Source organism: Pseudomonas syringae, from assembly GCF_001698815.1.
GTDB lineage: Bacteria > Pseudomonadota > Gammaproteobacteria > Pseudomonadales > Pseudomonadaceae > Aquipseudomonas > Aquipseudomonas syringae_A.
The window spans coordinates 1-57,671 of record NZ_LGSI01000049.1 but is presented as its reverse complement, the minus strand read 5'-3'; the positions used below and the strand labels follow the sequence as shown (position 1 = coordinate 57,671).

The 57,671-nt window shown below is 57.7% G+C and carries 35 protein-coding genes and 1 pseudogene (1 of these 36 running past the window's edge); 12 read left to right on the top strand and 24 right to left on the bottom strand.

Annotated elements, in window-relative coordinates:
- The 4 genes and pseudogenes from AFK24_RS15410 to cobA form a co-directional block, all read left to right on the top strand.
- Positions 1–836: the 3' portion of a bifunctional protein-serine/threonine kinase/phosphatase gene (locus AFK24_RS15410; RefSeq protein WP_065834085.1), read on the top strand. It extends 817 nt beyond the left edge of the window; 836 of the gene's 1,653 nt are visible here — the last part of the coding sequence; its start codon lies off the left edge, out of view; its stop codon occupies positions 834–836.
- Between the two features lie 368 nt (positions 837–1,204).
- Positions 1,205–2,416 (top strand): annotated as a pseudogene (locus tag AFK24_RS15405) (NAD(P)/FAD-dependent oxidoreductase); the annotation flags it as partial.
- A 32-nt stretch (positions 2,417–2,448) separates the two neighbouring features.
- Positions 2,449–5,184 carry a nitrate reductase gene (locus AFK24_RS15400; protein ID WP_065834022.1) on the top strand — a complete coding sequence of 912 codons (2,736 nt, stop codon included), beginning with the start codon at positions 2,449–2,451 and terminating at the stop codon, positions 5,182–5,184.
- A 12-nt stretch (positions 5,185–5,196) separates the two neighbouring features.
- The gene (gene cobA, locus AFK24_RS15395) at positions 5,197–5,952 is read left to right on the top strand and encodes a uroporphyrinogen-III C-methyltransferase (RefSeq protein WP_065834021.1); all 756 of its coding nucleotides are present in this window, start codon (positions 5,197–5,199) and stop codon (positions 5,950–5,952) included.
- A gap of 8 nt (positions 5,953–5,960) precedes the next feature.
- Here the strand turns inward: cobA and AFK24_RS15390 are convergent, their stop codons facing one another.
- The 10 genes from AFK24_RS15390 to ppsA form a co-directional block, all read right to left on the bottom strand.
- Positions 5,961–6,899 carry an AraC family transcriptional regulator gene (locus AFK24_RS15390; RefSeq protein ID WP_065834020.1) on the bottom strand — a complete coding sequence of 313 codons (939 nt, stop codon included), beginning with the start codon at positions 6,897–6,899 and terminating at the stop codon, positions 5,961–5,963.
- Between the two features lie 11 nt (positions 6,900–6,910).
- Positions 6,911–7,744 (bottom strand): oxidoreductase, encoded by an 834-nt coding sequence (locus tag AFK24_RS15385; protein WP_065834019.1) that lies wholly within the window; start codon positions 7,742–7,744, stop codon positions 6,911–6,913.
- A 205-nt stretch (positions 7,745–7,949) separates the two neighbouring features.
- Positions 7,950–8,984, bottom strand: a complete 1,035-nt coding sequence (locus AFK24_RS15380; protein WP_065834018.1) for an OmpA family protein — start codon at positions 8,982–8,984, stop codon at positions 7,950–7,952.
- Positions 8,985–9,090: 106 nt separating this feature from the next.
- Positions 9,091–9,681: an RNA polymerase sigma factor SigX gene (gene sigX, locus AFK24_RS15375; protein WP_065834017.1), complete on the bottom strand. Its 591-nt coding sequence runs from the start codon at positions 9,679–9,681 to the stop codon at positions 9,091–9,093.
- 86 nt (positions 9,682–9,767) lie between these two features.
- Positions 9,768–10,592 (bottom strand): mechanosensitive ion channel family protein, encoded by an 825-nt coding sequence (locus AFK24_RS15370; RefSeq protein ID WP_020290165.1) that lies wholly within the window; start codon positions 10,590–10,592, stop codon positions 9,768–9,770.
- A gap of 2 nt (positions 10,593–10,594) precedes the next feature.
- Entirely contained in the window at positions 10,595–10,849 is a 255-nt protein-coding gene (locus AFK24_RS15365) for a CrfX protein (protein WP_065834016.1), read from the bottom strand.
- Positions 10,850–10,937: 88 nt separating this feature from the next.
- Positions 10,938–11,933, bottom strand: coding sequence for a zinc transporter ZntB (locus AFK24_RS15360; RefSeq protein ID WP_065834015.1), 996 nt, complete (start codon positions 11,931–11,933; stop codon positions 10,938–10,940).
- A gap of 11 nt (positions 11,934–11,944) precedes the next feature.
- Positions 11,945–12,433 (bottom strand): ribonuclease E activity regulator RraA, encoded by a 489-nt coding sequence (gene rraA, locus AFK24_RS15355; RefSeq protein ID WP_065834014.1) that lies wholly within the window; start codon positions 12,431–12,433, stop codon positions 11,945–11,947.
- Between the two features lie 94 nt (positions 12,434–12,527).
- Positions 12,528–13,520, bottom strand: coding sequence for an alpha/beta fold hydrolase (locus AFK24_RS15350; protein WP_065834084.1), 993 nt, complete (start codon positions 13,518–13,520; stop codon positions 12,528–12,530).
- Between the two features lie 107 nt (positions 13,521–13,627).
- Positions 13,628–16,003, bottom strand: coding sequence for a phosphoenolpyruvate synthase (gene ppsA / locus AFK24_RS15345; protein WP_065834013.1), 2,376 nt, complete (start codon positions 16,001–16,003; stop codon positions 13,628–13,630).
- 180 nt (positions 16,004–16,183) lie between these two features.
- Between ppsA and ppsR the strand changes: the two genes are divergently transcribed.
- Complete coding sequence (gene ppsR / locus AFK24_RS15335) at positions 16,184–17,002, top strand: posphoenolpyruvate synthetase regulatory kinase/phosphorylase PpsR (protein ID WP_065834012.1); 819 nt, start codon at positions 16,184–16,186, stop codon at positions 17,000–17,002.
- A gap of 170 nt (positions 17,003–17,172) precedes the next feature.
- On the opposite strand, the gene prpD is transcribed toward ppsR, so the two are convergent.
- The 6 genes from prpD to AFK24_RS15305 form a co-directional block, all read right to left on the bottom strand.
- On the bottom strand, positions 17,173–18,660 hold the full coding sequence (prpD, locus tag AFK24_RS15330; protein ID WP_065834011.1) for a 2-methylcitrate dehydratase: 1,488 nt from the start codon (positions 18,658–18,660) through the stop codon (positions 17,173–17,175).
- A gap of 95 nt (positions 18,661–18,755) precedes the next feature.
- Positions 18,756–19,940 carry a 2-methylaconitate cis-trans isomerase PrpF gene (gene prpF / locus AFK24_RS15325; protein WP_065834010.1) on the bottom strand — a complete coding sequence of 395 codons (1,185 nt, stop codon included), beginning with the start codon at positions 19,938–19,940 and terminating at the stop codon, positions 18,756–18,758.
- A gap of 106 nt (positions 19,941–20,046) precedes the next feature.
- The gene (gene acnD, locus AFK24_RS15320; RefSeq protein ID WP_065834009.1) at positions 20,047–22,638 is read right to left on the bottom strand and encodes a Fe/S-dependent 2-methylisocitrate dehydratase AcnD; all 2,592 of its coding nucleotides are present in this window, start codon (positions 22,636–22,638) and stop codon (positions 20,047–20,049) included.
- Between the two features lie 92 nt (positions 22,639–22,730).
- Entirely contained in the window at positions 22,731–23,858 is a 1,128-nt protein-coding gene (prpC, locus tag AFK24_RS15315) for a bifunctional 2-methylcitrate synthase/citrate synthase (protein ID WP_065834008.1), read from the bottom strand.
- A gap of 153 nt (positions 23,859–24,011) precedes the next feature.
- On the bottom strand, positions 24,012–24,905 hold the full coding sequence (prpB, locus tag AFK24_RS15310; protein ID WP_065834007.1) for a methylisocitrate lyase: 894 nt from the start codon (positions 24,903–24,905) through the stop codon (positions 24,012–24,014).
- Positions 24,902–25,639 (bottom strand): GntR family transcriptional regulator, encoded by a 738-nt coding sequence (locus tag AFK24_RS15305; RefSeq protein ID WP_065834006.1) that lies wholly within the window; start codon positions 25,637–25,639, stop codon positions 24,902–24,904. The genes prpB and AFK24_RS15305 overlap by 4 nt, the downstream gene beginning before the upstream one ends.
- Positions 25,640–26,023: 384 nt before the next feature.
- On the opposite strand from AFK24_RS15305, the gene AFK24_RS15295 reads away from it, so the two are divergent.
- From AFK24_RS15295 to AFK24_RS15285, 3 genes are read left to right on the top strand one after another with little or no spacing between them, the layout of a single operon-like run.
- A complete protein-coding gene (locus AFK24_RS15295; RefSeq protein WP_065834004.1) occupies positions 26,024–26,557 on the top strand; it encodes an ATP-dependent zinc protease family protein in 534 nt (177 codons plus the stop codon).
- Positions 26,558–26,561: 4 nt separating this feature from the next.
- Positions 26,562–28,097: an inactive transglutaminase family protein gene (locus tag AFK24_RS15290; protein WP_065834003.1), complete on the top strand. Its 1,536-nt coding sequence runs from the start codon at positions 26,562–26,564 to the stop codon at positions 28,095–28,097.
- The gene (locus AFK24_RS15285; protein WP_170826343.1) at positions 28,097–29,077 is read left to right on the top strand and encodes an alpha-L-glutamate ligase-like protein; all 981 of its coding nucleotides are present in this window, start codon (positions 28,097–28,099) and stop codon (positions 29,075–29,077) included. The genes AFK24_RS15290 and AFK24_RS15285 overlap by 1 nt, the downstream gene beginning before the upstream one ends.
- Before the next feature lie 42 nt (positions 29,078–29,119).
- Here the strand turns inward: AFK24_RS15285 and AFK24_RS15280 are convergent, their stop codons facing one another.
- The 8 genes from AFK24_RS15280 to AFK24_RS15245 form a co-directional block, all read right to left on the bottom strand.
- The gene (locus AFK24_RS15280; RefSeq protein ID WP_065834001.1) at positions 29,120–30,598 is read right to left on the bottom strand and encodes a hypothetical protein; all 1,479 of its coding nucleotides are present in this window, start codon (positions 30,596–30,598) and stop codon (positions 29,120–29,122) included.
- 54 nt (positions 30,599–30,652) lie between these two features.
- Entirely contained in the window at positions 30,653–32,830 is a 2,178-nt protein-coding gene (locus tag AFK24_RS15275; RefSeq protein WP_065834000.1) for an autotransporter outer membrane beta-barrel domain-containing protein, read from the bottom strand.
- A gap of 376 nt (positions 32,831–33,206) precedes the next feature.
- Positions 33,207–35,240 carry a hypothetical protein gene (locus AFK24_RS15270; protein WP_065833999.1) on the bottom strand — a complete coding sequence of 678 codons (2,034 nt, stop codon included), beginning with the start codon at positions 35,238–35,240 and terminating at the stop codon, positions 33,207–33,209.
- A gap of 282 nt (positions 35,241–35,522) precedes the next feature.
- The gene (locus tag AFK24_RS15265) at positions 35,523–40,130 is read right to left on the bottom strand and encodes an RHS repeat domain-containing protein (protein WP_065833998.1); all 4,608 of its coding nucleotides are present in this window, start codon (positions 40,128–40,130) and stop codon (positions 35,523–35,525) included.
- Between the two features lie 16 nt (positions 40,131–40,146).
- The gene (locus AFK24_RS15260) at positions 40,147–43,092 is read right to left on the bottom strand and encodes a hypothetical protein (RefSeq protein ID WP_139110507.1); all 2,946 of its coding nucleotides are present in this window, start codon (positions 43,090–43,092) and stop codon (positions 40,147–40,149) included.
- A gap of 36 nt (positions 43,093–43,128) precedes the next feature.
- On the bottom strand, positions 43,129–45,489 hold the full coding sequence (locus tag AFK24_RS15255) for a hypothetical protein (protein ID WP_065833996.1): 2,361 nt from the start codon (positions 45,487–45,489) through the stop codon (positions 43,129–43,131).
- Positions 45,490–45,494: 5 nt separating this feature from the next.
- Positions 45,495–47,924 carry a hypothetical protein gene (locus AFK24_RS15250; protein ID WP_065833995.1) on the bottom strand — a complete coding sequence of 810 codons (2,430 nt, stop codon included), beginning with the start codon at positions 47,922–47,924 and terminating at the stop codon, positions 45,495–45,497.
- 38 nt (positions 47,925–47,962) lie between these two features.
- Positions 47,963–49,444: a hypothetical protein gene (locus AFK24_RS15245; protein WP_065833994.1), complete on the bottom strand. Its 1,482-nt coding sequence runs from the start codon at positions 49,442–49,444 to the stop codon at positions 47,963–47,965.
- 262 nt (positions 49,445–49,706) lie between these two features.
- Between AFK24_RS15245 and AFK24_RS15240 the strand changes: the two genes are divergently transcribed.
- From AFK24_RS15240 to pabB, 4 genes are all read left to right on the top strand, one after another.
- Entirely contained in the window at positions 49,707–50,300 is a 594-nt protein-coding gene (locus tag AFK24_RS15240; protein WP_065833993.1) for a hypothetical protein, read from the top strand.
- 30 nt (positions 50,301–50,330) lie between these two features.
- The gene (locus AFK24_RS15235) at positions 50,331–50,816 is read left to right on the top strand and encodes a hypothetical protein (RefSeq protein WP_065833992.1); all 486 of its coding nucleotides are present in this window, start codon (positions 50,331–50,333) and stop codon (positions 50,814–50,816) included.
- A gap of 39 nt (positions 50,817–50,855) precedes the next feature.
- On the top strand, positions 50,856–55,805 hold the full coding sequence (locus AFK24_RS15230) for an RHS repeat-associated core domain-containing protein (RefSeq protein ID WP_065833991.1): 4,950 nt from the start codon (positions 50,856–50,858) through the stop codon (positions 55,803–55,805).
- 66 nt (positions 55,806–55,871) lie between these two features.
- Positions 55,872–57,215 (top strand): aminodeoxychorismate synthase component I, encoded by a 1,344-nt coding sequence (pabB, locus tag AFK24_RS15225; RefSeq protein WP_065834083.1) that lies wholly within the window; start codon positions 55,872–55,874, stop codon positions 57,213–57,215.
- Positions 57,216–57,671: the final 456 nt, after the last annotated feature.

Genomic DNA, 57,671 nt, shown 5'->3' with positions numbered 1-57,671 from the left:
GGGTCCGCGACCCGCTCGGTCAGCGTTGGCTCTTGAAAACCCTGCCAGCCAATCGGCATGACGAGACCAACGCAGGGCAAAGCCTGTTGCTGGAAGAATGGTTTCTGCGCCGGGTGGCCGGGCGTTACTTTCCCGAACTTCATCCTGCCCCGGATCGTCAGCATCTGTATTACCTGATGCGCGAGCACGGTGGCCGCACGCTGGCCGAGCTGTTTGCGCTCAGCGGTCCTGTTTCCGTCGCGCACTGGCAGGATCTGGCGACACGCCTTTTGCGCGCCGTGGGTTTGCTGCATCGGCGCAATATCATTCATCGCGACATCAAACCGGAAAACCTGCTGCTTGATGACGACGGCGAATTGCGCCTGCTGGATTTCGGGCTAGCGTATTGCCCCGGTCTGTCAGCGCCGGCTGACGAACTGCCCGGCACCCCGAGTTTTATTGCGCCCGAGGCTTTCAACGGCGCAGAACCCGGTCCACAGCAGGACTTGTACGCTGTCGGCGTCACACTCTATTACCTCCTGACAGGCCATTATCCTTACGGCGAAATAGAGGCATTCCAACATCGGCGCTTCGGCACCCCGGTTCCCGCCAGCCGCTATAGGCCGGATGTTCCGGACTGGCTGGATCACAGCCTGCAACAGGCACTGCACGCCGAGCCGGATTCACGCTACGAAACGGCGGAACAATGGCTGCTGCAACTGGAACAGGCTGAACACCGGCCGGTGGTCCAGCATCGGCCGCTGCTGGAACGCGAGCCGCTCAAGGTATGGCGCACGTTGGCGCTGGTGTCGTTGCTGGTGAACCTGATCCTGATTATCTGGCTGTTGCGCCACTGAGCATTGCGCCCCGCTTCGGTGCGAGGTGCACCAAAGCGGGAACCTGCGCCATCCCGTTGGAGATTCCATTGGAGCGAGGCTTGCCCGCGAATCGGTTTCTCTGCTGACATATTCTCAGCTGAACCGACGCCTTCGCGGGCAAGCCTCGCTCCAACGAACTCCGTACCACTCATCTATACAATCTGGCACAACCCATGCATATCCCATCTCAAGCAACTCACATTTAGCCCTGACCTTCAACGACGAAGGCCCGGGCTTCCCGAGATAACGGGATCGGACAAAGGCGTCCTCGCTAGGTAACTAGCGGGACGCCTTTTTTGTTTGCACGGATTTTGTCGAGCGCGCCCATGGTGGATCTCGGAGGCAACATGAAAAAACTCAAACTGGTGATGATCGGCAATGGCATGGCCGGGGTGCGAACTCTGGAAGAGCTGCTCAAGCTGAGCGACGACCTGTACGACATCACCGTGTTCGGCGCCGAGCCGCACCCAAATTACAATCGCATCCTGCTTTCACCCGTGCTGGCCGGCGAGCAGAAATTCGATGAAATCGTGCTCAACGATCTGGATTGGTACCTGAGCAACAACATCAAATTGCTGCTCAACCGCAGCGTGGTGAAGATCGATCGCACGAAACGAATCGTCACCGCCGACGATGGCACTCAGGCGCATTACGACCGCCTGCTGATCGCCACCGGCTCCAAACCGTTCATTCCGCCGATTCCCGGCAACACCCTGGATGGCGTCATTGGCTATCGGGACATTGCCGACACGCAGCAGATGATTCACACCGCACGTACCCATAAACATGCCGTGGTCATTGGCGGCGGTCTGTTGGGGCTTGAAGCTGCCAACGGCCTGAAGCTGCGCGGGATGGACGTCACAGTGGTGCACATTGGCAAGTGGCTGCTGGAGCGCCAGCTGGACCAGACCTCGGCGCAATTGCTGCAGCACGCCCTTGAAGAGCGCGGCCTGAAGTTTCGTCTTGGCGAGCAAACCAAGGCGTTGCTCGACGACGGCGAAGGTCGGGTCAAGGCCGTGCAGTTCTCCAACGACGACGTTGTGCCTGCGGACCTGGTGGTGATGGCTGCCGGCGTGCGCCCCGCCATCGAGCTGGCCGAACAGGCGGGCATCCCGTGTGACCGAGGCATTCTGGTCAGCGACACCCTGCAGACCTTCGATCCACGGATCTACGCCATCGGCGAATGCGCCAGCCATCGGGGAACGGCCTACGGCCTGGTCGCGCCGCTGTTCGAACAAGCCAAGGTCTGCGCCAACCATCTCGCGCAGTTGGGCTTTGCCAGCTACAAGGGCTCGGTGACCTCGACCAAACTGAAAGTCACCGGCATCGACCTGTTTTCCGCTGGCGACTTCATGGGTGGCGACGGCACCGAAAGCATCACCCTTCGCGACCCCATCAGCGGCAGCTACAAGAAACTGGTGATCAAGAACGACCTGCTGGTGGGCGCCTGCCTGTACGGCGACACTGCGGATGGCGGCTGGTACCTGCGGCAGATTCGCGAAGGACGATGCATTGGTAACAGCCGCGATCACTTGATGTTCGGCGAACACAGCCTGGGCGCTGCCACCGGTGTAAATATGGGTATTGCGTTATGCGCCTGACCGAGACCGAGGTCCAGACCCCATCTCTGACTCAAGTCACCGCATCGACCTGCTGTTATTGCGGCGTGGGCTGCGGTGTATTGATCGAGCATGACGAAGATAAAATCCTCGGCGTCAGTGGCGATCCACAGCATCCGGCCAACTTCGGCAAATTGTGCAGCAAAGGTTCAAGCCTGCACCTGACCGGTGATCTCAGTGCCCGAGCCTTGTATCCGGAATTGCGCCTGGGCAAATCACTGGCCCGCAGCGTGACCGACTGGGATACCGCGCTGGATCACGCTGCCGAGGTGTTCGCCCGGACCATCGCCGAACACGGCCCGGACAGCGTGGCGTTCTACATTTCCGGGCAACTGCTGACTGAAGACTATTACGCGTTCAACAAGCTGGCTCGCGCCCTGGTCGGCACCAACAATATCGACAGCAATTCGCGCCTGTGCATGTCCTCCGCCGTGGTGGGTTACAAACGCAGCCTGGGTGCGGATGCGCCGCCGTGCAGCTACGAGGACATCGAACTCAGTGATTGCGTGCTGATCGTCGGCAGCAACATGGCCTACGCGCATCCGATCCTGTTTCGGCGTCTTGAAGCCGCCAAAAGCAGCCGCCCGGACATGAAAATCATCGTCATCGACCCGCGTCGCACCGACACCTGCGAGCTGGCCGATCTGCATCTGGCGATTCAGCCGGGAACCGATGTCGCCCTGTTTCACGGCATCCTGCATCTGCTGCTCTGGGAAGGCTGGATCGACCGCGACTTCATCGACACCCACACCGAAGGCTATGCCGAGCTCAAAGCCCTGGTCCACGATTACCCACCGCAGCGGGTTGCAGAGCTGTGCGGCGTGTCCGTCGCGCAATTGCAGACCTGCGCGCGCTGGGTCGGGCAGGCGCCGAGCTTCCTGTCGTTGTGGTGCATGGGTCTGAATCAATCCACGTCCGGCAGCGCGAAAAACAGCGCACTGATCAATCTGCATCTGGCGACCGGGCAAATTGGCCGGCCCGGTGCCGGACCTTTCTCCCTGACGGGTCAGCCCAACGCCATGGGCGGCCGGGAAACCGGCAGTCTGTCCAACCTGTTGCCCGGACATCGGGAAGCCAGCAGCCCCGAGCATCGCGCCGAAGTCGCCGAATACTGGGGAGTCGACAGCCTGCCGGAAGCACCGGGGCTGTCAGCCATCGAACTGTTCGAGCAGGTACAGGCCGGCAAGATCAAGGCCTTGTGGATCGCCTGCACCAACCCCGCCCAATCGTTGCCGGATCAACATAAAGTCCAGCAAGCCCTGACCACCTGCCCGTTCGTGGTCCTGCAGGAAGCCTTTCGCACCACTGAAACGGCGCGCTTTGCCGACCTGCTGCTGCCCGCCGCCAGTTGGGGCGAAAAAGAAGGCACGGTGACCAATTCCGAGCGGCGTATTTCCCATGTTCGCCGGGCGATTCCGGCACCCGGCGCAGCGCGGCCGGATTGGGCGATCACTGTGGATTTCGCCCGCCGTCTGCAAGCCCGACTGCAACCCGACGCGCCTACGCTGTTCGAGTTTGCCCGGCCGCAAGCGCTGTTCGATGAATACAAAGTCCTGACTCAGGGCCGCGATCTGGACTTGTCCGGCATCAGCTACGCGATCCTCGACCAGACTGGCCCGCAGCAATGGCCGTACCCTCAAGGCGCAACCCTCGGCACGGCACGATTGTATGCGGACGGGATTTTCCCTACGCCGTCCGGCCGCGCCCGATTTGTTGCCGACGCCTATCGTGCGCCCAGCGAGCTGCGTGACGCGCGCTATCCGCTGACCCTCAACACGGGGCGCCTACGTGACCAATGGCATGGCATGAGCCGCACAGGCACGGCTGCGCGCCTGTTTGGCCATGTCAGCGAAGCGGTTCTGGGCCTGCATCCTGACGAACTGAATCGACACCGCCTGCAGCCGGGCGATCTGGTGAGCCTGACCAGCCGACGCGGCAGCATCGTGGTGCCGGTTGGCAGCGACGACAGCCTGCGCTCGGGACAAGCTTTTTTGCCCATGCATTGGGGCGATCGCTTTCTCAAGGGCGGGGTCAACCTGCTGACCCAGCCGGCATTCGATCCGCTGTCCAAGCAGCCGGAGTTGAAGCATTCAGGTGTACGCATCGACAAAATTGACCTGCCCTGGAAACTCTTCGTGCTGATCGAAGGCGATGTGCAGACATTACTGACGGCATTGCGCCCGCTGTGCGAAGCCTTCGATTACGTCAGCCTGGGGCTGGCCGGTCGGGAACGTCCGGGGCTGGTGATCAACGCCGCCAACGCCGCAGCACCAGAACCCGATCTGCTGCAGGAAATCGACCGGATACTCGGCCTCAATGAAGGGCCGGTCATGGCCTATGACGACCCGAAGCGCTCCATCGGCAAGCGTGTACGCCTCGAAAACGGGCGGATCACTGCCGTGCGGCTGGCGGGGGAAACCCTGGCTCGCCACTGGCTGCAAAACCAATGGCTCAAAGGCAGCCTCAACGACAACTTGCGGCGTTGGTTGCTGGCGCCGCTGAGTACGCCGCCGGGCGCGAGCTCGACGCCAACGCGCGGCGGCAAGATTTTGTGCAACTGCATGAACGTCAGTGAAGGGGCAATTGTTGCCGGTATCGCTCAAGGCCTGGACTTGGGTCAATTGAAGAAACAACTGGGCTGCGGCAGCATGTGCGGCTCCTGCGTGCCAGAAATCAAACGGCTGCTGACAGCGGTCGCGATCATTTAAGAGGTGAGCAGCATGAGTGCAAAAGTCTGGCTGGTGGGCGCAGGTCCCGGTGATCCGGAGTTACTCACTCTCAAGGCCGTGCGGGCGTTGCGGGAAGCAGATGTGGTGCTGATCGACGATCTGGTCAATACCGCCGTGCTTGAACATTGCCCGAACGCGCGGATTATTCCGGTCGGCAAACGCGGCGGCTGTCGCTCGACCCCGCAGGCATTCATCCATCGTCTGATGCTGCGTTACGTGCGCCAGGGCAAATGCGTGGTGCGCCTCAAGGGCGGCGATCCGTGCATTTTCGGGCGCGGCGGCGAAGAAGCCGACTGGCTGCGCGCGCGGGATGTCGAGGTCGAACTGGTCAATGGCATCACCGCAGGCCTGGCCGGTGCGACTCAGTGCGGCATCTCGCTGACGTTGCGCGGCATCAGTCGCGGCGTGACGCTGGTCACCGCTCATACCCAGGATGACAGCAGTCTGAATTGGCAGGCGCTGGCGCAGACCGGCACCACATTAGTGGTGTACATGGGCGTGGCAAAGCTGGCGGAAATCCGTGACAGCCTGCTGGCCGGCGGCCTCGCCGCGCATACGCCGGTGGCGATGATCGAAAATGCTTCCTTGCCGCAGCAGCGCGAATGCCGCAGTTCCCTGGCCGACATGCAGCGCGACGCGGTGACCTTCCAACTGAAAAGCCCGGCGATTCTGGTGATCGGCGCGGTGGCTGCTGCCGATCAGGCAGACATGGCGGACTGGCTGCAAACCCAGGCCAGTGTCGGTTGATGCGGTTGTCAGTGAGAAGACACGTAAATCGACGGTGATGTGGGTGCGGGCAAGGCGTAACTACGCCGGATGCGCGCCACTTCGCTGTGCGGCGTGAGACCGAAGAAGCGTTTGAATTCGCGGCTGAACTGCGACGGGCTTTCATAGCCGACACTGAAACCGGCGATTGCGGCGGTCATGTCGCTGCGCAGCATCAACAGCCGCGCCTGATGCAGGCGCGTAGATTTCAGGTACTGCATGGGCGAAGTATCAGTGACCGCGCGAAAGTGCGAGTGGAAGCTGGACGAACTCATGCCCGCCTCTTTCGCCAGGCAGTCCACGTCGAGCGGCTCCTGATAAAAGGCGTGAATACGCTGAATCGCCTTGGTGATCTTGCCAAATTGTCCCTGGCTGTTCAGCGCGGCGCGCAGCGAGCCGCCCTGCTCGCCGCAGATGATTCGGTAATAAATCTCCCGCAGCAGTGAAGCGCCGAGAATCCGCGCCTCGGTCGTGTCGGCCATGGCTTCGAGAAAGCGCAGCGTGGAGTGCCTGAGCGAATCCTCCATGGGCGAGGAGTACATGCCTTTGGGCTGCGCCTGAGTGGCGCCTTTGCCCTCATCGACTTGCAGCATCAATTGCGCAGCAAGATTGAAATCCAGACGCAGATACACCGCCAGCATCGGCTCTTCAGCGCTGGCGTCGGTTTCCATGGTGAACGGCACCGGCACCGAAACCACCAGGTAATGCTGGGCATCGTAAAGGTAGATTTCATCGCCGAGATAGCCGCGTTTGCGACCCTGACAGAGGATCACGATCCCCGGCTCATAAAGCACCGGGGTACGCGTCAAAGGCCGATTGGAGCGTAGAAAGCGCACATCATCCAGTGCCGACAGGTTGTAGCCTTCATCAGGCGCCAGCTGTTCCATCAGCTCAATCATGCGCGCTTTCGTATCGTGCTCTTGACTCATTACTACCTCATTCAGCCGTCGGTGGAACGTGTCAGCGATTCCCAGGCGTCGATCTGCTCCAGCCTGCGCAGCAACTCGCTCCTGACCAACTCCAGCGCGTCGCTGCCGAGCAACAGGTGCGCGGGCGGTGTCGGACTGGCGATCAGTTGCAGAATGGCCAACGCCGCTTTGCGTGGATCGCCCAACTGCTTGCCGCTTTTATCTTCGCGCGCCTTTCGAATCGGATCAAACGACGCATCGTAGTCGGCAATTGCCCGGGGACTCCTGAGCATTGACCGCCCCGCCCAATCGGTACGAAACGAGCCCGGCGCGACTGCGGTGACGAATACATTGAAGGGCTTGAGTTCCTTACTCAGCGCATCGGAAATGCCCTCAAGGGCAAATTTGCTCGCGCAGTAGTAAGAAATGCCCGGCATGGTGATAAACCCGCCCATGGAGGTGATATTGATGATGTGGCCGGCCCGCCGCTGCCTGAAATAAGGCACAAACGCCTTGGTAACCGCCACCGCGCCGAACACATTCACATCGAATTGCCTGCGCATTTCTTCGATGGGCGATTCCTCGAAGATGCCTTCGTGGCCATAACCTGCGTTGTTGACCAGCACATCCACCGGGCCAAAGTCGGCTTCGGCCTTGGCGACCGCAGCGTCGATGGCGGCGAAATCGGTGACATCCAGCAGCACGCCATGGGCTTGATCCGGGGCGCTGGCTTCGAACAAGGCCAGCGCCTCGGCGTTGCGCAGCGTGCCGATCACGCGATGCCCGGCGGCCAATGCTTCGGTGGCCAGGGCTTGGCCGAAGCCGCTGCTGACGCCAGTGATGAAAATCGTTTTTGCAGCAGTCATGACACGTCCTCGATCAATGGTGTGAGAGAACCATGCTACGACTGTGGACCTTGAATTCGATGACTGTTTTCTACGCCGATCTTGCCTATTCCTCCAGATCCGGACTGCGGCGTTGACCGGGCTCAAACCCGAAGGTCAAATCCCGGGCAAAGAAAAGCCCGGCATAAGCCGGGCTTTCCTATTGAAGCGATTTAAAGCGGGCTAATTACTTAGCTTGGGCTTCAACTTCAGCTTCTACGCGACGGTTAACAGCGCGGCCAGCGTCAGTTGCGTTATCAGCAACTGGACGGGATTCGCCATAACCAACCGAGTTTACGCGGCTAGCGCCAACACCGTACTGGTTAACCAGAACCTGTTTAACGGCGTTTGCACGACGCTCGGACAGTTTTTGGTTGTAAGCGTCAGGACCGACGGAGTCAGTGTGACCTTCAACAGTGGTGGTAGTCGATGGGTACTGTTGCATGAAGTCAGCGAGGTTCTTGATATCGCCGTAGCTGTTAGGCTTGACTACGGATTTGTCGAAATCGAACTTCACGTCCAGCTCAACACGAACCACTTCGGCAACTGCTGGGCAGCCATCAGCGTCAACAGTTACGTTGGCTGGGGTGTCCGGGCACTTGTCGACGTTGTCGCACACGCCGTCGTTGTCGCTGTCGGAGCACACTTCAGCTACTGGAGCTGGTGCTGCTTCAACTTTCTTCGAACCGCCACCGAAGTTTACGCCGATACCGACGCTTGGAGCCCACTCGGTGTCGCCTTGGTCGATGTTGTACTGAGCTTCAACGCCTGCACGGGCATAGAAGTTGTCGGTGAAGTAAAGCTTGGCACCGCCGCCAACGTTGGCGAAAGTGGAGCCGTTACGACCACCGCGGCCGTCTTGACCGATGCTCTGATCGGAGAAACCAGCCGAGACGTAAGGGCGCAGCATGTCGCCCGGATTGTTGAAGTGGTACAGAGCGTCAAGAGCGGTATCGGAACCCTTGATGTTCTTGCCCGAGTCGCTACGAACGTTGTGCACTTCGTCGTAGCCCAGACGCAATTCAACATCGTCAGTCAGGAAGTAGCCAACAGAGCCGCCGAACAGGTTGCCGTTGTTTTTGAAGTCACGGGCGCTGTCGTACATTTCTTTCTTGGCGAAGCCTTCGATTTCGACTGCGCCTTGGCCTTGTGCCAGAGCGCCGAACGATGCAGCGGCAACAATAGTACCAATGGCCAAGCCCAAGGTGTTTTTCAGTTTCATCCGTTAAATCCCCATCTGGTGATTGTAAAGCAGTCCCACATATAAGGGACAACTCGTAGGCAAGTCTATCAGAACTTGCCCGATTGTTAGAGGTATTTGCACCGAGTTAAGTTTCGGTAATGCCCGCAAATTTCTCACGTAATTTATCAAGAGCCCGCTTGTAGCGCATTTTCGTTGCGCTCAAGCCCATGTGCATGATGTCTGCGATCTCCTGAAATTCCAACTCTGCGACAAATCGTAGCACCAGAATTTCCCGATCGATCGGGTTCACATGCACCAGCCAGCGATCGAGTCCACCCCGCTCTTCAGGTTTAGGCGTCTTGTCTTCGGACGCTTCCTCAAGTGGATCCAGACTCAAAGCGTCCATCAAGCGACGCTTACGCCGTTCCTTTCTGTACTGCGTAATGCATTCGTTGTAAGTGATGCTGTAGAGCCAGGTTTTGAATTTCGATTTGCCCTCGAAATTCTTCAAGCCATACAACACCTTAAGCATCACTTCCTGACAGACATCATCTGCATCGCGATCGTTCCCTAAATAACGTGCACAAACGTTAAAAAGTGTCCTTTGATAGCGACGCATCAACTCTTCGTAGGCCCGCGTCACGTGAAACAGCTCGACGTGCGCGCGCGCGACCAACTCCTCGTCAGAGAGCTCGCGGGGGTCGTAGCGCATCGATAGCGGTTGGGGTTTATTCAAAACAAGTCGTGCCGACAGTCGGGTCAATGTCCGCCACTGTCCGGATTCCGGCGATGCGTGGCGGCATACATTAGCAGGTTAGCCGCCTATCGGCTGCTCACTCGCTGTTCGAGGAGGATTCGGTTGGACAATGAAACCAACTCTCCCTCATCGGTCAGCAGGGTGGTTTTCACCGTGCCAATTTCTTCGATCTGGCCTTCGACCTCGCCAACACGCACTTGTTGCCCTACCTGATACAACTCCCGCACATATATTCCCGCCAGGATCTGCCCGGCAATTTCGCGACTTCCAAGGCCCATTGCCAACGCAACTGCCAGACCAACGGTAATCAGACCGATCACAATCACATGGTTGAGCAGGTCGGTCTTGACCTCCAACTGGCTGATCGCCACCGAAATACTGATGATGATCACCAGCCCCTGGGCGATTCTGCCCAGCCCGGCCGAGTAATCCAGCCCTACACCTTCAGCGGCTCCGCGCACCAGGCCGTTGACCAACTGCGCCAACAGCACTCCCACGAGCAACACCAAAGCAGCACCAAACACTTTCGGCAGGTACAAGGCCAGCATGTCCAGCGTCGCGGAAACCCGCTCCAGACCCAGCGATTCGGCCGCAGACACCAGGAAAATCAACAACACAAACCAGTAGACGATCTTGCCGATCAGGGTCGAGATGGGGACTTGAACACCCGCGCGACTGATCAGTTTGGTCAAGCCGGTGCCGCCCATCAGGCGATCCAGGCCCAGCTTGGCCAGTAATTTGGAGAGCAATGTGTCCAACAGCTTGGCGACGACAAAACCCAGCAATACGACAACCAGGGCACCAAACAGGTTCGGGATGAAATTTGCAACTTTGGTCCACAATGCAGTCATTGCGGCAACCAGGCTCTGGGTCCAGAGATCCAATTCCATGTTCAATCAGCCTTATCGACAGAGCGAGGGTTAGCTTTCAGTGTGTTTTGGCGCGACACCGGTGAAACGTGGGCCGAACCATTGTTCAAGGCAATCATCATCGCCTGGGACCAGCGACCCAGAAGGCCGAACAGAACACCCGCCCCGACCTGACGGTTGGCGGTCTTCAAAACTCGCCCCAGGCACGCATCGTCATCCCGGCTGGAGGAGGACGAATTGAGCATGTCGCGCAAAGATTCTTCAAACGGATCGTGCATTAGGCACCTCACGTAACGTCACTGAAAGACGCGACCAAATTTGCATGAGTCACAAGCCGCTGGTCGAGCACGGCCAAAAAAAACCGTTTTACACCCAGCGCAGGCGTCTATATAGCCACCATTGGCCCAAAGCGACCGCGATTATCAACGTACAGGCCACCAGAAAACCGTAAGGACTGGCGGAGCCCGGTATGCCTCCGACGTTGATCCCCAACAAGCCGGTCAGGAAGCTCATCGGCAGGAAAATACCGGTGATGATCCCGAAGCGGTACATGGTTTTATTCATCCGTTCGCGCAGGCGCCGATCTTCGGATTCGAGCACCAAACCCACGCGTTCACGGGTTAATTCCAGCTCTTCGAGGTAACGGGTGAGACTGTTGTTGAGCTCGTTCCAGTAGTCGGCATCGTCTTCGACGAACCATGGGAACTTGCTGCGGGTCAGCTGCGCGTATATGTCTCTTTGCGGAGCGAGAAAACGCCGCAAGCCAGCGGCTCGGCGACGGATATGCAGCAACGTTCCGTGATCGGGCGTATACCGCTCGTCGGCATCTATTTTTTCTTCTTCTATATCGACCGATTCAGTCAGGTCGCCGACCAATGGCTGGACTTTGTCGGTGAGGTATTGAGCCAGATAAAGAATGAGTTCGGAGGCGGTTTTCGGCCCCTTGCCTTCATTCAGTTGCTCGATCAGTTCGTCGGTGGCACGCAGCGGACGCAGGCGCAGGGAAATGACCTGCTGGGCGGCAGCGAAGATCCGCACCGAGACCATGTCTTCAGGCTCGGCACCCGGATTGAGATTGACCCCGCGCAGAAACAGCAACAGGTTGTTGTCCGGCAGCGGCAGCAAACGCGGCCGGGTGTTTTCTTCGAGCAGCAGGTCGCAGGCGAACTCGCTCAAGCCGCTCGCGGTGCGCAACCAGGTATGGGTTTGCGGATGGCCACGGTCCCAGTGCAGCCAGACACTCTCGTGCGGCTGCAACTGCAGGCAATCCAGTTCGGTCCGAGCGATGAAACGCGCCCCGCCACTACCATCCAATACGAGGGCATGTACCAGCCCCCACTGCGCGTTTTGCTCGTCAAACATTCGTACTTCGCTTATTCCGGCATTTTCAGAGGAGAAGGAGAAACGATCACGCCATTATTGTCGGCGTACACGTATTCGCCAGGACGAAAGGTCACGCCGGCAAAAGTGATCGGGACATTGAGATCACCAATGCCGCGCTTGTCGGTCTTTTTCGGGTGACTGGCCAGTGCCTGAACGCCGAGATCGGTCTGCGCGATCACATCCACGTCGCGGATGCAGCCGTAGATGACCATGCCTTCCCAGCAGCTTCGAGCGGCCTTTTCGGCCAGCATGTCGCCCAGCAACGCGCAACGCAGCGATCCGCCGCCGTCGATGACCAACACCTTGCCCTTGCCGTCCTGCTCGACCTGCTCGCGCACCAGAGAGTTGTCTTCAAAACACTTGATAGTGACAATTTCGCCACCGAAGGAATCACGGCCGCCAAAATTGCTGAACATCGGCTCAACGACCTGCACCAATTCCGGGTAGGCATCGCACAAATCGGGAGTGAGGTAATGCATGACGTAACTCCTATCAGTGAAGGTTCATCAAGGGGCAAATCCATCTACTGCGTCGTAGCTTAGCCGTAACCAGGCGACAGCGAAACGATCTAACTCAATGCATTGCGGCGATCGGCTGCTGCGACAGCTCCTGTACAGGCATGCAGCGCTCGTGCAGCCAGTCCTTGACCAGCGGCCAGACCTCGCGCTGCGCAGGCTTGCTGACCAGCATCTGCACGTGACCAAAATCCTCGGAGAAACCCTGTTCACGTCCCAGGCAGATGAACGTGCGCTGCTGCGAGCCGATCTGCTCGTAAAGCTTGCGGCAGGCCCAGGCCGGGTCCTGATGATCGCCCGCCGCTGCGACCACCAATAAAGGCACGGTCACCTCGGCCAGGCCCGCCCACCAATCGCTGTACTTATCGCCGAACCGACCGAACAAGCCATGCCAGCGCAGGCTTTCCAGCGCCAGACCAATCGGCTCGTCTTCCGGGCCACGTTTGAAGCGCGGACCGGAAATGTGCTCGAAGGGTTTGAGCAGCAAGCGGCTGGACCATTGCACTGGCGGAATTTTCAGCGGCCAATAGGTGCGGCTGATCTGACTGCCAAACAGCGCCACCGACGCCGCGCTGTCCGGGCCCAGATACTGACCGCCCAATGCCGCCGCCAGGGTGGTGCCGCCCAGCGAATGGCCGATCCAGTGGGCAACCTGCCCGCTCTGCTCGGTCACGAACGCAGCGATGGCCGGCAGATCGTAACGCGCATAGTCGGCAACCCGGTTGTAGCGATAGGCCTGATTGCGCGCGGACAAGCCATGCCCGCGCATTTCCGGAATCCACACATCAAAGCCGGCCCGGGCCAGATACGCACCCAGGCCAATGCCTTTGGGCGAATACCAAAACCGTCGATTGGAAAAACTGCCGTGCAAGAGAATTACCGGCACGCCGCGCGCATCCGGCTGCGCAACCAGACCCAGCCGGGTCAAGGCGATTTCGACGCTGGCATCAGGACTGTTGGCGGGTTTCAGGCGATAAACGTCCTCGATCAGATCGCCACGTCGTTCGGCGCTGATCAAGGCCACAGGAAAAAGGCTGCTGCTGCTTTGCATATTGCTCTGGTAAGAAAAGGCCGGCATCAGAGACTGTTCGTCGCCGCCCTGATTGAACATAAAAAAGCCCCGACCCACGTCAGCGGGTCGGGGCTTGACTCAGTGGATCAGACCGGAGCCTGAGCCTCAGCCAGGAAGAACCAGGTTTCCAGTACGGAATCGGGGTTCAACGAGACGCTTTCGATACCTTGATCCATCAACCAGCGCGCCAGATCCGGGTGATCCGACGGGCCCTGGCCGCAAATGCCGATGTATTTGCCGGCCTTGTTACAGGCCTGGATTGCGTTGGACAGCAACTTCTTGACCGCCGGATTACGCTCATCGAACAGGTGCGCGATGACGCCGGAGTCACGGTCCAGGCCCAGCGTAAGCTGAGTCAGGTCGTTGGAGCCGATGGAGAAACCGTCGAAGTACTCAAGGAACTCTTCAGCCAGAATCGCGTTGGACGGCAGTTCACACATCATGATGATGCGCAGGCCGTTCTCGCCGCGTTTCAGACCGTTTTCCGCCAGCAGATCGATCACCTGGCTCGCTTCACCCAGGGTGCGCACGAACGGCACCATGATTTCCACGTTGGTCAGGCCCATCTCTTCGCGGACACGCTTGAGCGCGCGGCATTCGAGTTCGAAGCAGTCGCGGAAATTCTCGCTGATGTAACGCGAGGCACCACGGAAACCCAGCATCGGGTTTTCTTCTTCCGGCTCGTACAGTTTGCCGCCGATCAGGTTCGCGTACTCGTTGGACTTGAAGTCCGAGAGGCGCACGATGACCTTTTTCGGGGTGAACGCCGCAGCCAGGGTGCTGATGCCTTCGACCAGTTTTTCGACATAGAAGCCGACTGGATCGTTGTAACCGGCGATGCGCTTGTTGACGCTGTCCTTGATATCTTGCGGCAGACCGTCGTAATTGAGCAGCGCCTTGGGGTGCACGCCGATCATACGGTTGATGATGAATTCCAGACGCGCCAGGCCGACACCGGCATTGGGCAGCTGGGCGAAGTCGAACGCACGGTCCGGGTTGCCGACGTTCATCATGATCTTGAACGGCAGATCCGGCATGGCATCGACCGAGTTGGTCTTGATGTCAAAACCCAGCTCGCCTTCGAAGATATAACCGGTGTCGCCTTCGGCGCAGGAAACCGTCACGCCCTGGCCATCCACCAGCACTTGGGTGGCGTTGCCGCAACCGACCACGGCCGGAATACCCAGTTCACGGGCGATGATCGCCGCGTGGCAGGTACGACCGCCTCGGTTGGTGACGATGGCACTGGCGCGTTTCATGACCGGTTCCCAATCCGGGTCGGTCATGTCCGAGACCAGCACGTCGCCTGGCTGGACCTTGTCCATCTCGGACACGTCCTTGATGATGCGGACCTTGCCGGCGCCGATACGCTGGCCGATGGCACGGCCTTCTACTAATACAGTGCCGGTTTCCTTGAGCAGGTAACGTTCCATAACGTTGGCCTGGGAACGGCTCTTCACGGTTTCAGGACGTGCCTGAACGATGTAGAGCTTGCCGTCGTCACCGTCCTTGGCCCATTCGATGTCCATCGGGCACTTGTAGTGCTTCTCGATGATCATCGCCTGTTTGGCCAGTTCGGAAACTTCCTCGTCGCTCAGGCAGAAACGTGCGCGGTCGGCAGCGTCGACGTCGATGACCTTGACCGATTTACCGGCCGAGGCTACTTCGCCGTAGATCATCTTGATTGCCTTGCTGCCCAGGTTGCGGCGCAGGATCGCAGGACGACCGGCTTCAAGCGTACCTTTGTGCACGTAGAATTCGTCCGGATTGACCGCGCCTTGCACCACGGTTTCACCCAGGCCATAGGCGCCGGTGATGAACACCACGTCGCGGAAGCCCGATTCAGTGTCCAGGGTGAACATCACGCCTGCGGTGCCGGTCTCGGAGCGGACCATGCGCTGCACGCCAGCGGACAATGCCACCAGCTTATGGTCGAAACCCTGATGCACGCGGTAGGAAATGGCGCGGTCGTTGAACAGCGAGGCGAACACTTCCTTGGCCGCGCGGATCACGTTCTCGACGCCACGGATATTCAGGAAGGTTTCTTGCTGACCGGCGAACGAAGCGTCGGGAAGGTCTTCGGCGGTGGCGGAAGAGCGCACGGCAACGGCCAGATTCGGATTACCTGCCGACAACGTGGCGAAGGCAGTGCGAATTTCGGCGTTGAGCTTCTCGGGAAACTCGGCGTCCATGATCCACTGACGAATCTGCGCGCCGGTCTTGGCCAGCGCGTTGACGTCGTCGACATCAAGAGCGTCCAGGGCTGCGTGAATCTGATCGTTCAGACCACTCAGCTCAAGGAAATCACGGTAGGCCTGAGCCGTAGTGGCAAAGCCACCAGGCACCGAAACGCCAGCACCTGCGAGGTTACTGATCATTTCGCCGAGGGATGCGTTCTTGCCTCCCACATGCTCCACATCATGGACGCCGAGCTTTTCGAGGGAAACTACGTACTCTACCAAGGTGATCTCTCCACTAACTATGTTTGTTGTTGGGAAAAGCTCATGCACCCGGAACCTGTACTGCGCTTCCGGGCGTTTGTGGCCTGGGCCATGAAAATAAGTGAGAATGCGGACCACCCAGGCCCGCATGCGCGCCTATGATATCCAAGAATCGTCACCAGCTTAAGGCCCAAGGCGCAAATGAAACGATCCGCTTTCTTTATCTCCGACGGCACCGGCATCACGGCCGAAACTCTAGGCCAGAGCCTGTTAGCGCAATTTGAGAACATTACGTTCAACAAGTTCACGAGGCCCTACATCGACAGCGTCGAGAAAGCGCGGGCGATGGTACAACAAATCAACAATGCCGCCGAAAAAGACGATGTACGCCCGATCATCTTCGATACCATCGTCAATCAGGACATCCGCGAAATTCTCGCGACGTCCAACGGTTTCATGATCGACATTTTCTCGACCTTTCTCGCGCCACTGGAGCAGGAGCTTAGTTCACACTCTTCCTATTCGGTGGGCAAATCGCACTCCATCGGTCACAACTCCAACTACATGGAGCGGATCGAGGCGGTCAACTTCGCCCTGGACAATGACGACGGCGCACGCACCCATTATTACGACAAGGCGGACATCATTCTGGTGGGCGTTTCGCGCTGTGGCAAAACCCCGACTTGTCTGTACATGGCCATGCAATTTGGCATCCGCGCCGCCAACTACCCGCTCACCGAAGACGACATGGAGCGCCTGCAACTGCCCAACGCGCTCAAGGAACACCGTAACAAATTATTCGGCCTGACCATTGATCCAGATCGGTTAACGGCGATTCGCCACGAACGCAAACCCAACAGCCGCTACGCCAGCTACGCCCAGTGCGAGTTTGAAGTCCGCGAGGTGGAAAACCTGTTCCGCCGCGAGAACATCCCGAACATCAACTCCACGCATTTCTCGGTAGAAGAAATCTCCGCCAAAGTGCTGGTCGAGAAAGGCGTGGAACGGCGTTTCAAATAACAAGCCTTGAACCCCCCCCCCGGCCTCTTCGGGGACAAGTCCCCTCCTACCGGACAGGGTATGGTTCGGTAGGACCGGACTTGTCCGGGAAGGCGGTATTTCAGGCACCGCCTTGTGTCGGATGTAACGACCTCTTCGCGGGCAAGCCTCGCTCCTACGTATCTTTGCCCCTACAGATTCACCCACAAATCCACAAACCGATGCACCGGCATTGCTTCCAGACCCGCCTGATCCTTGCACACGGCAAACAGCTGCTCGCAGCGCTGCGGGGCGAAGCGAGTGGCCAGGTTGCTTTTGAACTTCTCTTCCAGCAGCGGGATGCCGGCGGCGCGACGCCGGCGATGGCCGATGGGGTATTCGACTTCCACCTTGTCAGTGCTGGAACCGTCCTTGAAAAACACCTGAATGGCGTTGGCAATGGAGCGCTTGTCCGCTTCCAGGTATTCGTGGCTGTAGCGCGGGTCTTCGACGATTTCCATCTTATCCCGCAGCTGATCGATGACCGGATGGGCCGTATGAAACTCGTCTTCATAGTGCTCGGCGACCAGGGTGCCAAACACCAGCGGGACAGCGATCATGTACTGCAGACAGTGATCGCGGTCAGCAGCGTTGGCCAGCGGCCCGACCTTGGAAATGATGCGAATCGCCGATTCATGGGTGGTCACGACAATCCGGTCGATTTCGGAGATTCGATTGCGTACCAGCGGGTGCAACGTGACTGCCGCTTCGCAGGCCGTTTGCGCATGGAATTCGGCGGGAAAGCTGATCTTGAACAGCACGTTTTCCATCACATAGGTGCCGTAGGGCCGGGACAGGCTGAATGCGCGCTGATCCTCGGCTTTCAGCGCCAGGTCTTTATTGGTGTGACTGAACAGCACGTCGTAAAAGCCCCACTGCGGCGCGGTCAGCACGCCTGGAATGCCCATTTCGCCGCGCATGGCGATGTCCGCCAGACGCACTGCGCGACTGGTAGCATCGCCCGCCGCCCAGGATTTACGCGAACCGGCATTGGGTGCGTGGCGATAAGTACGCAATGCCTGACCATCGACAAAGGCGTGGGACAGCGCCGCAAGCATCTGCTCGCGACTGGCGCCCATCAGTTTGGCGGCGACAGCGGTGGACGCCACATTCACCAGCAGCACGTGATCAAGTCCGACACGATTGAAAGAGTTTTCCAGGGCAATCACACCCTGAATCTCGTGAGCCATGATCATCGCCTCAAGCACCGTCCGCATGCTCAGCGGCGCTTCGCCATCTGCCACGCGTTTCTGTGACAGATGGTCGGCCACCGCGAGAATTGCGCCGAGGTTGTCCGACGGATGCCCCCATTCCGCCGCCAGCCAGGTGTCGTTGTAATCCAGCCAGCGAATGGTGCAGCCGATATCCCAGGCAGCCTTGACCGGGTCGAGGCGCAAGTTCGTGCCGGGAACCCGAGCCCCAAAAGGCACAACGGTGCCTTCGACGATGGGGCCCAGATGCTTGGTGCATTCCGGGAAACGCAAGGCCAGCAAGCCGCAACCCAACGTATCCATGAGGCAATTGCGCGCGGTGTCCAGGGCCAGCGGGGACTCGATGCTGAAGGTCAGCACATAATCGGCGATGTCCTGCAGGACCTGGTCATAGTCCGGGCGGTTGTTCAGATCAACGTTGCTGCTCATTTCAATTCCTCTTTGTCCGAACGATTTTCGCTGGCAGAACTGACGCTTTCCCGGATGAATCCGGCCCTACAGCTTGGCCGTGCTTCATCTGTGGCTCAAACCTCAGGCACCCTCACCCAGCCTTCCATCAACACCCTGGCGCTACGACTCATAATAGCCTTGGTGACTTTCCATTCGCCGTTGCTTTGCACGGCTTCAGCGCCCACCCGCAAAGTGCCTGATGGATGGCCGAAACGCACCGCTTCCCGGTTAACACCGCCAGCAGCCAGGTTCACCAAAGTGCCGGGAACCGCCGCAGCGGTGCCGATGGCGACAGCGGCCGTGCCCATCATGGCGTGGTGCAGTTTGCCCATGGACATGGCGCGCACCAGCAGATCGACGCTCTCGGCTGCCACCGGTTTGCCACTGGAAGCCACGTAAGCCGCTGGCCCCGCAACAAAGGCCACCTTGGGCGTGTGCTGGCGCTTGGCCGCTTGGTCCAGATGTTCGATCAGGCCCATGCGCAGCGCACCGTAAGCGCGGATGGTCTCGAACATCGCCAGCGCTTTTGGGTCGCCATTGATGTCGCCCTGCAATTCGCTGCCGGTGTAACCGATGTCCTGGGCATTGACGAAAATTGTCGGAATCCCGGCGTTGATCATGGTCGCCTTGAACGTGCCGACACCCGGCACTTCAAGGTCATCCACCAGATTCCCGGTAGGAAACATCGAGCCGCCCGCGCCCTCTTCGTCCGCTGCCGGATCCATGAACTCCAGCTGCACCTCGGCAGCCGGAAAAGTCACCCCGTCCAGCTCGAAATCACCGGTTTCCTGCACCGCGCCGTCAGTGATCGACACATGAGCGATGATCGTCTTGCCGATATTGGCCTGCCAGATGCGCACCACCGCGACGCCGTTTTGCGGGACACGACTGGCTTCCAGTAAACCATTGCTGATGGCAAACGGGCCGACCGCTGCTGACAGATTGCCGCAATTGCCGCTCCAGTCCACGAAAGGCTTGTCGATGGAAACCTGACCGAACAGGTAATCCACGTCGTGATCGGCCTTGCTGCTTTTCGAGACGATCACGGTCTTGCTGGTGCTGGACGTCGCGCCGCCCATGCCGTCGATCTGCTTTTCATAAGGATCGGGGCTGCCTATCACCCGCAACAGCAAGGCGTCACGGGCCGCGCCGGGAACCTGCGCGTCGAGGGGCAAGTCTTGCAGTTTGAAAAATACGCCCTTGCTGGTGCCGCCCCGCATATAAGTGGCGGGGATTTTGATTTGCGCTGGGTGAGCCATGGAACGTGTCCTCTTAGATTAGGCGAGCTTCAGGCATTGCTTTCGCGAGCAAGCTCGCTCCCACGATTCTCCTGTACCCCGTGGGAGCGAGCTTGCTCGCGAATGGTCATGCCAACGCAGACTCCAGGAAATCCTGGGCAAAGCGCTGCAACACGCCGCCCGCCTCATAGATCGAGACTTCTTCAGCAGTGTCCAGGCGACAGGTCACCGGCACCTCGACGCGCTCGCCATTCTTGCGATTGATCACCAGGGTCATGGTGCTCAACGGGATGCGCTCGCCGAGTACGTCGAAGGTTTCGCTGCCGTCGATGTTCAAGGTATGCCGATCAACCCCGCGTTTGAACTCCAGTGGCAGCACGCCCATGCCCACCAGATTGGTGCGGTGAATGCGCTCGAAACCTTCGGCGGCAATCGCCTCGACGCCAGCCAGACGCACGCCTTTGGCCGCCCAGTCACGGGACGAACCCTGACCGTAGTCGGCGCCGGCAATGATAATCAGCGGCTGCTTGCGCTCCATGTAGGTTTCGATGGCTTCCCACATGCGCGTGACCTGGCCTTCCGGCTCGATCCGCGCCAGTGAACCCTGCTTGACCTTGCCGTCGACCTGCACCATTTCGTTGAGCAGTTTCGGGTTGGCAAAGGTCGCCCGCTGCGCAGTCAGGTGATCGCCGCGATGGGTGGCGTAGGAGTTGAAGTCTTCTTCCGGCAGGCCCATTTTCGCTAGATATTCACCGGCAGCGCTGTCGAGCATGATGGCGTTGGACGGCGACAAATGATCAGTGGTGATGTTGTCACCCAGCACGGCCAGCGGGCGCATGCCCTTGAGCGGTCGCGCCCCGGCCAGCGCACCTTCCCAATACGGCGGACGCCGAATATAAGTACTTTGCGCGCGCCAGTCGTACAGCGGCGTGACCTGCTCGCCGTCGTCAGCCTTGATCTCGAACATCGGGATATAGACCTGACGGAACTGATCCGGCTTGACGCTGGCCTTGACCACCGCGTCGATTTCTTCGTCGCTGGGCCAGATGTCTTTCAGGGTCAGCTGCTTGCCGTTCACATCGGCTCCCAGCACGTCCTTCTCGATATCGAAACGGATGGTGCCGGCAATGGCGTAAGCGACCACCAGTGGCGGCGAGGCCAGAAACGCCTGTTTGGCGTACGGGTGAATGCGTCCGTCGAAGTTGCGGTTGCCGGATAACACAGCCGTCGCGTACAGATCACGATCAATCACTTCCTGCTGGATTTTCGGGTCCAGCGCGCCGCTCATGCCGTTGCAGGTGGTGCAGGCAAAACCGACGATGCCAAAGCCAAGTTTTTCCAGTTCCGGCAACAGATTGGCTTCTTCCAGATACAGCTGAACCGCCTTGGAACCCGGCGCCAGCGACGTCTTGACCCACGGTTTGCGGGTCAGGCCGGCGGCGTTGGCGTTGCGCGCCAGCAAAGCCGCGGCGATCACATTGCGCGGGTTGCTGGTGTTGGTGCAACTGGTGATGGCGGCGATGATCACCGCACCGTCCGGCATCAGGCCCGGTTCGTTTTCAACCACGCCGGAAATCCCTCGCGCCGCCAGCTCCGAAGTCGGCACTCGGCGATGGGGGTTGGATGGCCCGGCGATGTTGCGCACCACGCTGGACAGGTCGAACTTGAGTACGCGCTCGTAGACGGCGGTTTTCAGGCTGTCGGCCCACAAGCCGGTTTGTCTGGCGTAGGTTTCCACCAGTTTGACCTGCTCTGGCTCGCGACCGGTCAGGGTCAGGTAATCCAGGGTTTGCTGGTCGATGTAGAACATGGCCGCCGTGGCGCCAAACTCCGGGGTCATGTTGGAAATGGTCGCCCGGTCGCCCAGGGTCAGCGCGTTGGCGCCGTCGCCGAAGAACTCCAGATAAGACGAAACCACTTTCTCGCCGCGCAGGAACTCAGTCACCGCCAGCACGATGTCGGTAGCGGTAATTCCCGGTTGGCGTTTGCCCACCAGCTCGACGCCGATGATATCCGGCAGGCGCATCCAGGAGGCGCGACCGAGCATCACGCTCTCGGCTTCCAGCCCGCCGACACCAATGGCGATGACGCCCAGTGCGTCGACATGCGGCGTATGGCTATCAGTACCGACCAAGGTGTCCGGGAACGCCACGCCATCCAGTGCATGCACCACCGGCGACATTCGCTCCAGATTGATCTGGTGCATGATGCCGTTGCCGGGCGGGATCACATCGACGTTCTTGAAGGCTTTCTTGGTCCAGTTGATGAAGTGAAAACGATCTTCGTTACGCCGGTCTTCGATGGCGCGATTGCGCTCGAAGGCGTCTTTTTCAAAACCGCCATGCTCCACCGCCAGCGAGTGATCGACGATCAGCTGGGTTGGCACCACCGGGTTGACCAGCGCCGGGTCGCCACCTTGCAAGGCAATCGCATCGCGCAAACCGGCCAGGTCCACCAGCGCGGTCTGGCCGAGGATGTCATGGCAGACCACCCGCGCCGGAAACCACGGGAAATCCAGGTCGCGGCGGCGCTCGATCAGCTGGGTCAGGGACGCCGCCAGCGTTGCCGGATCGCAGCGACGCACGAGGTTTTCGGCGAACACCCGAGAGGTGTACGGCAGCGTGTCGTAGGCACCGGGCTTGATCGCGTCGACCGCCGCACGGGCGTCGAAGTAATCCAGGCGGGTGCCGGGCAGCGGTTTGCGATGTTCAGTGTTCATGCGCGGGGACTCATCACGGAATTCGGTGGATGGACGGGGAGCTCATCGGCGGCTCCCCTGTCTCGGTCAATGCAGTCCAGTCAGCTGTACGTTCAGCGCTTATCGATAGCGACGAACCTGCGCTGCTCTACGCCGACGTATTCGGCGCTCGGACGGATAATGCGGTTGTTGGAGCGTTGTTCGAAGACGTGGGCGGCCCAGCCGGTCAGGCGCGAGCAGACGAAGATCGGCGTAAACAGCTTGGTCGGAATGCCCATGAAGTGATACGCCGAGGCGTGATAGAAGTCGGCATTGGGGAAGAGTTTTTTCTGTTCCCACATGGTCTTGTCGATGGCTTCGGACACCGGATACAACACCGTGTCCCCGGCTTCATCGGCGAGTTTTTTCGCCCAGCCCTTGATCACTTCGTTACGTGGATCAGAGTCTTTATAGATGGCGTGGCCGAAACCCATGATCTTGTCCTTGCGTTCGAGCATCGCCAGGGTGCCTTTTACGGCTTCCTCAGCCGAGCTGAAACGCTCGATCATCGCCATGGCCGCTTCATTGGCGCCGCCATGCAAAGGCCCGCGCAAGGTGCCGATGGCCGCCGTAACGCAGGAATACAGGTCTGACAAGGTAGAAGCGCAGACCCGCGCGGTGAAGGTCGACGCGTTGAATTCGTGTTCGGCGTAGAGGATCAGCGAAACGTCCATGACCTTGACGTGCAGCTCGCTGGGCGTTTTGCCCAACAGCAAATGCAGGAAGTGGCCGCCGATGGAGGTTTCGTCGGTCACGCAGTCGATACGCTCGCCATCGTGGCTGAACCGATACCAGTAGCACATGATCGCCGGGAACGCGGCCAGCAGCCGATCCGTGGCGTCGCGTTGCTGATCGAAGCTCAGTTCAGGTTCCAGCGTGCCGAGCATCGACGCGCCGGTGCGCATCACATCCATCGGATGGGTGTCGGCGGGAATCCGCTCCAGCACTTCTTTCAAAGCCTGCGGCAAGTCACGCAGCTTTTGCAGCTTGGCCAGATAGTCGTCCAGCTGGGCCTGAGTCGGCAGTTCGCCGTACAGCAACAAGTAAGCGACTTCCTCGAAGCGAGCCTCGGCGGCCAGCTCGCGTACGTCGTAACCGCGATAGGTCAAGCCGGCGCCAGCCTGGCCCACGGTCGACAAGGCAGTTTGTCCGGCAACCTGACCACGCAGGCCAGCGCCGCTTAATACTTTTGCTTCAGCCATTGCTCTCTCCAATTTTGAATTTGTTAGGGAATTGGCAATTTATAAACTGTGGATGCTCTACCCGTGGGAGCGAGCTTGCTCGCGAAGAGGCCATCGCCTCAGGCACATTCGCGAGCAAGCTCGCTCCCACCAAGTTCGCTCCTACGGATTTCATCAACCCTTCTTCTGCGCAAACAACGCATCCAGCTTCTGCTCGAAGGCGTGGTAATCAATTGCGTCATACAGCTCCATGCGGGTCTGCATGGTGTCGATCACGTTTTGCTGGGTGCCGTCGCGGCGAATCGCGCCGTAGACGTTTTCCGCCGCCTTGTTCATGGCGCGGAACGCCGACAAAGGATAGAGCACCAGCGACACATCGGCGCCGCGCAGCTCGTCCACGGTAAACAGCGGCGTGGCGCCGAACTCGGTGATGTTGGCCAGGATCGGTGCTTTGACACGCGCGGCGAACAGCTTGTACATCTCCAGCTCGGTAATCGCCTCCGGGAACACCATGTCCGCGCCGGCTTCAATACACGCCGCAGCCCGCTCCAGCGCAGACTCCAGACCTTCCACCGCCAGCGCATCGGTACGCGCCATGATCACGAAGCTGTCATCGGTGCGAGCATCGACGGCCGCCTTGATGCGGTCGACCATTTCCTGCTGGGAAACAATCTCTTTATTCGGACGATGGCCGCAGCGCTTGGCGCCCACCTGATCCTCGATATGAATCGCCGCCGCGCCGAACTTGATCATCGAACGTACGGTGCGCGCCACATTAAAGGCTGACGAGCCAAAGCCGGTATCCACGTCCACCAGCAACGGCAGATCGCAGACGTCGGTGATGCGTCGCACGTCAGTCAACACATCATCCAGCCCGGTGATTCCCAGGTCCGGCACGCCCAGTGAACCCGCCGCGACGCCGCCGCCCGACAGGTAGATCGCCTTGAAACCGGCGCGTTTGGCCAGCAAGGCATGGTTGGCATTGATCGCACCCACGACTTGCAAAGGGCTTTCACTGGCGACGGCATCACGAAAACGCTGACCGGGAGTGCTTTTATTGGAATTCATTTCTCACCTCGGAGGGGGGATTGGACGGCGCCCGGCACTTGGGCGCCTTGTTCGAGCATATGGCGCTCGATATTGCGTTTGGACGCCGCGATGTGACGGCGCATCAACAGCTCGGCCAGCTCGCCGTCACGCTCGGCAATGGCATCGAGAATGCGATGGTGCTCGGCAAATGCCTGACGCGGTCGGTTGGGCGTCGTGGAAAACTGAATGCGGTACATGCGCACCAGTTGATAAAGATCGCCGCAGAGCATCTGGGTCAAGGTGCGGTTGCCGCTGCCCTGAATGATTCGGTAATGAAAGTCGAAATCGCCTTCCTGCTGGTAATAGCCAACGCCAGCCTGAAACGCCGCATCGCGCTCATGGGTATCCAGTACCCGGCGCAGCTCATCGATTTCTTCGCCGGTCATGCGCTCGGCCGCCATGCGACAGGCCATGCCTTCAAGTGACTCGCGAATCTCGTACAGCTCGATCAGCTCGGCGTGACTCAGGGAAACCACCCGCGCCCCGACATGAGGAACGCGCACCAACAGCCGTTGCCCTTCCAGTCGATGAATCGCCTCACGCAGCGGACCCCGGCTGATGCCGTAAGTACGCGCCAGTTCCGGCTCGGAAATCTTGCTGCCGGGCGCGATCTCACCCTTGACGATAGCCGCCTGGATACGCCGAAAAACATTCTCGGACAGCGTCTCCGAATCGTCCGCCGCAGGGGCAATGATTTCAAGCGTATCCAGCATAGTGTCGACACCTTATGGATCAATGGCGCTAAAACTAGCTATATCCAACGTATCGGTCAAATTAAATCAGGTGATTGTCGACAATCGTCTAATAACCCGTGTGTATCAGAATGACTTCCCGTTGGAGCGAGGCTTGCCCGCGAACGCGTCCGCCCTGGCGAAAAGGCGTCGACCGGAACACCGATTCGCGGGCAAGCTTCGCTCCAACGCAATTGCCTTCCAATCCGGGCAGTAAGGCTAAAACCCTTCATGCTAGAATGCCGCCCGCGCGTGACCGTCGTTAGTGGCCTCATGCCAGCGGATTTTCCTCTCCAGATTGACGATCATGCCTGCACTATCGCTGCACGCGCGGCTCCGAGGATCGTTCTCAACGCACCAGGATTTATGAATCTAAAGCCCCTCCTTACCCTTTGCCTGTGCTTGCTTCCAGGTGTCGTCGTCGCTGGCGACAAAACCGTCTACGGCCTGAACGAATACGCCGAGCTCACCGATATCGACCTGCAAGTGGCCGCCAAGCTGGATACCGGCGCCAAGACGGCGTCGCTGAGCGCTCGGGACATCAAGCATTTCAAGCGCGATGGCGAAAGCTGGGTGCGCTTTTATCTGGCCATCGATGACGCCCATGCGCACCCCATCGAAAAGCCGCTAGCCAGGCTCAGCAAGATCAAGCGTCGCGCTGATGACCGTGATGCCGATGACGAGAAAAAATACACCGCGCGGCCAGTGATCAGCCTCGATGTGTGCATGGGTGGCGCTTTACGCACCATCGAAGTGAACTTGACCGACCGAAGTGCTTTCCAATATCCGCTTTTGATCGGCTCCGAGGCGTTGAAACGCTTTGATGCGCTGGTCGATCCCAGTCTTAAATACGCAGCGGGTAAACCCGCTTGTGCAATTACCGCTCAAATCACCGAGTAAATAGATGCGCTCTCTTACACTCCATCTGAAAATCCTGATCGCTGTGCTGGTGACTCTGGGCATTGCGATCACGGCGTATCAGATTCTGGCGCTGGGCATCCCGGTGACCGAGGACGAAACTGACGACTTGTGGAACATCGACGCCAAGGTCGAGTTCGTCGCCAGCCCGAAAGACCCGGTCAAGATCCAGATGTTCGTGCCGCCGCTGGCCCGGGATTACATCAGCCTCAATGAAAGCTTTATCTCCAACAATTACGGGGTGAGCGTCAACCGCGTCGATGGCAATCGCAAGGTGACGTGGTCGGCGCGGCGCGTGTCCGGCAACCAGACGCTGTATTACCGGCTGGTGCTGACCAAGCGTTACAGCGGTGAGAAAGCCAAGATCAAAGGTCCGATCTTCCGCGACAGCATCGTCGTCGAAGGCCCGGAAAAAATCGCCGCCGAAGCCTTGCTCGCGCCGATTCGCCAGCACTCGGCGGACGTCGAGACGTTCATCACCGAAGCCATCAAGCGGGTCAACAACCTCGCCGACGATAACGTCAAGTTGCTGCTGGCGGGCGATACGTCGAGTTCCAACAAGGCGCGGGTCACCGAGTTGTTGCTGTCCATCGCCCACGTGCCGCTGGAAAAGGTCCACACCATCCGTCTGGTGGCCGATCAGCCGCAGAGTCCGGAACTGTGGCTGCGCAGCTTCAATGGCAAGAGCTGGCTGTATTTCAGCCCGGATACCGGCGAACAAGGTTTGCCGGAGGACCGCCTGCTGTGGTGGACCGGTGACGAGAATCTGATCACCGTCGACGGCGGCAAGAAGGCGACTGTCAGCTTCAGCCTGAACAACAGCGAGATGAACGCCATTCGCTTGGCCAAACTGACCGACGCCAGCACTGACGCGGACTTCCTCGAATACTCCCTGTACGGCTTGCCACTGCAAACCCAGCAGACCTTCATGATCATGGTGATGATCCCGATTGGCGTGCTGGTGATCCTGATCCTGCGCAACCTGATCGGCCTGCAAACCCTGGGCACCTTCACGCCGGTGCTGATCGCCCTCGCCTTCCGGGAAACCCAGCTGGGCTTTGGCATCGTGCTGTTTACGATCATTACCGCGTTGGGCCTGTCGCTGCGCTCGTACCTGGAACACCTGAAGCTGCAAATGCTGCCGCGACTTTCCGTGGTGCTGACCTTCGTCGTGGTGCTGATCGCGGCCATTAGCCTGTTCAGCCACAAGCTGGGCCTTGAGCGCGGGCTTTCGGTGGCGCTGTTCCCGATGGTGATTCTGACCATGACTATTGAACGCCTGTCGATCACCTGGGAAGAACGCGGCGGCGGCCATGCCATGAAAGTTGCCATCGGTACGCTGTTCGCAGCATCGTTGGCGCACATCATCATGAGCGTGCCGGAGCTGATTTACTTCGTGTTCACCTTCCCGGCGGTGCTGTTGATTCTGGTGGGCTTCATGCTGGCCATGGGTCGCTATCGCGGTTATCGCCTGACCGAGCTGATCCGCTTCAAGGCCTTCCTCAAGGAAGAGCAAAAATGATCGGCTGGTGGAAAACCTGGAAGGCGCTGGAAGCCAGGGGCATCATGGGCATCAACCGGCGTAACGCCGACTACGTGCTCAAGTACAACAAGCGCAGCCTGTACCCCATCGTCGATGACAAGATCATCACCAAGGAACGGGCGATTCAGGCCGGCATTCACGTGCCGGAAATGTACGGAGTGATTTCCACCGAGAAAGAAATCGACAAGCTCGATGAGATCATCGGCGGGCGCAGCGACTTCGTGATCAAGCCGGCTCAGGGCGCGGGCGGCGATGGCATTCTGGTGATCGCCGACCGTTTCGAAGACCGTTACCGGACGATTTCCGGGCGGATCATCAGCCATTCGGAGATCGAGCATCAGATCTCCAGCATCCTCACCGGCCTGTATTCACTGGGCGGACATCGGGACCGGGCGCTGATCGAATACCGCGTGACGCCAGACCAGATCTTCAAAAGCATCAGTTATGAAGGCGTGCCGGACATTCGCATCATCGTGCTGATGGGTTATCCGGTGATGGCCATGCTGCGCCTGCCTACGCGCCAGTCCGGCGGCAAGGCCAACCTGCACCAGGGCGCCATTGGCGTCGGTGTCGATCTGGCCACCGGGATTACCCTCAAAGGCACCTGGCTCAACAGCATCATCACCAAACACCCGGACACCACCAACGCGGTGGACGGCGTGCAGCTGCCCAACTGGGACGGTTTCATGAAACTCGCCGCCGAATGCTACGAACTGTGCGGCCTGGGTTACATCGGTGTGGACATGGTTCTGGACCAGGAAAAAGGCCCGCTGATCCTCGAACTCAACGCCCGCCCCGGCCTGAATATCCAGATCGCCAACGACTGCGGGCTGACTCATCGCACCCAAGCGGTGGAAGCGCGGCTGGAGGAGTTGGCGCTGGAGGGCACGATTGAGACGCCGGAGGCGCGGGTCAGGTTTGTGCAGGAATTGTTTGGGCACGTTGAGGGAATGCTTTAAACACTCGATAACGAACGTGTTTGACCTGGGATTCACGGCCGATCAATCCACCAAGGTGATGTCATCGCTGAGAGGGAAATTGGGAATGCCGGGCGTCGGCCATGTTAGCCCCTGATCAAAACTGACATAGACCTTGATCGAGAATTTGGCATCACGCTTGAGCTGACTCATAAATGCTTTAGGAGCAGTGACATTATTCCCCGCTCCAATCCCGCTGATCAGTTCTGCACTGGTCACTGCGTGGCTGTTCAATACGGTATGTTTGATAGGCTGTCCCGTCACATTCGTTCCGGTCAATTCGATGGTGATGCGCTGGGTTGTCGCCATCAGCGTCCAGGTGCCCAGTTTGAACCGCGCACCGCTGGCGGGAATTGAAGCCAGGCTCAAGGTGCCACCAGTGCGGTCTTCACACTGAATGATCGGCAATCTGTCGATATTCAGTTTTTGCAACTCAAGCTGGCGAACGGCTGAAGGGTCTGTCCCTTTCGGGCTGACCACCTCGTATTTAACGGGCAGCCGCTTGCCCACATGCGGCGCCACGTGTTCCTTGGGAACGGCGTAGCTGCGGGAGTTTGCAGGCGCAGGCGTCGAGGTTCGAAACGCTCCCAGCGCGCCGGGCTCGGCCCATTGCACCCATATGACCTCATCCGGATTCAAGACGAAGGTATCAGGGACAATCACCGTGGCACCCAAGGCCACATTTTCCGGTGCCAGGCTGATGGTCTCGCCCAAACCAACCGCCTCATCTACATCAGGCCAGGGAAGATCGCGCGGCACAGGCTTTGCCGCTGCAGTTAAAGTCACTGGACGCGCATCGTCGCTCTTGTTGCCCGCCCGGTCCTGCACTCGATAATAGGCGTAGCGTTCCCCGTCACCACGAGCCCGGATCATGTCGCCGTCGAAGGCGATGATCAGTGGCTTACTGACGTCATCAAGGCTCAGCTCCATTGAATCAACTTCTTCAGGACTGAAAGGAGCCCGGTCCCAGAACCAGGTCAGGACGTCGCCCGGCTTGATGGCGTCATAGCCAGGTATTTCAGCCAACACTTTGTCGTCGTTATTTTCCAGGTACCAGGCAGTAACGCCGTCCTCCACAACCGAGCGCGGGAATACCAATCGTTCATCTGTCTGGTTCAGGATCGGCGCAGTCTTGTCGATGGTGATGGTCAGCGGCTCGGAGTCAAGAACGGCGCCGTTATAATGCGTGACCTTGTAGTAAATGACATGAGATCCTTCGCCAAGCCGGTTTTGCGGGACCATCAGGAACAGATCATCAGGATTGATGGGCGAGTACCACTGGCCTTCAGTCAGCCAGGCGTCGTTCCAGAACAGTTCCACTTTCTCGGGGTTCAGCGTGGGATTCTGAATAGGCCATGGTTCAAACGTGACTTTCAAATCTGCCTGGACGGCGCTGATGGGTAACAGGTTTTCCTCCCCACCCTCAATCTCCGGAAGCGCAACCTCGACTTTTGGCGGCTTATGCAAGTCCGCGTCAGGGTCCTGGTCATAGGGAATGGACATCGTTTTTCTCCATCGCAAGACAAAGGGCCAGCGCGGCCCCTTGTCACTCCTTGGTTACCAGCTATAACGAACGCCGAAATTCGCACCCCAGGGTTGCTCGATGTTGTCGCCGTTGCTGTAGTCCAGATCGACATGCGCCTGCAACCGCTCGGCCAATTGAATGGCAACCCCGGCACCCAGTTCACCCCGCGAGCCGGACAAGTCGTTGTTGAACACGTTGTCGTTGACCTGCACTTCGTTGTTCTTCGCGAACTCGTGAGCATAAGCGGCACGCACATAGGGCTGTATGGTCTTGCCGTCGCCCATATCGAAATTACGCCCTACCGTCGCGCCGACCTTGCCCAGTAACGAACGGGTACGATCGCCCTCGGCGGAAAGACCGTTATCCAGGTCGTAATCCTTGTCTTGAATCACCACCCCGGAAAGCTGGGTGTAAGGTTCGACGAAGTAACCGTCGTCCAGCTTGATATGCCGCCCCACTTCAACCGAAGCGCCGACGCCGTTGTTTTTGTAATCACCTTTGGTACGAGTCCCGTCGCTGAGCTGAACCTTGGATTCGTTCTGGAAACGGTTGAGCTTGAGCACGGCATCAACGTAATAGCCGCTGTCAGCATCCAGCCAGGTGGTGTAGGCGCCGACGTAGTAACTGTCGACGTTGCCCGATGTGCCCCGCTGCAAATCCAGATCCGACTTGCTGTAGCCGCCCAGCAACCCGATCAGCCATTGCCCGTCGCCAATCGGCAGAGGCGCATCGGCACCAAAGGAAATACCTTGCTGAGTCTGCTTGTAACCCACGCCGGACGCCGCCGATACGTTGTATTTATTGCCGTAAGTGCGGATCCAGCCGCCTGCCTTGCCCCCGTTCATGCGCAGTTCGCCCATACGGCTGCGCAAGGTGCTCAGTTCGCCATACCAGACGGTCGGGGCTGTGTTGAACAGCGCCAGCACGGAACGAGTGCCCGGGCTGATGACTTTGGTTGCGGTGTCCAGATACCAGTCATTGCCGCGCTGGGCCAGGTCATAGGAGAACGCGCCGAGATCAACCGGACCGTTAAGCAGGGAGAACTGAGCATCCCCACTGTCGATGTGGACGACATGCATTTCGCTTTCGGCGAGCGGGTCCGCGCCGCTGCTGCCTATCAACAGCGTATGGGTGCCGGAGGCTGCGCCGGTGACATTGAGAAAGTCATGCTCGCCGGTGACAAAATCGGCATCCATCACAAACGTACCGTTACCCGACAGTGAACCCACCGACAACTGGTAGAACGCCGTTGGATCACCGAATTTGATGGTGCCGCCGTCCAGCGCCAACTGGCCGACTTCACCGTCACCGACCATGACCCACTGGGCCTGGCTGTTGACCGCAAGGCTGGCAACGTTATCCAGCCGCCCGGTCAGGCTGGCGCGATTCTGCAGGGTCAGGTTGGCCGTGCCGCCACCTTCCACCACGACGTTACCCGTCAGCATGCTGTTGTCGACTGTCATGTTGGCAGTGGAGCCGCTGGTGACTTCCAGCAAGGTACCGTTGCCAGCCGTCAGCGTTGAGCCGTTGGTGACGTTGATCTGCGCAATGGCCGAGTCGCGAAGGACAATGGCCGAGCCGGTCTGACCCGTCACGTGGGAACCGTTCAGATCCATGCTCCCGTCTGCGCCAGAGCCGGCGATACTACGGAAGGTCACGCCGTCCTGGGTTCCGCTGATGGTTGATCCGACCGCTTCGAGATTGCCTTCATACAGGTCAATGCCGAATCCGTTTGGGCCGGTTCCGGAAACAGTGCTGTTTTCCAGATAAAGCGTTGACTCGGGACCGACCACTACCCCACGTGCCACCCCCGAAATCTGACTGCCGTATACACGCGCTATTGCCCCGTCCCCCGCAGTCCCCTGGCCGACCGACATGCCCTGATTCAAGCTGCTGATGTTGCTGCCGGTGATGGTACTGTCACCGCCGCTCATCCGGATTGCTATCGAGTCGCTGGAAACAGTGGTTCCGTTGAGTACCAACCTGGCACCCGAAACCATGGTTATTCTGTCCGTCGTGGCGCCGTTGGACGTCAATTGTCCGTTGCTGGTCAATTGATAGTCCTGCAAGACCGTGTTCTCGTTAATAGTGAGTGGGCGATCAACAAAGAGTGCCCATACTGGATCAGCAACTAACAGCGCCGAGCTTAAAATGCTTAGTTTGAGTCCTCTTGCTAGAGGCGTCATGGAAATTGACCCAATGACTGACATTAGCGAATACCTTTAATTGATTTCAGTGAACGAGACTTGCAAAAACCCAGCAAAGGGCTGCACTGCGGGGGCAGCCCTGATTGCAAGCATCGAAAGCCTACGCTTCAACTTCTCAAATCAATGTAGGACATTTCCTCAAATACTAGCTGAACTTTCCTACAGTTGTAGCCAGTCACCGCCCCAATACCACAACTGAAAAGGGATTTGAACAGCTAATACCCTGCCACGAGCTGAATTCGAAATAAATTAACCGCTATTTATTTCGAACCGATCCATAAGCCATTAAACAGGCATACCGATCAACCTGGCAGCAACCCGTCGTTATTGTTATGGATCAGCCTCAGTCAGTTCACCCACTGCGCCACAACGTCCAGAATCAAACTTTTCGCGGCGGTGGTGATATAGGGCATGGTCCCACTCCGGTATGCATCGCGACGAATGCTTCAATCTGTGTGGAAGTCACCGTCTCACTATTGAGAATAAACGAGTAAGTTACCCGTCCCCGACCGTCATTCGGGTTGTAAATGGGCAGAATGTAATCGGCATAAGGCTCAATCCTCCAGGTAAAACCGGTAGCAGGGTAATCCGTACCCAGCGTTATGTTTTCATCAAAATCAACTTCGCTTATGGGGTCTTCACCCGAGTAACCTCTTACCACTCGCCACTTCATGCTGATAATGGCGCCAGCTGCCAGGCCGAATGGAGGCTGAGTCAGATCAGGGACCTTGACTCGAATCGCTGGGTCATCAACAGGATTAGTGGGGTCGGCATACAAGGACTCGCAATTCAGGAAATTCCCACCCGCGATGCCCTCATAGGCAGCAGCAGGCGCCTTGAGTGTCACGGCGTTCGCCTTGACCAAGGTGTCTCGCGAGTGCTGCTCGTTTTCAGCATCAGCGTTGGCCCTGATTCGGTAATGGACGGGCAATTCAGGGTGATTGAAGGCTTGCTCAATGTACGACCAGGGTACGGTCTTTGAGATTTCGTTCCCAGGCGCGTCGGTGGCAAGTACCGTGTACTCAGCTTCCGGCACTTCCCCACCTTTCCAGTAGAAACTGATGACCTGACCTGCAGCCAGTGGATCGTAGAGTTTCAACTTGAGAGTCGCGTCTTTGCCCTCATCCGCCCGGGTGAGCTCATTGAGTGTGGCAGATACCTCTCCGTAAACCTCCGCGAGCGGCAACTTGTCATTGACTGGATCTGGCCAAGGATCGGGGTCCGGGTCCGGACCAATGACGGAAAAGTCTACCTGGACGGTTATCGCCTTGATTTCGGAAGCAAGTCCACCACGAGTCACCACATAACTGACGGCTGTAGCTGTCGGGCCAGTTCCAGCGCCGAAGGTATTCTTGAGGACATCAGACGGCACTCTGACTGCCATTGGAAAACTGCCTCCGCCTACCGGAACGCCGGGTAAAACCGTCGTGCCCCAGGTGACATCAATCGTATCGCTGCTTTTGTAGTCAACGAAGCTTTCTATCACTACATCGACCCCGGCAATGGCGTCCTTCAGACTGACCAGACCGTCGTCCGCCAGCGGTACTTTGGGAAGCTGAAGACCACTCGGCAAAGGACCCAAGGCCACCCTGAGCGGGGCGTAACCCGATAACTTGCTGGCATTGGTGGCTTTATCGACCAGCACATACAACGCATAACAAGGCCCGTCCCCGGCCGCGCGAATCGTGTCCCCGGTGAATTCCACTGGATACGGCCAGGTGACGCCGTCAACATCGATCACATCAATGGGCACCACATCCTCAGGTTTCTCAGGGGGCGGCAACGCTCCCCAGTAAAACGCTACCCTGTCCCCTGGTTGATAATCAGCGTATTGAGGAATACCACCGATCACCTTGTCATCGTTAGCAGCCAGATAGGCATCGGTTATTTCCGGAGGATTCGGCAATATCATCGCCGCCGGCGTCTCGTGACGATAAGGTCCTTCGCTGTCGCAAATAAGCGGTACAGGATCGGAAAAGAGCGTAGGCCCCGAGTTATAGGGATACATTGCCAGCCGCAAGTAATACTTCCCGTCCGGTGCCAACTTGTTGCTGGGAACTTTCAATAGCAGCGGGAACACAGGGGTTGGCCCTGAAACTTCTCGACTGTCGACTACCTCGTACCAGCTATCGTCTGGAAGACCGGAGCCATCAGTCCTTGCCCATTGAACCTCGACATCAGAGCTCTGACCTTCTGGGGGTAAATTGCTCCATGCCGCCATGCTTATGGCAAGATCAGCCGTTAGAACATCCTTGTTCAACGTACCGTCCGCTGGATCAATGATCGCACCGACCGGCAAACCTGGCGGAAGCAGAACTTCCTGCGGCCCAGATTCAATCAACTGTTTGACCCGTGCGTTGCGATAATCATCACGCGCTTGTTGCGCCCTGCGTCTTGCTTCCGAGAAAGCCATGTCATGTTCTCCTTACATGAGTGACGGTCAACACTTATGCAGCTCGATCTTGCCGGCAGCGGTAAGTTGAAGACCAGTTAACTACTAAAACCGCGCCTGCGATACTAGTAGAACTACTAGGTTTTGCGGGTTTTGCGGGTTTTCAGGCGTGAGTATGCCGACCGTTTTATAGCCGGCATGATCACGCATCATCTACTTCAATCCGGAATTATGGTTATTTCGAGTTGCTATATTGAGGTTTCGTTATTTAGTTTCCGGCTCAATTTCCTCCAGAATTTTTAATCAGATCGATTTATTTCGGCGAGTTGCGTCACCCCTGACAGATTCTGGAGGGACCCTCGGTCCTCGCCCTCCAGGGACCAATGATGTCGGAGCTCCAGGGTGGAATTCAGAAATTGTAGAAAGCGGATCCCGGGGCTGATCTGCCCAATACACACGGCTCCGATTAGGGCCGGATGATGAGTTAGTTAGAACATTATTTCCACGAGTGTATCCAACACTTTGCTCGACACGTGGTCCCCGCGGCCTCGCACCCGTGAACTGACGTCTAGAGTACTGATTCATCCTCCCCCCAAACATCTGCGTCGTTCCCCTCCCACCCCCCAGAACAGCGAGCCCAAAAAACGCGACCCCAGAAAACGCGACCCCACCCGCGGTATACCACAAACTTTTGACAATCGGGTCTTCAACCAGCGCACCAACAACGATTGATCCTGCTCCGGCTACAGCTACAGCTGCAGCTGCAGCTAACAGCAAAGAAAGGATGCCAAGGCTTAAGTGCCCCGTCGGATCGCTATGGTTCACCGGATCCCCCTTGCAATACATGTAGCCGTTCAAACCGCCCTCGCCGAATGGACTCAAACTGTCAGGGGTATGAAAGCGCATCAAGGCCGGGTTGAATGCTCGGTAGCCGTTGCCCAGCAATTGCCATCCGGTGTCGCCTTCACCGAGTTCGCCATTGAACCCCAAGGCCGTGGAAATCGGACTTTCGCCAGTGCCGTGGCCGTAAGCGCTGTAAACAATATCGTTGGCAGGCGCCCCCGGCGAGATTTCGCTCAAGACGGTTTGTTGCAGGTTGGTACCCAGCAATACCGCGCCGTCGCCGTGTCGCTCGGCCAACAACTGATCCGCGCCGCGCATGAACGTGCGGGCAAGATCCCCATCGATCTGGTTGGCAAGTTCACCCTCACGGTAAAAGCGTTGCTGATCGGTATCGTTTGGCCCGCCCTTGGCGACCCGATCCAGCGGGTCATAGTGATAATCGCTTTGAGCACCGTCACCTTGTGCGCTGACTGTCATCAGCCGCCCCAGCGCGTCGTAAGTCAGCGTGCGCTGTTGCTCGTCGAGGATAAGGTTTCCGTCGGCGTCATAATCCAGCAGGATTTCAGCCGGGTAACGCGCGCTGTCACTGTTGGTAATTCGCCGCAGCTGGGTCGGGTCCTGGGTGTCGTAGCTATAGCTGGCAAGGTTGTTGCCATTGACCGAATTGGTGCGCACCAACGTCAGGTTGTCCAGTGCGTCAAACTGGAACACCTGCCCGGTGATGGCCTGGCCGTAAGGGTCGACTGGCAGTCGGCTGCCTGTGCAGGTATAGAGCTCCAGTCGGCCGCGCGGGTCATACCCATAGGTTTCGTCGCGCAGCAGAGTGTCTCCTTCACTCAATGTGCGTCGGGTCACCGCATCGACGGCGTTGTACTCCTGAGCCAGGCTCTGGCTTATACCATTGAGGTCGAACTCACGCAGGATCTCGCGGCCAAGCGCATCGTAGTGCAGCGTAGTCGTCACGCTGCGATCGTCCTCCCGGGTGTTGATCTCTTTTAACCGTCCCAAAGCGTCATAGCTGAACGTCGAAGCCAGCCCTCCCAGATCGGTGCGCTCAAGGCGTCCAGCCCGGTCATAACGATAATTCTGGATCTGACCCAGTACGTCCGTGTATTTCAGCAGCCGGCCGTTGAGGCTGTAGACATAGTGCATGCTCCGCGGATCGCCGCCGGACTGCCGACGTGTCTCGCTTTTGAGTTCGCCAGTGCTGAAATAGCTGCGCTCCAGCTCCTGATCTGATTCCGCACAACTGAGCAGCCGTGCGTCTTTTTTGTCGTAGTCATACTGCGCAGTGAGATTATCGGGGAGATAGCGGTGCAACGGCTCATCGCCCAGTGAGGGCAAGTAATCGTAGGTGATCAGCCGGCCACTGGGCGTGGTAACGCTCTTGGGCTGGAACTGTCCAGGGTCGTAGGTGAACACTTGCTTGCGCCCGCCGACAACCGATTCAGTTTTACGCCCCACCCCGTCAAATACCTGAGTGCCCAACTCGATGTCATTCACGCTGATGCTGCTCGGCAGATCATCCTCACTGTGCTCGGCGTAGCTGCGCTTGACCACAGCACCACCGGGCAAGGTACTTTCGACCAGCCGGTCAAAGGCGTCATAAGCAAAAAGCGTTGTGTTAGTGCGCGCATCGACTTCCCTGGCGGTCCGACCCAAGCCGTCATAAAAATACTGATGCACGCTCAGGCTTTTCCCCTGTGTATCGAAGCGTTCAACCCGGCCGGGTTTTTCGAACAGGGTTTGCCAGGTTTCGGTGGCCCCGCCTATTGCGTATTCCGCCTCTGGATCCTCAGGTTCCTGGCGCCAACTGCGGATGATCGGCCCTTTGGATTCCGGGGTTCCGATCGGGTCCGTCTGCGTATACTCCACCACGTCGTCCGGCCCCCTCACACTCAACTGCTGCCCCCAGTCGTCAAACTCGAACAGACGCCGCAGCGCCAATTCCTCCGTGCCCAGCCAGTCGCAGTCGGTCTCTACGACGATATTGCCGAAGACGTCGTGGCCCGCGAGGTAGATGCGGCGATAGTCCTCAGGCTTTTCGCCATCCCGATCCTGACGCTCTTCTAGAATGGCGCGGTTCAGCCCATCCACTTTGGTACGCACCGTTACGCCCTTGACGTCCACCCTTTCCTGGCGCGCCTGCTGCCCATCCAGGGAAGTCAAGGTGTAGGTATAACGTCGGGACGCTGCATAGTCGGTGTCCGGCGCGACGGTTTCCTCGATGACCCTGCCCAGCACGTCATAGACGTAACTGATCTGAACATCGGTATCGTTTTCATAGTCCAGCAGCACTTCGCCGTTGAGAAAAGAATGTTGTCGAGTCAGTGTTTTAGCCGCGCCATCAAAAGCGGTCAGGGTTTCGACAATCTGATCCACGGTCTCCCCGGCCAGGGCGCTCAGGGGCGTGCTGTAGCTGAACCCGGTGGTCGAGGTTTTCCCATTGAGGGTTTCGCTGTGGCTTTTCGGCCGACCATGCACCGTTGGATCTTGCGGTGTGTCGTAATAGTCGCGCTGGGTGTATTGCAGCGCCGCCACAGGGTTGTCATCGCTGCTGGTCAGGGTTTCCTCGGCAAGCACCAGCCAATTGCCCGCGCCATTGGCGTTCTCCAGCGGGGGCAGCAGCTGGTAGGTGAAGGTGTTGCGCAAAGTAGCGGCGTTCCCGTGTTCCGACGTTGCCGGATAAGTCGTGTGTTCATGCTGGTTGCGCACAAACCCGTCCGGGTCCGGCGGACAACCCTCGGCGCCGTCTTTGGGGTAATAGCTGAAGGTTTCGCAGATGCCATTGGCCTGGACCTTGCTGGTCAGGTTGCCGGATTCATCGAACTCAGTGCTTTCAACCTCGATGCGAAACCGGTTGGCATCGTTGTCCAGTTCCCAGCGGCTGGTGACGGTTTTCGGCAGCTGGAACTGCGGCGGTTGATTGTCGAAATTGGTGTCTTCGGCGTGGTAGTCGGTCAGCACCCGTTTGACGCAGTGCTGCTGCGTGGTGACTTCCTCAGTGAGCAGATGGAACCGGTTGAACGTACGGGTTACCGTGCGCAGGGTGTTGCTGCCGTCTTTCAAGGTGGCGACCGAGCCATATTCATAGTCATGGTCGACGTTATAGAGGTTGTCCTCACCATTGTCGTCCCAGTGTTGCAGGGCGTTGTGGCCCATGAAGTTATTGTCGGTGTAGCTGTAGTTCACCTCGATCATGGGTTGCTCAAAACCGGGGTAGGTGCAGTGGCGATTGACCCGGGGCAATGGATCGCGCGGCGAGCCGGGGAAGACGTGGCCCTGATCGAAATACTCGATGGTTTCCCGACCGCCCACCGGGGTCTGGACTTCAACCAGGCAGGTGCGGCCAAAAAACTGGTCATAGGTAAACCGCCAGGAAGCTTTCTCCGGCGTCGGCAGGATGATGGCGGTGACCTCGCCGTCGCCATTGAGCTTCATCTCGAAAGTGGCCAGCGGCCCGCCGTTGGGCCCGCTGTCCGGATGCAGGTGCAGCTTGACGAACGAACCGCCGGGATCACGCTCGACGCGCAACAGGGTGGTGAAGGCATCGCTGACGGTGTGCAACAACTGGCCGCCGTTGAACGGGACATACGTCAGGCTGACGGCATGGCCCGAAGGCGAACTGATCGTGTGGGGCAAGGCGACCCGTTGCTTGCTGCTGCCGCCGGTGACCAGGGTTTCCACCAGTCCGGACTTGTGCACCACGCGATAAGTCTCGTTGCCCACGTCATGGAAGTGGAACGTGTCGAGTTTTTTCTCCTTGATGTCCGGTTGGCCTCCGCTGCCGGTGACTTTGAAATTCTCGCCGCTGCTCAGGGCCAGCATCTGGTCCTCTGGCGTGAACTGCGACAGGTTCAGGTTCCAGCCCATGCCGAAGCCGGAATCGATCACGTTCAGCGGGTTGAACTGCAACTGTAGCGGCACGGCCGGACCGCAGAGTCGGTTGCTCTTGAGTTCCGGCATGTCCACTGACACGGTGTACTGGCCCGTGCGCGGATCGACCCCTACCATCATGAAACTCATAAAATTGAATGCATTGGAATGAATAACGCTTGAAGTAGTCATCATTGACTCCGTTGAGCTATTGCAGAGTGAGCATCAGCCGATTACGGCTATCGTCAATTGTCGGTGCATCAAATCCAATTTGCACACGGTGGCGGTTACCTTCTTCATCGAGCAGGACAAAAACAACCGGGCGATCCAGAATACGTCTGAACTTCTTCAGTTCATCGCCTCCCGCCAGTCCATCATGCCAATACTTCATATCCGGCACCCGATGCAGACTGACAATCAGTTCTCCCGGTGAAGGTTCTTTACCCGATACAATGCTTCGATCAACTTCATCTAACGATGAAACGCTCAACAGCGCCCGATAATAAATATCAAACGACAATCCGTCGGGAGGCGCGTTATTGGCTCTATAGGGGGCGGGATAAAATGCATACCCGGTATAACTAAAAAACGTTTCTTCACAATATTCACTCTCCCACTGAATAGTGGAAGTATTGTTCTCTACCCTCAATGTTGCGAACAAGACGGGATATGTACCCAAACGCATATAGCTCAAATGCCAGTAATCAACTGAATCCAGGTAATAACTGAAAGGATCCGGGTTTTCAGGGGGACCATCATTACCCTGCCCATTGAAGGCGCGGTCACGGACCAGTTCATAATGAGCAGCATTCAGGACCGGAGGTTTAACCCCGAGCACAGTGAGTTCGCCTTCACCCCCTATGTTGCTATCGGAGCGCCAGGTTGTCCCGTCATCAGCCTGAAATTCTGCATAGAAAGTCCTGCTGCCCTCAACCGCCATATGGACATACAGTTCACGGTAGCGAGTGCCATTGTTTTTAGGCGTAGGTAGCGCATGCCGGGCATTTTTTCCTGCAAGCGTTGCCGAATACAAACTGAATCGATTGGGGCGGGTGTGTGCGGCATAGGGCAGATCACTGCCGTACTCGATTCCCTCCTGAAGATCATCGATAAACCTGACATGGCCGTCACTGAACTTTTCCACCAGGCGTAAGGTTGACAACTCGACATCGCTGACCGGTACGTGCAGCTGCTGGCCGTCGACTTCGATGGTCTTGGTTTCCAGGGTGATGACGATGGGAATCTGCTGAAAACCGTTGGCATAGCCCTGCGCCGATACACCTGGAGGGCTATTGGGCGCGCTGATGGAGAACTCCTGGAGACTTTCCCAGCGAGGGGGAATGTATTCGGTCTCAAGCGGCTGCAGATTGACGATGCTGTAGCCGTATTGAGATGGCCATTCCGGGCCGGGCGAGGGCAATTCGCATACCACCACGCTGATCATTGATGTCGGGGTTGCGGGCGCCGTGAAAATACCCCTCTCCTCGTCCACTTCGCCCTCGCCCAGAACGCTCCAGCCAAGCAAGGTCGGATCGATTTGGTCATTCAGTTGCTTGAACTCTACCGTTTCCCGTGGGCCCAACCCTTTCACATAATAAGGCTCAAGTTCCAGATAGTTTGGCTTGTTCAGCAATACGATGGTCGCTATCGCCTGCTCACCGTCCGGATCGCTGATCTGGATTTTTTGTACCAGAATGGCCTCGGGCTGCACAACTGGCGGTGGGAAATAGTTTTCATGATTGGCGTCTACAGGCTCCAGTCGAGCGCCTGCAGCGGGTTCAATAATTCTGAATAGCAACGGCCCTGACCCCAGAGTGCTTGCACGAATGGCTATGGCGGTCTTATCTGTGCCACTCCTGATCTGCACCAGCGGCGCGACAGACATGCTCTCGAAACGCTCGTGAACCAAAGCCGACGCCTTCTGCTCTTCCCCCTCCTGGTAATAGCTTGCCGTCACCACCATGGGCAGGCGATTCCTGTACATGGTTGATTGGGCATTGGCGGTGTACACCCCACCGCTTGACGTTATCCGGCCCTGAGAACCGGGAAAATCCGGGCTTCTTACAGCCCACTGCACATTGGCAACTACTGAGCCATCGTTACGCCGGGCAACGAATGTCTGCTCCTGCTCAGCGCCGAGCATCACAGCGGAAGGCTGAATGCTCACTGAGCTTGACGATTCTCTGATGTTGCCAAAGATCGCCAGGTCATGTGGCTCATGCCGACTGACCTCATCGAACCTATTCTGATTAGGGAAAATCAGGCTTTTGAGAAGATCAAGTTGCTCCTCATCGACCAAAGGTCGCAGTCGCTGATCAACCATCAGGGCGGCCGAATACAAAGGCAAGCCATCGGTCTGGTCATCGGGAATCAGATAGGGGAAACCGGAACCTTCGATCGGCGTACCCGGCATGGACTCGCCATCCTGTACTTTCAGCCTGATAAACACGACCACGGCCCCGTCACCAAAGTTGGCGGCCAGACGTTGATCAGCACCGGGAGCGCGTTGCACCCGAATCGCAAACCTTGTCGGGCTCAACGGGTTGTAGTTATCAAGTTTCAGCATCCCGAGCACAAAGCGGCGCTGTGAGTTTTGCTGGCCGACGAAATAACGCTGAAAATATTCGCCGATCTGGTCCTGGACTTTTTTAACACTGCCCAGATTACAAGTAACTTCGCTGCTCAGGGTTAAATCCAGCGTAACGACGCCACTGCTGTCAACTTCGCCAATCATACTGTTGACACTGGCTTGCATGCTGACATTGAAACCCATCACTTCACTGATATTGAACGAACTCAACACGCTTGGCGGAACACCTGCTGCGTGCCTGAAGCTCGTAAACGTGCCACCGACAATACTCATGGTTACGGTTAACACGGCTTCGTTCAGCGACGCTGACTCAAAGGAAAGTGTCGGCACACCCAGGACAATACCCCGAAGTTCAACCTGCTCACTATTATCTCCAATATTACCCACCGGGAACGTTTCGCTGAAGGGCAGCAAAAACTGCAAGCCTTCAAAGCCCCGAATATATTGCTCTTTGATAAGACGATTTAACTCCGTTCGACCGAATGTCAAAATGGCTCCCCATCCGGACATCACATTTCCTTGTTCAAGCCGGACGAGCAGGCTGTCTAATGAATTGGAAAGCATAACTGACACTCCTGTGAATGGATGAGCGCGAGCCGGTTACTTATCGGGCAATTCCTTGATAGTTTTCCAGTCAACGTACGGCACGGGCAAAATGATGAATGCTCCGGCACTGGGGAAACCCGGCGGCGGTTCAACTTCCACAGTGATCAACGAAAAGCGATGTGGACTTGCTGGATCAGCGGTATAAAGGCCTGTTGCAGCATCGACGTTCCCGCTGCCTTTGAGCGTCCACGTACAGTTGAGGCCCACAACAGGCCCGTTGCCGATATCTACCTGTAGTTGCAGTTGCCCTTCTTCCAGCTCCGCATCCTCCTTGATAGTAATAAAACCGATGGCAGGCCGGTGAATGACCAGCACGTATGACGAATAGATCATTGCGCCTTGCTTCACTTGAACTTCTTCCACCGTAAAGAGCGAAGCCGGTTTATCCACCTGAGGAGGAGCAATGTAGGTGTGATCGCCTTCCGGGAGGCTGCTCGGCACAATATCCGATCCCGTTTCCGGCCCGGCGATTGACCATTCAAGCGTGCCAGGCATCCTGCCCCGAGCCGACATTTCACGTCTTTCCCCGACCCCGCACACCGCTACCAATGGATTGAAGGAAATATCCCGAACCACCACGGTCACCAGCGCGGAACTCGAATACCCGCCCTTTTTGGCAGTGACTTTGACACGGCTGAAAAAACCCTCGATGTCAGCGGCTTGCGGTGCGGTGTAGATCAGCGTTTCAGCGTCGAAAATGCCAGGCTTTCCAGCACTGCCGGGAACAAGCGCTACATCCCATTCGAGTCCGGTGGTCGGAGGCGACACGGCAAACTGCACGCCTTCGCCCGGCCCTGACAGCGGTTCAACAGGACTGAGAATGAACGCCGAGACGTCGGCGCCGGTGGTTCCGAAAATAATGACGTCACCGGGCAAATAGGCGTTCACCGAACGCATGACATGATGTTCCCTGAACAAGATGCTGTTCAGCCGAAATACGTCCACATTCTTCAATGGCGAGACAAAGTCGTCCACGCAGCTTTGCAGTTGCTCGCACAACAGATTCTCGACATAACTGCTGATTTCCGCGAAATGTTCGGACACACCCACAATCCCTGCATAGTCACCCGGGGTTACCTTGTAGTAAGTCTGGTCACCCTCGGGCGCGGGGACCCATGTCATGTCATTGGAAGCCTCATCAATGTGGAAGACATAGCGTCTGCGCCACATCCAGAACGCGGGCAACGGAAAGGTGTGTGTCACGTCGCCTTCTGTCCTGATGGTGATGTCCTGGGGCTTTTGCCCCGTCCACTCCATGGTGAAGGCATCACCCTCAAAGGTCAGCGTAAAGCTGGCGCTGCCCGCCAGTTGCCCACTGGTGTCTTGCTCGGCCATCGGCGTGTCAAGCCCACCCAGACGGAGAGAGGGGATATGGGGGAGCGAAAAGATTACTCCCGGCCCTTTGCGTGTCCCTTTCACGAGGCTCATGCTGGCAACAAACCCTGCGTCAGGGTCTGTGTAGGTGGTTTCAATTTCGCAGGGTTCCGTCGATTGCGTCATCAGCCGAAAACCCTCCTCCACGAACTTGCGCATGAAGAATGCATTGTCCAGCAGAATCGCGGTCGTACAGGGAGTTGCAGCATCATCGGGAATCAAATACGCCAATCCGGCGTCGGCTTCCGGAAACGTGCCGTAGTCCTCACCCTTCATGGTAATGAACAGCAGGATTGCGCCTGAACCATCATCCATTTCGTCGTCGCCTGCACCAAGAGCAACGGACTGGGTGCGGATCTGGACATTGGCAGGATTCAGGTACTGCGCCTCCGAACTTTTGATCTCATTGAGGACAAATATTTTCTGCTCGTCAGGCAGCTTTTCGAAATAGGCCCGAAAAAATTCACCCCCCAGTCGACGCTTGTCCGGATCCTGCGAGTAGGTCAAGGTGATTTCCGTTCCCTTGGACAGGTCAAACGCGATGCGCCCCTCGATATCAACGGTGCCCAATAACACATTCAAGGACATACCCATCCGCAATTCAGGCCCGCCCAAGGTGTCGTAAGCAGCCAGACTGATCAATTCTTCAGGCTTGCCCAAGGGCTCGCGGGTAGTGAGGTGCAACCCGCCAACGACTTTCACCACCAACTTCGCCGTTGAAAATTTAACCGAGGCTTTCTCGAATGACAGTCGCGGACGGTCAAGCACGAAATCCACTACATACTCATGCTCGTCCTGCGTAGAAGGAACCTTTGCAGTGATGGGCGTGAGGTAGCTGTCGGCACTGAACCTGGAAATGTATTCCTGTGCCAGTAATGTATTCGCACAGGTTTTATCGTAGGCAACAATGGCATTCCAGCCATTGGACTGCGAACGTTCATTAAGCTTGGCCAGGATACTGGCTACCGATCGATTACTCATGATAATCACCTATCCAGTCCAGCGACGCGGGCCGCTTCGTCCATACCCAGGCGAGCGACGGATTTAAAGTAGATCGACGATTTTTCCAACGCAGTTACCAAAGTCGGAATATCAACCAGCGGCAGGGGCAAGATAAAATGGGCCGTCATATCTGGCCATGCCGGACTGGGGGCTTTCACCAAAGCGGTTATCAGTGCAAAGCGAAAGGATCCGTCAGGATCGATTGTAAATACCCCCTCTTCATCGCTCGCCTCGAAAGAGCCACTGCCTTTCAACAGTGTCCATATCACGTCTGGCATAGGACCTGCGCCGCCGTCGAGCACCAGTTTTACTTTATTTGGCGGCAGCGACACGGTGTTATCTATCAGGATTTCGCCAGTGGGGGCTTTGTGTATCACCAGAACCCAACTTGACTCGCTGCCATATACCGGATCCGTTACTACTATTTCGTCGAGGGTATAAGCCAAAGCGTTATCATCAGATTCCTCACAGGCAATGAAGGTATGGTCGCCGCCCTCAAGCGTGCTTTCCACTACCGTTGACCCGGTGTTACCGGCGACAGTCCATTGCAAGCCTGCAGCAACGCCCAAAGTTCCTGCGGCGACCTCACGGCTCTGCACCTCCCCGCCTGGTTTCCGGGCATTGCAGAACTGAACCATGGGATTGATAGCAATTGATCGGGTGACAATCGTCACCAGAGCAGAGCTGCGAAACTCACCTTTCGTTGCGATGACTCGCACCCGGAGAAAGAAACCCTCGATGTCGCTTTGTGGTGGCGCGGTATAAACACCGGTGCCGGGCGCCGTGCCGCTGACTATTTTTCCCGGGTTACCGGAGCCCCCTTCAATATTTACCACGTCCCAACTCACCCCTGTGACACCGCGTGGCTCGGTATTTAAAGTCATCGTGGCGCCAGCCCCCATGACAGGCTCCAACGGGAGAATGGAGAATTCGTCGAGATGGGGCGCAAGTTCTCCAAACAGCGCCAGGTCGCCTGGCGAATGGGCGCTGTTAAAGCGCACAACGTTATCGGTTTTGAATAACAGACTGTTGAGTCTGAAGACATCGACTTCCTCAACTGCGGAAGTAAACAGAGGTATCCAGTTCTCCAGCGCTGCAGCGAGCTCACCTTCAAGAAACTCGGCAATTTCCGCGAAGTTTTCCTCGACAACAGGTGGCCAACTACCGGCTGGAGCAACTTTAAACTGGCGAAACTTGCCATCTTCGACAGGTTCCAGGGCCAATTCTCCGGCTGCGTCGCGCAGGGTGAATTTGAATTGTTGCGTGAGTTCCCATGAAGCCATAAGAGTGCCGTCAAGTTTACTTTGACCGCCAGGCGTTACGGAGCAGTTCTGTAAAGCGTTTCTCTTCCAATGGATTTTATAAAGGCCACTGTCTCTAACGACAGTTAGCGTAAAACCCTCATATACGTCACCCATGGACAAATTGAAGCCATCCAGGCTCAGGTTGGAGAAGTTTGGCAGTGAGGTAGAAATCGGCTTACTGGTATATACACCGGTGGTCAGCTTTATGCTCTCAATGAAGCTTCCAGGCTCGCCAGTTGTCACGTAGTGGAGGCCTAGTGTCATTTTCTTGAAGCCTTCGACCACAATCCTTCTTAACATGAAATCCTGCCCAAGAAACGTTGAAGCGGAATAATTACCTGCAGGGATCAGATACTTCAAATCGTCGTTGGTCGCAGGAATTGTTCCATTATTCTCATCATCCATGCTAATGAAGTTCAAAACCGCCCCTTCGCCAAAATTAGCCGCACGAGCGACGCTGGCGCCCGGCTCAGGATGAGTCCTGAAGGTAAAATATTTGGGTTTAAGGAACTGGTCATCCTGTTTGCCTATTTCATTAAGCACAAAAATTGTAATCAATGGCTCCAGCGACTTGAACTTGTTCAACATGAACGCCCCGCCCTTCTCTCGCTGGTTTTTGGTGGGGCCAAAGAAATACAGCAACGGCGACTGACCCGTTTTAAGATCAAGCGCTACCTGGCCAAGACTATTGACACTGCCCTCAGCCAACATGAGATTGATAATCATGGTGAGTAAAGGCCCTTGCAGCGAATCGTAAGCGGCCACCCGGACCACGGTGGCTGCACGCCCTGATTCTGTTGCCACGGAAAGTTGTGTGCCGCCCAGGACCTTCATGGTCAGCATCGCTCTTGATTCGGTAATATTGGCGTTTTCAAACGAAAGCCGTGGCGCGTCCACGATATAGTCATAGACCCACTCAATTTCACTCTCTGTTGTAGGGACGGGGCCATTTAACGGCGGAAAATAGGATTCCGTAGAGAACCGTTCTATATATTCCTGCGCCAGCACCTTGTTGGTCTTGGCTCTGTCATAGGCTACGATCGCATTCCAGCCAACTGTAAATGGCTCTTTGCGCATCTCGGCTAGTAGTGCTTCAACTGTAAGTCTCATCGCCTTTTCCTCCATGAACGGTCCGAGCCGTTGAACATTCAATCAACAAGCTTCACGCCGTTATTGCTTGCCAGCCCAAAAAAGGTATCTCCACCATCAAAACTGATTTGCGGGGTCACGGTGATGTACTCATTGAGCTTCAATGTCCGCAGAAACCCCAGGGCTAACTTGCTCATCACTTTTCTTTGGGTCATCTCCGTTTTCGATACGCCCTGCGCATCGCGGACAGTGATTCGGGTCGGTGCGCCGGTAGCGGCCACGCCACTCGCCTCAATGGTGACCAGCTGCCCTTCAGCCATAAATGGCCATAAGCCAAGCTGCAGATCTTCACCACTGGCCGCCACGGTTTTCAAAGACAACGTGGCGGCGCCCGCCAACCTGGGCCACTGGATAATCGGGTACCGCTCCTGATCCAGCGGCCGGATATGTAAATGAAAGGGTCGGGAATCCTGGGCGTGCCCGTTGAAGGGTGTAAAGCGGTAGAACACGTCGAAACGCTTGCTGTCCCCGCCCATATTGGCCGCAACCGCGCTGGCTGGCACCAAGAAACGTGTCCTGACGTCGGGACTGACCGGCGTCTGCGCAATATGCCGCCCGCCAGAGGGATGACCCTGCCAATGCACTTCGAGGTCATCGTTTTCCCCAAGCAGGACTGACTCGCTGACGTTGACATAGACGCCCGACGTCGCGTCGCGTGCAAGCAAATAGCCCTCGTTCTGGCCGGGAAGGCCCTCGGCCTGCGCCTTCTCCACCACGGCAGGCGGCAGATCCAAAGGTAGCAGCACGCTGAGGCTCAATGCTTCGCTGGTCGCAGCAACACCGGGCCGCGCGTACTGATAGAAAACCTCCACTTTTTCGCCTTGATTGGCTTGTAGCCATTCGGGGCCAATTGAAAACGCTACCGCGCCAGCTTCAATATGCGAGGCTTCAATGCGCAATGCCATGACGACGCTGCCAGCGTCTCGAACGCCATCCCCGTAGAGCACGACATGATCGTCAAGCTGCATGCCGGGATAAGCCGCGAATTGCACAGTGATGCCTTCGGGATAACGCCCGGGATCTATCGGCTGGTTTGAGTCGTGGCCGTCGATATAAGGGGCCTGGAGACGTTCGGCGACAGGCGGCACGATGTGCACTGTTTGCGTTGGCGACTCATCGGATTGAACGCCGCTTGCGAAATCTATCTGATAGTTTATTTCGGCATAACCGTCTTCAATAATTAATACATGTGAGCGTTCTATGCTAAACAGCGCAGGACCTTTGGTATTTGAATCATCGAACGTAAATTTACCGGACCAGTCGATCAGCGCAATACCGTCATAGAAACCTTTCCAGTGTAAGGTCATGGAATCACCGATCTCCAGCGCAGCAACTATCGGCACAACCGCCAGTGCGCCGTTATCACCCACATCATCAACTCCCAGCGCCAGGTCGTGAGACTGTTTTATTTGCGCAACAGGCAGGGCAACTTGATCAGGCAAGGCTGCAAGACCGATTTTCCCACTGGCTGATTCGCTCATGCTCGTGGCTCCATGCCGAGGTTGTAATACGCGATCCAATACTTTCTGAGGAAGGTTCTACACTCGAAAAGCAGGGATGTATACCTAGCAAAACTACTAGGTTGTCAGAGCCGGATATCGGGTCTACCGTAAATGGAAATGGGTGATAAAGACCTGCTGCACGGTGGCTCACGAACAGCAAAGTACCGGGATTCCAGAGCGGCTGACGTTAGCCGCGAACCTATGTACCCCAGGGAGAAATAAAGTGAAAACAGGAAGTTTCATGTCTGCCGTGAAAAACAAACACACCTGGCTATGTTCAGCCTTGATCTTCAGCGCTCTAGGCTTGATGCAACCCATGCCACATGCCGAAGACGCCCCCAGACCGGCGATTAAACCCAACGCTGCGGCGACGGTTGATCCATGGGCGTGGAGTGGTGGAGTCCATGAACATGACCACGAATATGCCTGCTCGGACTTTAGCGTCATGGTCGGCCTGAGACATAAAGGTGACGAAGAAGAAAGCACCTATTACCGATGCGCGTCAGTGCATCAGTTCCAACAGTTGAAGACGTCAGATGCTGAGTGGCAAAAAATGGATGATGAAAGTTCGCATACCTACAACTGTCCTACAGACAAAGTCATGACGGGGCGAGAGCACGTCGGTGATGAAAATGAACCCACTAGCTATCAATGTTCCACGGTTATCGATGCCTGGGGCAACGCCATGCGGGTTGTAGTGGACAGCGAATGGACAAATGCCGGCCTTGCACATGAAACTGACTTTGAATGCCCTGCCAACAAGGTCATCGCCTCTCGGAAGCACATCGGAGACGAAGAGGAACCCACCTATTTCAAGTGCGCCTCATTGTGGTGATCAATATTTCGTCCGCCAGGAATATCCCTCATGAACACAGAAAAAAGCTCATCTTCGGCAACGAACTCAAACACTGCAACGAGTGTCGCCAGTTCGGGCGCTATTCTCATCAGAGATAAAGACAATGCGACTTGCTCTCTGCCTGCGCCCACCAGTGGCAGTGGCGAAACGAAAATATATGGGTTCCGTGAGTCTGACTCCCCCTGCAAAAACGATACAGCGCGGACTGTTCAGTTCACTGATCTTCCCTCTGCCACGAAAATATTACTGACTGATAGAGATGACGCGATAGAAAGCGAAGATCAGAACTTCTGGTTTAGTTTTGTGACCACGCGCAAAAGAACTTCAACAATCATTATCGAGCTGGAATATATCGACACCTATGCGGTGGGCGACATTATCGAACCCGGTTTGAAGCTGACTGGAAAATACCGCAAAAACGGCAATGCACAGATACGCGACACGCTGTCAGGCGTCTCCATCCGTGCCGCCACATCTCCACCCGACCCTGCTTAGGGTTGCTTGATTATTGATCACCACAGAGGGTTACCGGCAATGACTACTTCCAGTGCCGTGCATTCCAATGCATTCAACTTCATGGGTTTTATGCAGCATTGCGTCGATCCGCGCACGGGCCAGTACACCGTGTCAGTGGACATGCCGGAACTCAAGAGCAACCGACTCTGTGGTCCGGCCGTGCCGTTGCAGTTGCAGTTCAACCCGCTGAACGTGATCGATTCCGGCTTCGGCATGGGCTGGAACCTGAACCTGTCGCAGTTCACGCCAGAGGACCAGATGCTGGCCCTGAGCAGCGGCGAGAATTTCAAGGTCACCGGCAGCGGAGGCCAACCGGACATCAAGGAGAAAAAACTCGACACGTTTCACTTCCATGACGAGGGCAACGAGACTTATCGCGTGGTGCACAAGTCCGGACTGGTGGAAACCCTGGTCACCGGCGGCAGCAGCAAGCAACGGGTCGCCTTGCCCCGCACGATCAGTTCGCCTTCGGGCCATGCCGTCAGCCTGACGTATGTCCCATTCAACGGCGGCCAGTTGTTGCAAACCGTCAGCGATGCCTTCACCACCCTGCTGCGCGTTGAGCGTGACCCCGGCGGTTCGTTCGTCAAGCTGCACCTGCATCCGGACAGCGGGCCCAACGGCGGGCCGCTGGCCACTTTCGAGATGAAGCTCAATGGCGACGGCGAGGTCACCGCCATCATCCTGCCGACGCCGGAGAAAGCCTCGTGGCGTTTCAGCTACAAACAGATTTTTGGTCGCACCTGCCTGGTTGAAGTCCAGACCCCGGCGGGCGGTCGGGAAACCATCGAGTATTTCGATCAGGGCCACGTCTTCCCCGGCCTGCAGCGCGATCCATTGCCCCGGGTCAATCGCCACTGCACCTACCCCGGTTTTGAGCAGCCCATGATCGAGGTGGACTACAGCTACACCGACAATAACTTCCTGGGCCACAACGCCCTGCAACACTGGGACGACAATGGCGAGGACAACCTCTATAACGTCAACCATGACTATGAATATGGCTCGGTCGCCACCTTGAACGACGGCAGCAACATCCTGCGTACGGTGACCCGTACCTATAACCGATTTCATCTCCAGACTGAGGAGCTGACGGTTCAGGATCACTGCGTCAAACGGGTACAGACCGATTACCACGCCGAAGACACGAATTTCGACGATCAACCGCCGCAGTTCCAGCTGCCGAAAACCTTCACCACCCGCTGGGAACTGGACAACGATGCCAACCGGTTTCGCATCGAGGTTGAAAGCACTGAGTTCGATGAATACGGCAACCTGACCAGCAAGGTCCAGGCCAATGGCATCCGCGAAACCTTCAGCTATTACCCTTGGGAAGGCGCCGAGGGTTGTCCGCCGGACCCGGACGGGTTTGTACGCAACCAGCACGAACACCATACCTTCCCCGCCGCGTCGGAGCATGGCCAGGCCGCCGTTCTGCGCCTCGCCTACACCTACCGCGCGCTGCCGGCGCTGGAGAATGCCAATGCCGCGGTCAATTGGCTGGTGATCGCCGAGGAAACCCTGACCAGCAGCGACGACAACCATGTCGCTGCGCTGCAATACACCCAGCGTGACTATTACGACGCACCGCAAGACCCGGCGGTGCATGGCCGGGCAAAAAGCCACAGCGAAACCCTCAACGGCAAAACCTCGACCACCGGGTTCAGCTACAGCACGCCCCTGAGCGCCCTGGCCGGGGAGACTGTGGACCAGATTGTCGAGACGCTGACCGCTTTTGATGGCACGTCCAAAAGCGTACCCCTTCAACAGTCACTGTTTACGGGCAAACCGCTGGTCGTGCCCGACGTCAACGGGGTTCTGCTCAAGTACGAATATGACACGTTGAACCGGGTCACTATGGAAACCGTGGCCCCGGATACCGAGTTCGCCGCGTCTCGTCATTACGCGTATACCTTGACCTCCCAACCGGGGCAGCAGGCAAGCCAGGAGTTGACGGAAGTCAATGGCGTCAAGATTCGCAGCACCTTCGACGGGCTCAATCGAACGATTCTCGAGGAGTGCCTGGAACCTGGGCAAGATGCGGTTGATTACCGCAAAACCTACTCGGCGACATACGACCAGTGGGCCAATCTGGTCAGCGAAACCGATTATGACTGGCTGGGAACGCTGGAACGGGCCCTGACCAGCACCATCGAGTACGACAATTGGGGTCACGAATGCAGGGTGGTGGGGCCGGACGGGGTGGCCACTGTCACGCAACGCTCACCCTTCGGCAAACGCGGTGTCAGGCAGACCAGCTGGATAGAAAGCTCGACACAGCCCGAGATCAAAAGCGGCCTGAGCGTTACCGAATTCAACGTGTTCAACAAGCCGGATTCCGTCGTTCGCCAGGATGAAACAGGCGCGACCGTCGGCTCACTGCTCTATCAATACGACGGCAAGGGCAACTGCACCCAGCAAACGCAACAGCTCAGCACCCGCAGCCTGGTGACTGAATATGCCTTCGATGCATTTGAGCGCATGACAAGCACAACCCTTCCCGATAAAACCGTCGTGGCTCGCAGTTTCGCCGATCACAGCAGCAGCGAATTACCCATAAACATCCATGTCACGCCCGGCAACGGTACCGAGCCCGAGGTGACGCCCGGCACCCAGGCGTTCGATGGCCTGGAACGACTGACCCAAATCAGCGTTGGCCCTCGCGTGGAAACCTACGGGTACATGGGAGATCGGGTGCAGCCCAGCCAGCGCATTTCGCCCAGCAAGCAAGTTTTCGAGTACACCTACGATCTGGACCTGACAACCCAGCCGCGCAAAATCAGCATCAACGGCGCAGCCGCAAACGAAGTGGAATTCAGCTACGACAGCCAGACAGCGCGTATCACTGGCTCCAGCAGAGTTGCCGATCAGCCCGAGAATCAGTACGCCTACGACGTTTTCGGTCATCTGCAACTGCAAAGTCGTACCGCTAGCGAGGGCAAGGCCCAGCAGACCCAATACGTCAGCTCACGGCAGGGTCGACCCCTGAGCAGCACCGTCGCCGATGGCTTCGAGACCCTCTACGAATACGACGACTGCGGTAGGGTCGCGTCGGTCTCGCAGGGTAAATTGCAGGCCGAATTCATCTACAACAATCTGGGTCAATTGCAGCAAAGCACCACTCATCTTCTGGGCAGCGACAGAAAACTGTTCACCGAGCTGGAATACGACACGCTCGGCAGGGAAACCAGACGCACCCAGCATCTGCCCGACCTCCCGGTCCGAACCTTCACCCAGACCTGGTACGACGACGACCAATTGCACATTCGGGAACGCCTCGTCGGCGAGCAAAGCGTCTGCAAGGAAACCTTTACCTATGATTCCCGGGGTCGGCTGGACAATTACAAAGCCGAGGGCAGCGAGCTGTCGAGCGACGCCCACGGCAACCGGATTACCGAACAGACCTTCCTGTTCGACGCCCTGAACAACATCAAACTCTGCCTCAGCAAGTTCGCGGATGGCAGCAGTGACAGAGCCATGTTCACCTATGCGCCCGATGACTCATGCCAACTGATCAAGGTGACGCACAACCACGAAAGCTATCCACTCAGTACCGAGTTCACCTACGACGCCGATGGACACATGCTCAATGATGAACGGGGCAGGCAGTTGAGCTACAACAGTCAGGGACGCCTGACTGAAGTCAAAGGCGCTGACGATCAGCCCATCATTGCCTATCGCTATGACGGCCACGACGACCTCATCAGTGTGCTTCAGGCCAATGGCAGCGAAACCCTGCGCTTCTTTGAAGGCTACAGCCTGAGCCATACGGTCCATGACAAGACCCTCATCCAATGCCTTTACGACCAGGACGGCCCCATCGGCCAGCAACAGCAGGGCGACGAAAGCCAAACCCTGCTGTTTCTGACCGATGCCAGCAACAGCGTGATCGGCGAAAGCCAGCTCGACAACGAGGTACGAACCCGATCCTACAGCGCTTATGGCGAACAGACGGATGACGAACTGCTCAGCCTGCTGGCGTTCAATGGTGAAGTGCGCGAAGAAGTCGGCGGCTGGTACCTGCTGGGACGAGGCTATCGGGTCTATAACCCGAGTCTGATGCGTTTCCACAGCCCGGACTCCCTCAGCCCGTTCGGTGTGGGTGGCATCAATCCCTATATGTATTGCATGGGCAATCCGATCAGTTTCTCTGACCCGACCGGCCATCGAATGGGCACACAGGAACGACCCGGCGGCAATCCGGGGTATGTGGATCCGATTGAACAACCCAAGCAAAGCGGGGGCTGGACCAAGTGGCTTGGGGTTGGCATAGCGGCTGTTTTCCTGGTGGTTTCGATTTCCGCCGCCCCGGTCACCGGTGGCCTGTCGTTAGGCGCGGTACTGGCTTGGGGTGGAGTCGCAGCGCAGGCAGCCGGCGTTGGCCTTCAGGTAGCGGGTGTGCTCACGGAAGACGAGACGCTGAACAGTATCGGCTTTGCCTTAGGAGCTGTAGGCGGGATAGCGAGTGGGATAGGGGCGACGATGGCGGTGAAAAAAGGCGCAACGACGCTAGGGAGCAAGTTGTGGAGCACCATGAGAGGGGGATTGGGAGGCGCTGCGGGGGGTTCACTCAATGGTATACCGCGAGCGCACGGCTCCGGTGCGGGTGGAACGGGTAACGTCGTTCCTAGAGGTTCGACGGCGAGCATTGCGAGCAACAATAGTGCAAGTGTCAGAAGATTGTCGACACCTTCTGTAGATTATTCTCCAACTCCGTCCCCCAGACCTTCCATGTCTGGGGGAGGATCTACTGGTGCAAATGCCGGGGTGGTTGAAGGTGCAGGTTCACCCCGAGCCAGCGTGGGAAGTCTGTCCCCTTCGACTGTTGCTCCGGTTGCTCCTGCTGCGCCTCCAGCTCCTGCTGCAGCGGGACCAGGAGGTAGGCCCATGACTGTCGGTGGTTGGGGACGAAATCCAACGGGAGGTTGGCAGAATCCTGACAACAGCTTTACGAGCGCGCTCGTGTGAATGCGGTATGCCCCAGCCCCGCGGGCGGCTACAATCGCCGCCCGCGCCGCCGATCAGAAGCCTGGCATGCCAACCTGTTCCATTGCCCCGTTGCCCTATTGCCCCAACCCTGCCGATGACTTCGGTCGGATCCGTCACGCCCCCGGCGCCATCCTGCTGGACAGCGGCCGCCCGAGCGCCGAGCGTGGCAGGTTCGATGTGTTCAGCGCCTGGCCGCTGGAGCAACTGGTGGCGAAACCTCAGGAAAGCGGCGACGGTTTTTTTCAGCGTCTGCGCGATAGCCTTGCGCGACTGGGCCCGGCGCAATTACCGGCGGGCAGTGAATTGCCCTTTGCTGGCGGGCTGCTGGGTTACCTCGGCTATGACTTCGGTCGCCGTCTGGAGCCGCAACCCGGGCATGCAGTCGATGATCTGCGATTGCCCGACGCCCGCCTTGGGCTGTACGCCTGGGCGGTCATCACTGACCATCAGGCGCGGACCACGCAGCTGGTCTGCCATCCCTCGTTGGAACCCGGCGAAGGGCAGCGATTGCTGGAGTTGTTCACGCAATCCGCCGACGCGGATACCGCTGAATTCCAACTGACCTCAGCGTTCAAGGCTGATCTCGACGCTGACGATTACCGCGCCGCTTTTGCGCGTATCCAGGCATATATCCAGGCTGGCGATTGTTATCAGGTCAACTTTGCCCAACGTTTTCAGGCCGATTGCCACGGCGACCCGTGGGCAGCGTATTGCGCGTTGCGCGCGGCCTGCCCTACTCCGTTTTCCGGTTATATCGCCTTGCCTGATGGCGACGCGATCCTCAGCTTGTCGCCGGAGCGCTTCGTCAAGGTCAGCGAGCGTCAGGTCGAAACCCGACCGATCAAAGGCACGCGTCCGCGCGGTCGTGATGCGGCCGAGGACAAGGCCTATGCCGAAGAACTATTGGCGAGCCCCAAGGACCGCGCGGAAAACCTGATGATCGTCGATCTGCTGCGTAACGATCTGGGCCGCAGTTGCCGGGTTGGCTCGGTGAAAGTCCCCGAGCTGTTCAGCCTGGAAAGCTATCCGAACGTGCATCATCTGGTCAGCAGCGTGACTGGCGAACTGGCGCAGAATCATGACCCGCTGGACCTGATCGCCGGCAGCTTTCCGGGTGGCTCGATCACCGGCGCACCGAAGATCCGCGCCATGCAGATCATCGACGAGCTGGAACCGACGCGGCGTGCCTTGTACTGCGGGTCGCTGATTTATCTGGATGTGCGCGGCGAAATGGACAGCTCCATCGCCATTCGCAGTTTGCTGGTCAAGGACGGCAAGGTTTCCTGCTGGGGCGGCGGCGGCATCGTGGCCGATTCCGACTGCGAGGCCGAATATCAGGAATCGATCACCAAGGTGCGGGTGTTGCTGGAGACGCTGGAAGGGCTTTGATACACCTGAACCGCCCCTAAAAGCTGGACGGACTTGTTACGCGGCTTGCCCCGCCCTTTTCGGGGACAAGTCCCCTCCTACCGGTTGTATGGCTCGGTAGGACCGGACTTGTCCGGGAAGCAGTCGGGTCTGCCGAGGAGGATCTTCAGTGTTCACACCGGCCATTTCGGGGACAAGTCCCCTCCTACCGGTTGTATGGCTCGGTAGGACCGGACTTGTCCGGGAAGCAGTCGGGCATGCGGAGGAATATCTTCAGCGTTCACACCGGCCTGTTCGGGGACAAGTCCCCTCCTACCGGTTGTATGGCTCGGTAGGACCGGACTTGTCCGGGAAGCAGTCGGGCATGCGGGGGAATATTTTCAGCGTTCACACCGGCCTTTTCGGGGACAAGTCCCCTCCTACCGGTTGTATGGCTCGGTAGGACCGGACTTGTCCGGGAAGCAGTCGGGCATGCGG

Bases quoted from the DNA above. Each gene is read 5' to 3' on its own strand.
- AFK24_RS15400 (WP_065834022.1), top strand. From the start codon at position 2,449: ATGCGCCTGACCGAGACCGAGGTCCAGACCCCATCTCTGACTCAAGTC.
- cobA (WP_065834021.1), top strand. From the start codon at position 5,197: ATGAGTGCAAAAGTCTGGCTGGTGGGCGCAGGTCCCGGTGATCCGGAG.
- AFK24_RS15390 (WP_065834020.1), bottom strand. From the start codon at position 6,899: ATGAGTCAAGAGCACGATACGAAAGCGCGCATGATTGAGCTGATGGAA.
- AFK24_RS15385 (WP_065834019.1), bottom strand. From the start codon at position 7,744: ATGACTGCTGCAAAAACGATTTTCATCACTGGCGTCAGCAGCGGCTTC.
- AFK24_RS15380 (WP_065834018.1), bottom strand. From the start codon at position 8,984: ATGAAACTGAAAAACACCTTGGGCTTGGCCATTGGTACTATTGTTGCC.
- AFK24_RS15370 (WP_020290165.1), bottom strand. From the start codon at position 10,592: ATGGAATTGGATCTCTGGACCCAGAGCCTGGTTGCCGCAATGACTGCA.
- AFK24_RS15365 (WP_065834016.1), bottom strand. From the start codon at position 10,849: ATGCACGATCCGTTTGAAGAATCTTTGCGCGACATGCTCAATTCGTCC.
- AFK24_RS15360 (WP_065834015.1), bottom strand. From the start codon at position 11,933: ATGTTTGACGAGCAAAACGCGCAGTGGGGGCTGGTACATGCCCTCGTA.
- rraA (WP_065834014.1), bottom strand. From the start codon at position 12,433: ATGCATTACCTCACTCCCGATTTGTGCGATGCCTACCCGGAATTGGTG.
- AFK24_RS15350 (WP_065834084.1), bottom strand. From the start codon at position 13,520: ATGCAAAGCAGCAGCAGCCTTTTTCCTGTGGCCTTGATCAGCGCCGAA.
- ppsR (WP_065834012.1), top strand. From the start codon at position 16,184: ATGAAACGATCCGCTTTCTTTATCTCCGACGGCACCGGCATCACGGCC.
- prpD (WP_065834011.1), bottom strand. From the start codon at position 18,660: ATGAGCAGCAACGTTGATCTGAACAACCGCCCGGACTATGACCAGGTC.
- prpF (WP_065834010.1), bottom strand. From the start codon at position 19,940: ATGGCTCACCCAGCGCAAATCAAAATCCCCGCCACTTATATGCGGGGC.
- acnD (WP_065834009.1), bottom strand. From the start codon at position 22,638: ATGAACACTGAACATCGCAAACCGCTGCCCGGCACCCGCCTGGATTAC.
- prpC (WP_065834008.1), bottom strand. From the start codon at position 23,858: ATGGCTGAAGCAAAAGTATTAAGCGGCGCTGGCCTGCGTGGTCAGGTT.
- prpB (WP_065834007.1), bottom strand. From the start codon at position 24,905: ATGAATTCCAATAAAAGCACTCCCGGTCAGCGTTTTCGTGATGCCGTC.
- AFK24_RS15305 (WP_065834006.1), bottom strand. From the start codon at position 25,639: ATGCTGGATACGCTTGAAATCATTGCCCCTGCGGCGGACGATTCGGAG.
- AFK24_RS15295 (WP_065834004.1), top strand. From the start codon at position 26,024: ATGAATCTAAAGCCCCTCCTTACCCTTTGCCTGTGCTTGCTTCCAGGT.
- AFK24_RS15290 (WP_065834003.1), top strand. From the start codon at position 26,562: ATGCGCTCTCTTACACTCCATCTGAAAATCCTGATCGCTGTGCTGGTG.
- AFK24_RS15280 (WP_065834001.1), bottom strand. From the start codon at position 30,598: ATGTCCATTCCCTATGACCAGGACCCTGACGCGGACTTGCATAAGCCG.
- AFK24_RS15275 (WP_065834000.1), bottom strand. From the start codon at position 32,830: ATGTCAGTCATTGGGTCAATTTCCATGACGCCTCTAGCAAGAGGACTC.
- AFK24_RS15270 (WP_065833999.1), bottom strand. From the start codon at position 35,240: ATGGCTTTCTCGGAAGCAAGACGCAGGGCGCAACAAGCGCGTGATGAT.
- AFK24_RS15265 (WP_065833998.1), bottom strand. From the start codon at position 40,130: ATGACTACTTCAAGCGTTATTCATTCCAATGCATTCAATTTTATGAGT.
- AFK24_RS15260 (WP_139110507.1), bottom strand. From the start codon at position 43,092: ATGCTTTCCAATTCATTAGACAGCCTGCTCGTCCGGCTTGAACAAGGA.
- AFK24_RS15255 (WP_065833996.1), bottom strand. From the start codon at position 45,489: ATGAGTAATCGATCGGTAGCCAGTATCCTGGCCAAGCTTAATGAACGT.
- AFK24_RS15250 (WP_065833995.1), bottom strand. From the start codon at position 47,924: ATGAGACTTACAGTTGAAGCACTACTAGCCGAGATGCGCAAAGAGCCA.
- AFK24_RS15245 (WP_065833994.1), bottom strand. From the start codon at position 49,444: ATGAGCGAATCAGCCAGTGGGAAAATCGGTCTTGCAGCCTTGCCTGAT.
- AFK24_RS15240 (WP_065833993.1), top strand. From the start codon at position 49,707: ATGTCTGCCGTGAAAAACAAACACACCTGGCTATGTTCAGCCTTGATC.
- AFK24_RS15235 (WP_065833992.1), top strand. From the start codon at position 50,331: ATGAACACAGAAAAAAGCTCATCTTCGGCAACGAACTCAAACACTGCA.
- AFK24_RS15230 (WP_065833991.1), top strand. From the start codon at position 50,856: ATGACTACTTCCAGTGCCGTGCATTCCAATGCATTCAACTTCATGGGT.
- pabB (WP_065834083.1), top strand. From the start codon at position 55,872: ATGCCAACCTGTTCCATTGCCCCGTTGCCCTATTGCCCCAACCCTGCC.